At 44.6% G+C, this 55,763-nt stretch carries 61 protein-coding genes and 2 tRNA genes (1 of these 63 running past the window's edge); 23 read left to right on the top strand and 40 right to left on the bottom strand.

The genetic code is table 11. The features are described from left to right. Positions 1-197, top strand: the 3' portion of a protein-coding gene (locus Q8P86_03635) for an amino acid racemase (GenBank protein ID MDP3996756.1). 517 nt of this gene lie to the left of the window's left edge; only the last 197 of its 714 coding nucleotides appear in the window; its start codon lies beyond the left edge, outside the window; the stop codon is at positions 195-197. Then, positions 194-1,516, top strand: a complete 1,323-nt coding sequence (murE, locus tag Q8P86_03630) for a UDP-N-acetylmuramyl-tripeptide synthetase (GenBank protein MDP3996755.1) — start codon at positions 194-196, stop codon at positions 1,514-1,516. The genes Q8P86_03635 and murE overlap by 4 nt, the downstream gene beginning before the upstream one ends. 192 nt (positions 1,517-1,708) lie before the next feature. Here the strand turns inward: murE and rpmA are convergent, their stop codons facing one another. Further along, positions 1,709-1,981, bottom strand: a complete 273-nt coding sequence (rpmA, locus tag Q8P86_03625) for a 50S ribosomal protein L27 (GenBank protein MDP3996754.1) — start codon at positions 1,979-1,981, stop codon at positions 1,709-1,711. Positions 1,982-2,010: 29 nt separating this feature from the next. Between rpmA and Q8P86_03620 the strand changes: the two genes are divergently transcribed. Next, on the top strand, positions 2,011-2,451 hold the full coding sequence (locus tag Q8P86_03620) for an Ada metal-binding domain-containing protein (GenBank protein ID MDP3996753.1): 441 nt from the start codon (positions 2,011-2,013) through the stop codon (positions 2,449-2,451). An 87-nt stretch (positions 2,452-2,538) separates the two neighbouring features. Here Q8P86_03620 and rplI read toward each other — a convergent pair whose 3' ends face one another. Together rplI and Q8P86_03610 are read right to left on the bottom strand one after the other, a co-directional pair. Next, positions 2,539-2,985, bottom strand: a complete 447-nt coding sequence (rplI, locus tag Q8P86_03615) for a 50S ribosomal protein L9 (GenBank protein ID MDP3996752.1) — start codon at positions 2,983-2,985, stop codon at positions 2,539-2,541. Positions 2,986-3,171: 186 nt separating this feature from the next. Further along, complete coding sequence (locus Q8P86_03610; GenBank protein MDP3996751.1) at positions 3,172-4,392, bottom strand: S41 family peptidase; 1,221 nt, start codon at positions 4,390-4,392, stop codon at positions 3,172-3,174. 338 nt (positions 4,393-4,730) lie between these two features. On the opposite strand from Q8P86_03610, the gene Q8P86_03605 reads away from it, so the two are divergent. Both Q8P86_03605 and cysS read left to right on the top strand, forming a co-directional pair. Further along, positions 4,731-5,648: a magnesium transporter CorA family protein gene (locus Q8P86_03605; GenBank protein ID MDP3996750.1), complete on the top strand. Its 918-nt coding sequence runs from the start codon at positions 4,731-4,733 to the stop codon at positions 5,646-5,648. Positions 5,649-5,790: 142 nt separating this feature from the next. Then, positions 5,791-7,194 (top strand): cysteine--tRNA ligase, encoded by a 1,404-nt coding sequence (gene cysS, locus Q8P86_03600; protein MDP3996749.1) that lies wholly within the window; start codon positions 5,791-5,793, stop codon positions 7,192-7,194. Between the two features lie 73 nt (positions 7,195-7,267). On the opposite strand, the gene Q8P86_03595 is transcribed toward cysS, so the two are convergent. Further along, on the bottom strand, positions 7,268-7,942 hold the full coding sequence (locus tag Q8P86_03595) for an NTP transferase domain-containing protein (GenBank protein MDP3996748.1): 675 nt from the start codon (positions 7,940-7,942) through the stop codon (positions 7,268-7,270). 170 nt (positions 7,943-8,112) lie between these two features. On the opposite strand from Q8P86_03595, the gene dnaB reads away from it, so the two are divergent. Then, positions 8,113-9,507, top strand: coding sequence for a replicative DNA helicase (gene dnaB / locus Q8P86_03590; GenBank protein MDP3996747.1), 1,395 nt, complete (start codon positions 8,113-8,115; stop codon positions 9,505-9,507). A 74-nt stretch (positions 9,508-9,581) separates the two neighbouring features. After that, positions 9,582-10,193 carry a toprim domain-containing protein gene (locus Q8P86_03585; GenBank protein ID MDP3996746.1) on the top strand — a complete coding sequence of 204 codons (612 nt, stop codon included), beginning with the start codon at positions 9,582-9,584 and terminating at the stop codon, positions 10,191-10,193. A gap of 28 nt (positions 10,194-10,221) precedes the next feature. On the opposite strand, the gene rplU is transcribed toward Q8P86_03585, so the two are convergent. The 3 genes from rplU to Q8P86_03570 all read right to left on the bottom strand — a co-directional run bounded on the left by rplU (position 10,222) and on the right by Q8P86_03570 (position 12,796). Then, positions 10,222-10,542 (bottom strand): 50S ribosomal protein L21, encoded by a 321-nt coding sequence (rplU, locus tag Q8P86_03580; GenBank protein MDP3996745.1) that lies wholly within the window; start codon positions 10,540-10,542, stop codon positions 10,222-10,224. 443 nt (positions 10,543-10,985) lie between these two features. Beyond that, positions 10,986-12,083 (bottom strand): DNA recombination protein RmuC, encoded by a 1,098-nt coding sequence (locus tag Q8P86_03575; protein MDP3996744.1) that lies wholly within the window; start codon positions 12,081-12,083, stop codon positions 10,986-10,988. Beyond that, positions 12,080-12,796, bottom strand: a complete 717-nt coding sequence (locus tag Q8P86_03570) for a DUF389 domain-containing protein (protein ID MDP3996743.1) — start codon at positions 12,794-12,796, stop codon at positions 12,080-12,082. Before Q8P86_03570 ends, Q8P86_03575 begins: the two co-directional genes overlap by 4 nt. A gap of 137 nt (positions 12,797-12,933) precedes the next feature. Here Q8P86_03570 and Q8P86_03565 point away from each other — a divergent pair, with 137 nt between their 5' ends. Further along, a complete protein-coding gene (locus Q8P86_03565; GenBank protein MDP3996742.1) occupies positions 12,934-13,389 on the top strand; it encodes a GatB/YqeY domain-containing protein in 456 nt (151 codons plus the stop codon). Positions 13,390-13,893: 504 nt separating this feature from the next. Here Q8P86_03565 and Q8P86_03560 read toward each other — a convergent pair. Then, positions 13,894-14,415 (bottom strand): DNA-3-methyladenine glycosylase, encoded by a 522-nt coding sequence (locus Q8P86_03560; GenBank protein ID MDP3996741.1) that lies wholly within the window; start codon positions 14,413-14,415, stop codon positions 13,894-13,896. A gap of 29 nt (positions 14,416-14,444) precedes the next feature. On the opposite strand from Q8P86_03560, the gene Q8P86_03555 reads away from it, so the two are divergent. Both Q8P86_03555 and Q8P86_03550 read left to right on the top strand, forming a co-directional pair. Then, the gene (locus tag Q8P86_03555; protein ID MDP3996740.1) at positions 14,445-14,879 is read left to right on the top strand and encodes an adenylyltransferase/cytidyltransferase family protein; all 435 of its coding nucleotides are present in this window, start codon (positions 14,445-14,447) and stop codon (positions 14,877-14,879) included. A 200-nt stretch (positions 14,880-15,079) separates the two neighbouring features. After that, positions 15,080-15,154, top strand: a tRNA-Glu gene (locus Q8P86_03550). Between the two features lie 166 nt (positions 15,155-15,320). Here Q8P86_03550 and murF read toward each other — a convergent pair. The 8 genes from murF to lysS form a co-directional block, all read right to left on the bottom strand. Next, the gene (murF, locus tag Q8P86_03545; GenBank protein MDP3996739.1) at positions 15,321-16,643 is read right to left on the bottom strand and encodes a UDP-N-acetylmuramoyl-tripeptide--D-alanyl-D-alanine ligase; all 1,323 of its coding nucleotides are present in this window, start codon (positions 16,641-16,643) and stop codon (positions 15,321-15,323) included. Between the two features lie 53 nt (positions 16,644-16,696). Beyond that, positions 16,697-18,400, bottom strand: a complete 1,704-nt coding sequence (locus tag Q8P86_03540) for a penicillin-binding protein 2 (GenBank protein ID MDP3996738.1) — start codon at positions 18,398-18,400, stop codon at positions 16,697-16,699. Between the two features lie 72 nt (positions 18,401-18,472). Next, positions 18,473-18,805, bottom strand: coding sequence for a hypothetical protein (locus Q8P86_03535; protein MDP3996737.1), 333 nt, complete (start codon positions 18,803-18,805; stop codon positions 18,473-18,475). A gap of 6 nt (positions 18,806-18,811) precedes the next feature. Beyond that, on the bottom strand, positions 18,812-19,711 hold the full coding sequence (gene rsmH, locus Q8P86_03530) for a 16S rRNA (cytosine(1402)-N(4))-methyltransferase RsmH (GenBank protein ID MDP3996736.1): 900 nt from the start codon (positions 19,709-19,711) through the stop codon (positions 18,812-18,814). A 37-nt stretch (positions 19,712-19,748) separates the two neighbouring features. After that, positions 19,749-20,183, bottom strand: a complete 435-nt coding sequence (gene mraZ, locus Q8P86_03525) for a division/cell wall cluster transcriptional repressor MraZ (GenBank protein ID MDP3996735.1) — start codon at positions 20,181-20,183, stop codon at positions 19,749-19,751. 109 nt (positions 20,184-20,292) lie between these two features. Then, positions 20,293-20,421, bottom strand: a complete 129-nt coding sequence (locus Q8P86_03520; GenBank protein ID MDP3996734.1) for a hypothetical protein — start codon at positions 20,419-20,421, stop codon at positions 20,293-20,295. Positions 20,422-20,762: 341 nt separating this feature from the next. After that, positions 20,763-21,116 carry a hypothetical protein gene (locus Q8P86_03515; protein ID MDP3996733.1) on the bottom strand — a complete coding sequence of 118 codons (354 nt, stop codon included), beginning with the start codon at positions 21,114-21,116 and terminating at the stop codon, positions 20,763-20,765. A 143-nt stretch (positions 21,117-21,259) separates the two neighbouring features. After that, on the bottom strand, positions 21,260-22,723 hold the full coding sequence (gene lysS / locus Q8P86_03510; GenBank protein ID MDP3996732.1) for a lysine--tRNA ligase: 1,464 nt from the start codon (positions 22,721-22,723) through the stop codon (positions 21,260-21,262). Between the two features lie 59 nt (positions 22,724-22,782). Between lysS and Q8P86_03505 the strand changes: the two genes are divergently transcribed. Continuing rightward, positions 22,783-22,959 (top strand): hypothetical protein, encoded by a 177-nt coding sequence (locus Q8P86_03505; GenBank protein ID MDP3996731.1) that lies wholly within the window; start codon positions 22,783-22,785, stop codon positions 22,957-22,959. A gap of 3 nt (positions 22,960-22,962) precedes the next feature. Here the strand turns inward: Q8P86_03505 and greA are convergent, their stop codons facing one another. The 6 genes from greA to Q8P86_03475 form a co-directional block, all read right to left on the bottom strand. Further along, positions 22,963-23,424: a transcription elongation factor GreA gene (gene greA, locus Q8P86_03500; protein ID MDP3996730.1), complete on the bottom strand. Its 462-nt coding sequence runs from the start codon at positions 23,422-23,424 to the stop codon at positions 22,963-22,965. Positions 23,425-23,695: 271 nt separating this feature from the next. Further along, the gene (locus Q8P86_03495) at positions 23,696-25,402 is read right to left on the bottom strand and encodes a penicillin-binding transpeptidase domain-containing protein (GenBank protein MDP3996729.1); all 1,707 of its coding nucleotides are present in this window, start codon (positions 25,400-25,402) and stop codon (positions 23,696-23,698) included. Between the two features lie 6 nt (positions 25,403-25,408). Further along, complete coding sequence (locus Q8P86_03490; GenBank protein MDP3996728.1) at positions 25,409-25,672, bottom strand: hypothetical protein; 264 nt, start codon at positions 25,670-25,672, stop codon at positions 25,409-25,411. A gap of 161 nt (positions 25,673-25,833) precedes the next feature. Next, positions 25,834-26,634, bottom strand: a complete 801-nt coding sequence (gene mreC / locus Q8P86_03485) for a rod shape-determining protein MreC (protein MDP3996727.1) — start codon at positions 26,632-26,634, stop codon at positions 25,834-25,836. Beyond that, positions 26,612-27,676, bottom strand: coding sequence for a rod shape-determining protein (locus tag Q8P86_03480; GenBank protein ID MDP3996726.1), 1,065 nt, complete (start codon positions 27,674-27,676; stop codon positions 26,612-26,614). Before Q8P86_03480 ends, mreC begins: the two co-directional genes overlap by 23 nt. 121 nt (positions 27,677-27,797) lie before the next feature. After that, positions 27,798-29,051 (bottom strand): aminoacyl--tRNA ligase-related protein, encoded by a 1,254-nt coding sequence (locus Q8P86_03475; protein ID MDP3996725.1) that lies wholly within the window; start codon positions 29,049-29,051, stop codon positions 27,798-27,800. Positions 29,052-29,296: 245 nt separating this feature from the next. Between Q8P86_03475 and Q8P86_03470 the strand changes: the two genes are divergently transcribed. Next, positions 29,297-30,901 (top strand): proline-rich domain-containing protein, encoded by a 1,605-nt coding sequence (locus Q8P86_03470; protein ID MDP3996724.1) that lies wholly within the window; start codon positions 29,297-29,299, stop codon positions 30,899-30,901. 191 nt (positions 30,902-31,092) lie between these two features. Here the strand turns inward: Q8P86_03470 and Q8P86_03465 are convergent, their stop codons facing one another. The 3 genes from Q8P86_03465 to Q8P86_03455 all read right to left on the bottom strand — a co-directional run bounded on the left by Q8P86_03465 (position 31,093) and on the right by Q8P86_03455 (position 33,794). Further along, positions 31,093-32,184, bottom strand: coding sequence for a site-2 protease family protein (locus tag Q8P86_03465; protein MDP3996723.1), 1,092 nt, complete (start codon positions 32,182-32,184; stop codon positions 31,093-31,095). A gap of 132 nt (positions 32,185-32,316) precedes the next feature. Continuing rightward, positions 32,317-32,868, bottom strand: coding sequence for a ribosome recycling factor (gene frr / locus Q8P86_03460; protein MDP3996722.1), 552 nt, complete (start codon positions 32,866-32,868; stop codon positions 32,317-32,319). A 218-nt stretch (positions 32,869-33,086) separates the two neighbouring features. Beyond that, positions 33,087-33,794, bottom strand: a complete 708-nt coding sequence (locus tag Q8P86_03455; GenBank protein MDP3996721.1) for a hypothetical protein — start codon at positions 33,792-33,794, stop codon at positions 33,087-33,089. 214 nt (positions 33,795-34,008) lie between these two features. Between Q8P86_03455 and Q8P86_03450 the strand changes: the two genes are divergently transcribed. Then, positions 34,009-34,383 (top strand): type II secretion system protein, encoded by a 375-nt coding sequence (locus tag Q8P86_03450; protein MDP3996720.1) that lies wholly within the window; start codon positions 34,009-34,011, stop codon positions 34,381-34,383. Between the two features lie 232 nt (positions 34,384-34,615). On the opposite strand, the gene Q8P86_03445 is transcribed toward Q8P86_03450, so the two are convergent. After that, on the bottom strand, positions 34,616-35,629 hold the full coding sequence (locus Q8P86_03445) for a rod shape-determining protein (protein MDP3996719.1): 1,014 nt from the start codon (positions 35,627-35,629) through the stop codon (positions 34,616-34,618). Positions 35,630-35,684: 55 nt separating this feature from the next. Next, positions 35,685-36,974 (bottom strand): UDP-N-acetylglucosamine 1-carboxyvinyltransferase, encoded by a 1,290-nt coding sequence (gene murA / locus Q8P86_03440; protein MDP3996718.1) that lies wholly within the window; start codon positions 36,972-36,974, stop codon positions 35,685-35,687. A 339-nt stretch (positions 36,975-37,313) separates the two neighbouring features. Between murA and priA the strand changes: the two genes are divergently transcribed. Further along, a complete protein-coding gene (priA, locus tag Q8P86_03435) occupies positions 37,314-39,239 on the top strand; it encodes a primosomal protein N' (protein ID MDP3996717.1) in 1,926 nt (641 codons plus the stop codon). Positions 39,240-39,288: 49 nt separating this feature from the next. Here priA and Q8P86_03430 read toward each other — a convergent pair whose 3' ends face one another. Continuing rightward, on the bottom strand, positions 39,289-40,035 hold the full coding sequence (locus Q8P86_03430) for a response regulator transcription factor (GenBank protein ID MDP3996716.1): 747 nt from the start codon (positions 40,033-40,035) through the stop codon (positions 39,289-39,291). A gap of 93 nt (positions 40,036-40,128) precedes the next feature. On the opposite strand from Q8P86_03430, the gene def reads away from it, so the two are divergent. Both def and fmt read left to right on the top strand, forming a co-directional pair. Further along, positions 40,129-40,686, top strand: a complete 558-nt coding sequence (gene def, locus Q8P86_03425; GenBank protein MDP3996715.1) for a peptide deformylase — start codon at positions 40,129-40,131, stop codon at positions 40,684-40,686. Between the two features lie 78 nt (positions 40,687-40,764). Next, a complete protein-coding gene (fmt, locus tag Q8P86_03420) occupies positions 40,765-41,619 on the top strand; it encodes a methionyl-tRNA formyltransferase (protein MDP3996714.1) in 855 nt (284 codons plus the stop codon). Between the two features lie 55 nt (positions 41,620-41,674). Here the strand turns inward: fmt and Q8P86_03415 are convergent, their stop codons facing one another. The 8 genes from Q8P86_03415 to Q8P86_03380 form a co-directional block, all read right to left on the bottom strand. Next, entirely contained in the window at positions 41,675-42,409 is a 735-nt protein-coding gene (locus tag Q8P86_03415; protein ID MDP3996713.1) for a peptidylprolyl isomerase, read from the bottom strand. Beyond that, a complete protein-coding gene (locus Q8P86_03410) occupies positions 42,394-42,792 on the bottom strand; it encodes a hypothetical protein (protein MDP3996712.1) in 399 nt (132 codons plus the stop codon). Before Q8P86_03410 ends, Q8P86_03415 begins: the two co-directional genes overlap by 16 nt. 63 nt (positions 42,793-42,855) lie before the next feature. Beyond that, entirely contained in the window at positions 42,856-43,077 is a 222-nt protein-coding gene (locus tag Q8P86_03405) for a DUF167 domain-containing protein (GenBank protein MDP3996711.1), read from the bottom strand. Positions 43,078-43,136: 59 nt separating this feature from the next. Continuing rightward, positions 43,137-43,499, bottom strand: a complete 363-nt coding sequence (locus Q8P86_03400; protein ID MDP3996710.1) for a hypothetical protein — start codon at positions 43,497-43,499, stop codon at positions 43,137-43,139. Beyond that, on the bottom strand, positions 43,496-44,017 hold the full coding sequence (locus tag Q8P86_03395) for a hypothetical protein (protein MDP3996709.1): 522 nt from the start codon (positions 44,015-44,017) through the stop codon (positions 43,496-43,498). The genes Q8P86_03400 and Q8P86_03395 overlap by 4 nt, the downstream gene beginning before the upstream one ends. Positions 44,018-44,026: 9 nt before the next feature. Next, complete coding sequence (locus tag Q8P86_03390; protein ID MDP3996708.1) at positions 44,027-44,812, bottom strand: cytochrome c biogenesis protein CcdA; 786 nt, start codon at positions 44,810-44,812, stop codon at positions 44,027-44,029. A 109-nt stretch (positions 44,813-44,921) separates the two neighbouring features. Beyond that, positions 44,922-45,326: a hypothetical protein gene (locus Q8P86_03385; protein ID MDP3996707.1), complete on the bottom strand. Its 405-nt coding sequence runs from the start codon at positions 45,324-45,326 to the stop codon at positions 44,922-44,924. 62 nt (positions 45,327-45,388) lie between these two features. Next, positions 45,389-46,312 (bottom strand): M15 family metallopeptidase, encoded by a 924-nt coding sequence (locus Q8P86_03380; GenBank protein ID MDP3996706.1) that lies wholly within the window; start codon positions 46,310-46,312, stop codon positions 45,389-45,391. Positions 46,313-46,532: 220 nt separating this feature from the next. On the opposite strand from Q8P86_03380, the gene Q8P86_03375 reads away from it, so the two are divergent. Next, positions 46,533-47,327: a DUF817 family protein gene (locus Q8P86_03375; protein MDP3996705.1), complete on the top strand. Its 795-nt coding sequence runs from the start codon at positions 46,533-46,535 to the stop codon at positions 47,325-47,327. A 22-nt stretch (positions 47,328-47,349) separates the two neighbouring features. Here Q8P86_03375 and Q8P86_03370 read toward each other — a convergent pair whose 3' ends face one another. Continuing rightward, positions 47,350-48,615, bottom strand: coding sequence for a DEAD/DEAH box helicase (locus Q8P86_03370; protein MDP3996704.1), 1,266 nt, complete (start codon positions 48,613-48,615; stop codon positions 47,350-47,352). A 238-nt stretch (positions 48,616-48,853) separates the two neighbouring features. Then, a tRNA-Asn gene (locus Q8P86_03365) sits at positions 48,854-48,925 on the bottom strand. 188 nt (positions 48,926-49,113) lie between these two features. On the opposite strand from Q8P86_03365, the gene Q8P86_03360 reads away from it, so the two are divergent. Genes Q8P86_03360 through Q8P86_03350 form a run of 3 tightly spaced genes read left to right on the top strand, consistent with a single transcriptional unit; the run spans position 49,114 to position 52,081 of the window. After that, a complete protein-coding gene (locus Q8P86_03360) occupies positions 49,114-51,069 on the top strand; it encodes a hypothetical protein (GenBank protein ID MDP3996703.1) in 1,956 nt (651 codons plus the stop codon). Between the two features lie 47 nt (positions 51,070-51,116). After that, positions 51,117-51,500: a hypothetical protein gene (locus tag Q8P86_03355; GenBank protein MDP3996702.1), complete on the top strand. Its 384-nt coding sequence runs from the start codon at positions 51,117-51,119 to the stop codon at positions 51,498-51,500. A gap of 50 nt (positions 51,501-51,550) precedes the next feature. Further along, positions 51,551-52,081, top strand: coding sequence for a prepilin-type N-terminal cleavage/methylation domain-containing protein (locus Q8P86_03350; protein ID MDP3996701.1), 531 nt, complete (start codon positions 51,551-51,553; stop codon positions 52,079-52,081). A 59-nt stretch (positions 52,082-52,140) separates the two neighbouring features. On the opposite strand, the gene Q8P86_03345 is transcribed toward Q8P86_03350, so the two are convergent. Next, the gene (locus Q8P86_03345) at positions 52,141-52,542 is read right to left on the bottom strand and encodes a hypothetical protein (protein ID MDP3996700.1); all 402 of its coding nucleotides are present in this window, start codon (positions 52,540-52,542) and stop codon (positions 52,141-52,143) included. Between the two features lie 266 nt (positions 52,543-52,808). Between Q8P86_03345 and Q8P86_03340 the strand changes: the two genes are divergently transcribed. Then, positions 52,809-53,243 (top strand): Fur family transcriptional regulator, encoded by a 435-nt coding sequence (locus Q8P86_03340; GenBank protein MDP3996699.1) that lies wholly within the window; start codon positions 52,809-52,811, stop codon positions 53,241-53,243. Positions 53,244-53,294: 51 nt separating this feature from the next. Beyond that, positions 53,295-54,050 (top strand): ZIP family metal transporter, encoded by a 756-nt coding sequence (locus Q8P86_03335; protein ID MDP3996698.1) that lies wholly within the window; start codon positions 53,295-53,297, stop codon positions 54,048-54,050. Between the two features lie 338 nt (positions 54,051-54,388). On the opposite strand, the gene Q8P86_03330 is transcribed toward Q8P86_03335, so the two are convergent. Continuing rightward, positions 54,389-55,471, bottom strand: a complete 1,083-nt coding sequence (locus tag Q8P86_03330) for a hypothetical protein (GenBank protein MDP3996697.1) — start codon at positions 55,469-55,471, stop codon at positions 54,389-54,391. Positions 55,472-55,677: 206 nt separating this feature from the next. On the opposite strand from Q8P86_03330, the gene Q8P86_03325 reads away from it, so the two are divergent. Next, on the top strand, positions 55,678-55,763 hold an 86-nt coding region (locus tag Q8P86_03325), incomplete at its 3' end, for a GTP-binding protein (GenBank protein ID MDP3996696.1).

Genomic DNA, 55,763 nt, shown 5'->3' with positions numbered 1-55,763 from the left:
GAGCTGATAAGAAAAAATTTGAAATCGTGACAAAAGAACTCTACGAAAAAGGAGCGGAGGTACTCATATTTGCTTGCACTGAATTATCATACTTTAAAGGCGACTTTCAAACTCAAACTGCCGGCAGATACTTGGACTCTCTGTCTGTTTTGGCAGAAAAAACCATAGAAGCCGCCGGCGCTAAAATCAAACAATGAGAAGTTTTTTTAGAAAAATAATTCCTGTTGGACTGCGACGGACATACGGAAGCGTTTGTCATTTCATCGTGGCCGTCTGCGGAGCGGCTTTTTACGGTTTTCCGTCGGAAAAACTCATAGTTATCGGCATTACGGGAACAAAGGGTAAAACAAGCACAGCCAATTTCATATGGAGCGCTTTGCAAAACGGAGGAATAAAAACCGGAATTTTAACAACGGCCAACATACGCATCGGTGAAAAGGAGTTGAGAAACGACTATCACATGACCATGCTTGGCCGTAGCGAAATACAAAAATACTTGAGGCAAATGGTAAGCGAGCGTTGCAAAGTGGCGGTTGTGGAAACCACTTCCGAGGGCATAAAACAGTTCCGTCATAAAGGAATAAACTATGATTTTTTGGTTTTTACAAACTTGTCTCCGGAGCATCTTCCCTCTCATGGAGGCAGTTTTGAAATGTACAAACAAGCAAAAGGAAAGATTTTTAGTTCTCTCCATAAACACAGACACAAAATCATAGACGGCAGAAAAGTGGACAAGGTCATTATGGTCAACAGCGATGATGATGAAAAAAATTATTTTTTGTCTTTTAAAGCCGACAAAAAAATAACTTTCGGACTAAAAGAAGGGGCGTCGGTCTTGGCCGAGAACATTAAAGCCGAAGGATTTTCAGTGTCTTTCAAAGTAGATGGCAGTAACTTTGATTTGCGTCTTCCGGGCGTTTTTAACGTGTACAACGCCCTGCCGGCCGTAGCTATCGGTCGTTTCCTTGGCGTATCGGACGAAAAAATAGCAAACGGTTTTAAAGAATTGGCCACAATTCCCGGCCGAATGGAAGTCGTGCAAAAAGAGCCATTCACGGCCATAGTTGACTACGCTCACGAGGGGCGTTCAATGGAGGCCGCTCTTCTCACCGCTAAACTGCTCTCGGGTAGCCACAAAGTCATTGTGGTTTTAGGCGCGGAGGGCGGTGGCCGTTATAAGGGCAAACGTCCCGTCATGGGTCGCGTGGCGGCGGAGAGGGCCGACTTTATTATCGTAAGCAACGTTGACGCCTACGAGGACGACCCGAGAGAAATAGCGGAAGATATTGCCAAATCGGCAGAGAGCGCCGGAGCCAAAAGAGAAGAGACCTTGTATGTTGTACTGGACAGACGTCTAGGCATCCGCAAAGCCCTATCTCTCGCGACGGGTGGCGACGTCGTCATAGTAACCGGAAAAGGAGCGGAGCAAACAATAACAATAAACGGAAAAACACTTCCGTGGGATGACAGAGTGGTCGTAAGAGAAGAATTGAATCGGCTGAAAAACCAGCCGTGAATTTTAGAACCTATCTCCAATCTCACATCCGAGTAAAACGGCGCAATTTCGAGATAAAAAACAAGCTGGAGTCCGAGGCATATCATGATATGTAGAGGACGAAGCGAAGTTTTTTAGCCGAAATTGCGCCGTTTTAGCGGATGAGCTCTTATTTATGGCCCCATATTTAGCGCTGAGATTGGAGATAGGTTCTTACGTAACGTGAACTTGTTTTTTGGTCAGTTTGTCGCCGTTCCACCTGATTTTTCTCCTGTTGGTGTAAGAGACCTTGCCTTCCTTGAGAGCGAAAAGAGTATGGTCTTTTCCCAGACCTACGTTTTTACCGGGCAAGTACCGCGTGCCTCTTTGACGAACAATAACGGAACCAATACCCGCTTTTTGTCCGGCATAAAGTTTGACGCCAAGATACTTTGGTTGTGAATCAGTCAGGTTTTTAGCTGTACCGCCCGCCTTTTTTGTTGCCATAGCTCAATATCTTTAGTTATAATGACCTCATGAATATACATGATTTATTTCAAAAATGCAAGGCGACTTCTTTAAGGGCGACCTCCACGGCCAGAAATGTTGCCATCTCCAAAGAGACGCTATTCCCTATCATAATTATTTTAGTGGCTTTTGGCTCATTCGGACTCGGACGCCTTTCAATAAGCAAGGAAAATTACGCACCTATTAAAATAGAGTATGACGATATGTTAATGTCTCAAGCGGCGGCTCCGGCTTTCGCGGAAAGGGCCTCAGGCGAGGACGAAAAACAGAGAGTTCCGGAGCCCCAGATTGGCGGAGCGCTCGTCGGTTCTAAAAATGGTTCCGTTTATCATCTGCCTTGGTGCTCCGGAGCCAAACGTATAAAAGAGGAAAACAAAATTTGGTTTGAAAACGATAAACAGGCAAAAGATGCCGGATACCGACCGGCAGAAAATTGCCCCGGACTTTGACAGAAAAACGGCGGTTATCAAAGGACTTAGTCCTTTGATAACCGCCGTTTTTAACATCATACGATTTTTTCTACCTTACAGCTATTATCATTCTTTGGCTGAAACTGTGACTTTTATCTTCGCTTCTCTTTCTCCCACTTTGACGGTAACTTTGTGTTCTCCGATTTCTTTAATGGGCTTATCAAAAAATATAAATTCCGGCAAAACGGCAATCCGCGTCTCTTCTTCAATTCTCTTGGCTATTTCTTCTTTATGTATTGAAGCGAAAAGGTGTCCTTGCTCGTTCGCCTTTGCCGAAACCGACAGGATTTTGTCTTTAATGCTTTCCAGATTTTTCTCCAAAAGAGTTGTCTGAAGTTTTCTTTCCGCCACCAGTTTTTTGGCTTCCGCTTCAGCTCGTAAAACGGCTTTCTCCGTTGCCGTCTCGGCCAAACCTTTCGGAATCAGCATGTTTAAAGCGTAGCCATCCGCTACATTTTTGACCTCGTATTTTCGGCCTATTTTTGGCACGTCTTTAAGCAAAACCACTTTCATAAAGTTTTTCTGTTAGGTCTTATTAAGCTATCACAAACCGCGCTTAAATACAACGTTCTCGGGACAGATGGGCACCATCACTCCCGACATCGGGAGTGATGGTGCCCATCTGTCCCCCTTCTGGTTATTTTCTTTTCTCCTAAATCCTGAATCATAAATCGTAAATCATAGCCGGTTCCTCCCGACCTACATATTTTTTACCAACTCTAACGCCTTGTCCAACTGCGGATCCAAGCCCGCTTCAATGTCCTCTCTTGTCATTTCAACAACCACGTCCGGAGTAATCCCCCCCTCCGAAAGAGACAGTCCGTTAGGCGTGAGCCATCGGGCTATCGTTACTTTGAGCGCCGTATCCTCCGTCACGGGAACAAGCTCCTGTACGGAACCTTTTCCAAAAGTTTGAGTGCCGACAAGCACAGCCATTTTGTGTTCCGACAGAGCTCCGGCAAGAATTTCCGAAGCCGAGGCGGTACCTCCGTTTACGAGAATCACCATTCTTAAATTTTTGTTAAAAGCGTTTCGTCCCAAACTTCTGTAAACTCGCGGTTCGCTGTTTTGGCCGAAATCCTCCGTTACTATGACTTTACCTTGAGGCAAAAACCAAGAAGCCATGTCAATGGACGAACCCAAGTACCCGCCGGGATTGCCACGCAAGTCCAAAACAAGATACGGAGTTTGCGCCTCCACAAACTCACGAAGAGCTTCTCTGAAATCGTTCTGCGAAGGAGCGGAGAAGTTGTAAAGCCGGATTATAAAGACGCCGTCCTTTGTTTCGGTTTCCAATGACGGAATGTCTATGACATCTCGGACAATTTCCACTTTTATCGGTTCTTCGCCGTTTTTTAGCCGGAAAATAGTCAGCGTTACTGTACTGCCCTTGGGCCCGCGGATAGCTTTTACCGCGTCTTCCACAGAAAGTCCGAGAGTCGGCTTGTCGTCAATTTTGATTATCTGGTCTTCCGGTTCTATTCCCGCCCTGTAAGCGGGCGTACCCTTAAGAGGCGCGACCACCGTGAGAACTCCATCGCGCAAATCAACCTCCATGCCGACCCCTTCAAAGTTACCGCTTATCTCCTCATCAAATTGCTTTTTCTCAACAGGAGGAAAAAAGGAGGTGTAAGGGTCGCCCAAAGAAGCGGCCAAACCTTCTATGGCTCCCCATATCTTTTGCTGGTCCGAAGTGCTTGTGGCGGTAGTAACGTATTTTTCGTTCAAAATATTCCACGCTTTCCAAAAAGGCGAGAAGTCAACCTCATCCGGCTTGCCGTTGTCCACATTCAAAATATTAGAAGTAGCCACGGAACTAACCTGATTGTTTCCTACATTCACTCCCACACCGAAAGAAACGGCGATAAGAATAACCACGCCCACTACGGTGCCGATATTTTTACTTCTTTCTTTTTGCATAGTTCCACTCATTATCTCAAAATTAAAATAATTGCGCAATTGTTGTCGTCGGATTTGTGGAAAGAAAAAAAAGAATGTAATCGGTTACCGAGTTATGAGTTGTGAATTGCCGTCCGTGAGTTATAATTTAAGTCAAGTAAAGTTCGAGCGACAAAGGTTTAAAAATCTTGAATTACAAAATACGGCAGTCGCCCCCCCACGAGGAAAGTCACAAAAAAGTGACTGAGCCCTAGGCAAGCGCCCTTGGAGCGGTCACTTTTTTGGGAGCTTTCCCTCGTGGGGGGCAGGCGTTTCGTAATTCACAGTTTAAAAACCATCGCCGACACAAAGCCACGCCGATGCTTACAACTCACACTCATAACCGTCTCACATGGATTGATCTTGAATCGCCATCGGACGAAGAAGTACGCTGGATTGTTGAAGAGTACGGAATACACCCGATAGTCGGTCAAGAATTTCTCACCCCCACTCTTAAACCCCGAGTGGACTTGTATTCCGATTATATTTACCTGATTTTGCACTTCCCCACCCTCCATAGCAAAAGAGGTAACATAGGCATAACCAAAGAAGTTGATTTCGTTATCGGCAAGGACTTTATAATCACGGTCCGATACGACGAAATAGAAGCCCTGCATAAGTTTTCAAAAATCTTTGAGGTCAACTCTATTTTAGACAGACCGAACGCTGGAGAACACGCTGGATTTATTTTTTTCTACATGATTGGCGAGGCCTACCAGTCCCTTTTGAATGAACTGGAGGGAATAAAGGACTCCCTGCAGGTCATTCAGGAGAAAATATTTGACGGCCAAGAAAAAGATATGGTCAGGGCGCTCTCTGACGTCAGCCGAGAGCTTTTGAGCTTTACCCAAGCCACCAGCAACCACAAAGAGGTCTTGAATTCTTTTGAAATAGCCGGACGCAGATTTTTCGGAGAGGAGTTCACTTACTATCTGAGCAAAATTTTAGGTGAGTACTACCGTATAGAGGCGGCCATTGAAACAAACCGATCTTTTTTGGGAGAGCTACGACAGACCAATAATTCTCTTCTTTCCACAAAACAGAACGAGATAATGAAAGTCCTTACCATAATGGCTTTTATAACTTTCCCTCTTTCCCTTATAGCCGGAGTTTTCGGTATGAATACGGATAATCTTCCGATAGTCGGCCATCCGCAGGATTTTTGGATTGTCGTGGGACTAATGGCGATTTTAACGGTGATTTTCTTTTGGTTTTTTAAACACAAAAAGTGGCTATAGACATGTAACGCGAAACATGTAACATGTAGCGTATAACGTATAGCGTGTAACGTGTAGCGTCAGAGTATTTCTTTTCCGGCGTTACACGTTACAAGTTACACGTTGTATATTATGGCGTTACAAGTTACATATTTCGTGTTCCATGATTAAACTTTACAACACTCTCACTCGAAAAAAAGAGGAATTTCATCCGATTGACAGAACCGGCAAAACAGTCGGCCTTTATTCGTGCGGGCCGACTGTTTATGACTGCGCCCACATAGGAAACTTGCGCGCCTACGTTTTCGTAGACACTTTGAGGCGCGCTTTGGAGTACAGCGGTTATAAAGTCAATCATGTGATGAACATTACCGACATCGGCCATCTTGCGAGTGACGGAGACGAAGGCGAAGATAAAATGACAAAAGGCCTCAAACGCGAAGGCATGGAAGTTACCATTTCAAACATGGCCAAACTTGCCGACAAATACACTGACCTTTTTTTCGCGGATTTAAAAGACCTCAATATACTCACACCCAAAGAGCTGCCGCGAGCAAGCGCCCATATAAAAGAAATGCAAACTCTTATCCACAAATTGGATGAAAAAGGTTTTGTGTACAAAACATCAGACGGACTTTATTATGACATTTCAAAATTTCCAAACTATGGCAAGCTGGGAAACATAGAAATATCCAAGTTAAAAAGTGGCGCGAGAGTGGAGTCAAATCCGGAAAAAAGGCATCAAGCCGATTTTGCATTGTGGAAATTCAATGACATCGGCTGGGAATTTGAAGAATTCGGCAGGGGTACTCCGGGTTGGCACATTGAATGTTCGGCCATGAGCGAGAAATATTTGGGGCAACCGTTTGATATACACACGGGCGGAGTAGACCATATCGGCACTCACCACAACGGAGAAATTGCCCAGTCCGAGGCGGTCTTTGAAAAACCGCTCGCAAATGTATGGGTGCACAATGAGCATCTTGTCATGGCTGAAGGGAAAATGGCTAAATCCAGCGGTAAATTTATAACTCTTAAAGACGTTAAGGCCCGAGGCATTCATCCCCTTTCGCTTCGTTACTGGTTTCTCACTGCCCATTATCGCTCGCCTCTCACATTTTCGTGGGAGGCGCTTGAAGCTGCTCAAACCGCCTATTTCAAGTTGCTTTGGAAAGTGGACGAGCTCACGTCTTCAGACAAAAAAGAAAAAATTGACAGCCCGTTCGGAATAAATATTGAAAATGCGATGTATGACGACCTTAATACGCCAAGAGCTCTTTCTTTTATCTGGACCGAACTGCGAAATCCTTTGTCTTTTAGCTCTTTTGAGAAAGCGGTAATTCAGTTCGACAAAATCCTCGGTTTGGACCTTGAAGCGCAGGCGAAAGAGTTTGCAAAAGAGCAAAAAAATATTCCCGCGGAAATATGGGATTTGTCGGCAAAAAGAGAAGAGGCCCGCCAAGACAAAAATTTCAAGAAAGCGGATGAAATCCGCGACGAAATAGAAAATGCCGGCTACACCGTAATGGACACCGACTCCGGCCCATTAATTCGCAAAGTTGCTTAATTCACAGACCGACGTAGCTTTTTATAGCGTTAAACGCCTAATACTCGCCAGTATTAGGCGTTTTTTTCACGATTTAAAACACGGTGGCCGCGATTTGAAGATCTTCCGGCGATGTGATCTGTGTCCAGTTTTCGGCTTCAACTATTTTTATCGGGTACTTGGAAACCAGATGTAGAAGCGTCTGAGGCAGTCCGTATTCGGCAGAGTCCACCGCTTTCGGCACAAGTGGCGCATCAAAAAATTCCTTTCCAAGCACATAAGCCCCGATATTTTCCCACTCTCCGGGCACGAGATTTTGCGCCTCTTGAATATCGGTAAGAGTGCCTTTTCGGTCAGTTACTATTTTTGCTCCGAGTTTTGGTTTTTCAATACGTCTTGCGCTTATAGCCCATTTCTCTTTGGATAAGTTATCCAAAAATTCGCGATGATACATATCATCGCCCATCAAAACCATGAAATTTCCAGCTATTGCGTCCTTGGCCATATGAACGCCGTGTCCCGTACCAAGAAGTTCCTTTTGGTAAACGTATTTAATCGGCAGGTGTCGCCACTTTTCGCCAAAATAATCTCGTATCACATGGTCTTTGTATCCGACAACAATAACCACCTCTTGTATAGAGGCGGGCAGAATTTCCAATTTATGTTCTATCAAGTTTTTGCCTAAAACCTTAAGCATCGGCTTCGGAGTATCTTCGGTTAAACTTCCCATCCTTACTCCCCTGCCGGCGGCAAGTATCAGTGCTTGCATTCCCGTTAGTATAAACCAAGAGCTTAGAACCCACAACGCAAAAGGACGCTGAGTGGGTCAGAGCGACGGGTCAGGCGCTTTTGCCCCCATTTAATTATCCCCATTTTTCCCCCATGATATGCAGGTTTGGGAAGTGGCGGCTTTTTTTGCCACTATGCTAAAATACACCAATGACATTACAAACAGCCCGAAATGTAACAAACAAACTTCGCATCCCTCCTCAAAGCATTGAAGCTGAAATGGCTCTTCTTGGCTCTGTGATGTTGCGCCCGGAAACGATGCATGACATCACCGACTTCGTCGGTGAAGCAGTGTTTTATTCTGAAAGACATCGTGTTGTCTGGCGAGTAATGTTTGAACTTTTCGCCAAAGGAACTCCGATAGACCTCCTGTCCGTAACCACACGCTTGGAAGAACTCAAAAATCTGGAAAGAATCGGTGGAGCGACTTATCTTACGGAACTCGTCAACACGGTGCCATCTGCCGCCAATATAAAATATTACGCCGAACTTGTGCAGAAAAAGCACATGATGCGTTCTCTTATAGAGGCGTCAGAATACATTTCTCATCTTGGCTACGACGAAGCGGGTGATTTGGAGGAACTGGTGGACAAAGCCGAAAAGAAAATTTACGAAGTTACAAACATGGGAGGCGCTCACAAGTTTTTGGCCATTTCAGAAACACTTGCGGACGCATGGGAACGTTTGGACCGTTTGCACAAGTCAAAAGACGAACTCCGCGGAATTCCCACCGGTTTCAAAGAAATGGACGAGAAACTTTCAGGGCTTCAGAAATCAGACCTCATAATATTGGCCGCGCGACCATCAATGGGAAAGACCTCTTTTGCCCTTGACATAGCGCGTTTGGCCGCCACCAACCACGGCGTACCTGTAGGCATTTTCTCACTGGAAATGAGCGCGCAACAGCTTGTGGATAGAATGCTCGCGGCACAATCGCGAGTGGACGCGTGGAAACTGCGCACGGGACGGCTTACCCAGGAGTCGGAATTTGACAAGATTCGCGATTCTTTGGACGCTCTTTCAAAAGCACCCATTTACATAGACGACCAGCCGGCCAACAACATTCTAAAAATGCGTTCCGTGGCGAGGCGGCTAAAAAGAGAAAAGGGTTTAGGCCTTATTATCGTTGACTACCTTCAGCTCATGGCCCCCACTCAAACAAAAAACACGGACTCTGAAGTTCAGCAGATAACCGAGATTTCCCGTTCCCTAAAACATTTGGCTCGCGAACTTGACGTGCCAGTTCTCGCCCTGTCCCAGCTTTCCCGCGCCATTGAACAGCGCGGTGGCAAACCGCGCCTATCTGACCTGCGAAGCTCCGGCAGTATTGAACAAGACGCGGACGTTGTCATGTTTATTCATCGTGAAAAAGACGAAGAAGGAGGCGGAAGGCAAAATACAGCAGAAATTCTCATAGAAAAACACAGAAACGGCCCGACAGGAAAAGTGGACCTTTATTTTGATTCTGACAAGGCCACTTTTTTGTCCATGGATAAGAGCGGAAAGTTTGACGATTTCGCGGCGGGAGCGTCTGACGAGTTTTGAAACGGTCTCTGAACCTGCCCGAATATAAAGACGTTTTAAGCGGAGCAAAGTGAAATTTATTATACAAATTGTTAATGTCTTCCATAGATAAACTAACCGATATTTTTAAATCTTTCCCGGGCATCGGACCGAGGCAGGCGCGCCGTTTTGTGTATCATCTTTTGTCTAAAAATACCGAGGAGATTTCGGAATTTGCAAGCGCGGTGGAATCATTGAGAAAAGAATCGCGACAATGCGGAGAGTGTTTTGGCTTTTATTTAAGTGACGGAAATGAAGGAATTTGCCCGGTCTGCAGAGACGACTCCAGAGACAAAAGCTCTCTTATGGTCCTTGCAAAAGACGTGGACATGGAAACCGTTGAAAAATCGCGCGTTTTTAAGGGCTTTTACTTTGTATTGGGCAACACTTTGGCTATTCTTGAAAAAGAGCCCGAAAGAAAAATAAGAATATCTGAACTTATAAATAGGATGAGTCGGCAAAGCAGTACCCTTAAAGAGGTCGTTCTGGCATTTAACTTAAATCCCGAAGGAGAGCACACGGCGGAATACGTAAAAGAAAGAATAAGGAGCATGGCAGAACAGGCAGGCATAAAAATAACCCTGCCTGGCAGGGGTCTTTCTTCCGGCGCTGAACTTGAATATGCCGATTCTAAAACATTGGAGAACGCACTGAAGAACAGAGAGTAGTAAAGCGAAACATTGTTCGCCAAAACCTCTACTTTAATCCCTCAATTTTAACTTTGAAAAACGGCTGGCGATGACCGCGTTTTTTGTAGTAACGGCTCTTGGCTTTGTATTTAACTACGGTAATTTTAGGAGAACGTCCTATTTCTTTTATGACTGCCGTGACCTTGGCCTCGGGAATGTACGGTGTGCCGACAGTCGTGGCATTGCCACTTTCCACCAAAAGGACTTTGTCAAAGGTAATAGAATCGCCCTCTTTATAGTCGCCTTTGATTTTTTCAATAACAATAACGTCTCCCACGGAAACCTGGTACTGTTTGCCCCCTGTTTTTATTACGGCGAACTCTGACATAGTTGCTTTATTCTACATAGTTTTTAATAAAATGCAAGAAAAAAATGCAAGAAAAGAGCCCCGTTCGCAAGCGAACGGGGCCCAGAAGTGAACAGAGAATTGCGGCTCCCAGGACTCGGAATGCCTCCTTGGGTGCTTTTCAGTACCGCAAGACCCTATCTTTTATAAGAGTACCACCTCCAGGAAATTAAACAAGCGCCCAAAACGAGAGGTTTGAGGTTTAAAAAAATCCCGAGCCGTAAACCATTACGACTCGGGACCCCAAACAGCAAACCCCCTGCCTAGGATTTGCTGAAAATAAGAAATTGTCTTTAAAAACCGCCCCTCCCCCCGCAAGCACCCGACAAGAGGGAGGGGTGGCCGATGCACTGTCACTCTCGCTTCATCAAGAGGATTACAATCCTCATGAACCTCTGTAATAATATATCAAAAGAAAAATTGAGTCAACTGTCTTCCCTATCCGGCTTCTCTATAGTCAGGGTCTCTATGCCCACCGCTTCTCCGGTAATACGCAAAACATCTTTGTCTATTTTCTTAAATTCTTTGCCGGATGAATTGTAGTGGTTCACGACAGTCGTCAAAGCATTGCCCATTTTACCGTGATAATCCTCAAAACTTTTCAAATGTTTGCCGAGCTCCCCCACTCTTTTGACAATGTCTTTAGCCGTCTCCTCTATCTGCAGGGCGCGCAAACCCTGAAGAACCGTCTGCAGATAGGCCAGAAATGACGTTGGCGACACTATTATGACTTTATATTTTCCCGCCGCCCGTTGTATCAAATTTTCGTCTTCTTCGCCTTTTACGGACCCCACTTTATTGACCAGCAAATCATAGTAAATGGCCTCATGGGGTATGAACATAAAAGCGAAGTCGGTAGTGCGGTTTTCCGGCTGTATATACTTGGCGGTTTCTTGTATTCTCAACTTTAAATCTTGGACAAAAAGTTTTTCAAGGCGTTCCTTTTCCGATGGGTCCCTCGCCTCCGTAAGTCGGTTGTAATTTTCAAGAGAAAACTTTGAATCCACTGGAATTATTTTGTCCTTCACGAAAACGGCCGCGTCAACTATGGTTTCTGCCGTCAAGTGGTACTGCATTTCAAAACTGCCAGGAGGCAAAGTGTTTTTAAGAAGCGTCTCAAGATAATATTCGCCCAAAATCCCGCGCTGTTTTGGATTTTTCAAAATATCTTGAAGGGACTGCAGCTGGTCAGCGAAAGAGACGACTTGTTTGTTTGTCTCGTCCAATTTCGTAAGCCCCTTGGTAACGTCTAAAAGGTTGCGGCCGACTTGTTCATTTATCTCGTTTATCAGCCGTTTGGATTCGGAAAACTGAGTTCGCATTGATTCGTTTACAAAACGGTTCGTCTCTCCCATTTTATGGTCCACTACGCGCGATATCTCGTTTAGCTGGGCAAGCATCAGCGAAAAAGCTTTGTCATCACCGCTAGGCCCACCTTTTTTTCTCCACAACAAAACCACCGCTAAAATGTTTACGGCGAGGATTATGACGAGTATGCTCGTTATTGTAGCGGTGGTTGTCATGTTATTGCATTTTTTGCCTCTTCCTTATCTTTCTTTATTTCAGCCAAAATATTCTTTTCGTCCTCTATTTTCTTTTCCTGCCATTGTTGAAGATTAGAAAAACCGAAAAGAACAAAAACAATAGTGCTCGCAACGACCACCCATAAAAGGTTGATAGCGAAAAGAACAGTGGCACCGAATAGAACTTCATGCAACATTGGCAAAGACCCCAAAACTATGCCGACTGCCGAAAGAGGCACGATGATGGAAATGGACAATGCTATTGAAGGCAGAGTCACGGAAGTGTTCTGTTTTATCCAAGAATATGCCGCCACTATTCCTGAAAAAAAAGCCACGAGGAACAGCCAAATGTCGGGACTGGAAGCTAATATCATTTCATCCGTTATTCCTCGTTGGCCGGTAAGAAATGCCACGACAAAAGATATTCCTGTTATAAGAACGGCGGTTCTTATAAGAATAATGACAGAACGTACTATGGCGCGTCTGCTTGTGGTGGCTATTCCCATTCCCAAAGACAAAATAGGCGATAAAATGGGAGCGATAAGCATTCCAGCCATTATTATAACGGCATTGCCGAAAATAAGTCCCAAGGCCACTATAAAAGTTGAAAAAAAGAGGAATAAGTAATAACCGGCATCAACTCTGCTTTCATCTATAAGCGTCTCCACGGTTTTACGCTTTTCAAAAAAGTTAGAAAGAAATACTGATTTCATAGATTATGGTTCTATTCGTAGTTTAAAACGGGCGGATAATGGAACTCGCAACTGAATTATACCAGTAACTCAAACCTCAAGTAAACACACGAGAAGTCGTATTTTCGCGTTTCTTGTATCAGTGCTATAATTAATTTATGTCTTTACATGTTGATATAAAATTTCAAATCGCTTCCGCCATGCGAGCCAAAGAGCCGGTGCGACTTTCTGTTCTTCGCGGACTTGCTACGGCTTTTATGAACGAACTGGTGGCCAAAGGCAGAAAACCGCAAGAAGAACTCGCCGACGAGGAGGCCATGGCCGTTATCAAACGGGCGGTGAAGCAACGCCAAGATTCCATTGAACAGTATGAGAAAGGTGGCCGAAAAGATTTGGCGGATGAAGAACGGGCCGAGCTTGGAATTTTGGAAACATTTTTACCGACCAAAATGAGCAAGGAGGAAATCCGAAAAATCGCGGAGACAAAAAAGACGGAACTTGGCGTGACGGATAAATCAAAATCAGGGATTCTCGTGGGGGCGGTGATAAAAGAAACAAAAAGCGTGGCGGACGGCAAGGACGTAAAAGAAGTCGTTGAATCTTTGTTTGAATAAAATATTTTAAGGAAAACATAGAGTGATGTCCATATTTGCTTTTTAATGCGTTCATGTTATTTTATCTACAGTATGCCTTGGAAATTTTTCCCTCCCGGTTTGAGGTTGCACGGAGATTTCCGAGCGACATCAAAATACGTACCGCACCGAATACCCTCCAAGTGGGACTTCGGTAAAAACTCAACAACGAAAGGAAAAAGCAGTGAGAACGGCCGGACTACGAGTGGACATGTTACCAACCAGCCAGAAAACGCAGGCATTGATGAGTCATTATAGTTCCACTTCAACTTCTGGCGTAACTTTCGGGAGATTTCGGCCGAAGAAACGCCGGAGAAGGAACTTTGATGCGGACACAGAGAACGACGAAGTCCTGTGTCACATTTCCACTGACCCCTAAAACGGCCCCTTAGCCCCCCATAATGCACAAGAGCATAATCGGGGGGCGTTTTCTTTTCAAACTCTTATCTTCATAATCTGCAACAATTCGCCATCACGGTGTTAGTTTTACATTTTCAATACAAACCTCCATTTTTTCTTTGACCATAGGGGTCCGGCATAAGAAATGCCTACCCTCGCGGTTTTCAAAATTTTTTCCGGCATTACGCGAACTCCCCTGTCTTCTATCCAAAGCCCCTTTTCCGGCGCTGCCTTTTTTGAGTTAAAGCTTTTTCCAATTTTCAATTCTCTGGTTAGTTTTCCCGGCCCGCCATGGCTCGAAACTCCTCGTATTAAAACCGCCGCCGGATAGCCGACCGGTCCGGTGACGATGTTTAACATCCAATACATTCCGTAACAAAGATAAACATACCAATGTCCCGCTTCGCCATACATCACGGCCGTTCTTTTTGTCTTGCCTCTCCTCGCGTGACAGGCAAGGTCTTTTTCTCCGTCGTACCCTTCCACTTCGGTTATAAGGAAAGCGAGGCGTTTACCGGCGCTTTGTCTGACCAAATATTTTCCTAAAAGTTCTTCGGCTACCGTCAAAACCGGTCTGTTGTAAAAACTTCCGTTCAAAACTTTCCTCATTTTGAAAATGTTATATACTAAAACCGTCTATGGCAAGTGGTAAATTAAAAAAAGCGGTTTTGGTTTTCGGCACGTTTGACGGTCTGCATGAAGGCCATGTTTTTTTCCTACGCGAAGCCCAAAAACTTGGAAGCAAGTTGATTGTTAGTGTAGCTCAAGACAGCAGTGTGGTTTCTTTGAAAAACAAAGTCCCCCGCTCGCCTCTTCCGGAGAGAATGCTGGCGGTTGAAAAAAGGTTTCCGGAAGCGGAAATCGTCTCCGGCGATACAAGTTTAGGCAGTTGGAGCGCTATTAAGAAATTCAAGCCGGATGTCGTGGCATTAGGTTACGACCAGTTGAAATTAAAATCCGCTCTAATAAATAGCGGACCCCGTCCCCTGCCTGAAATAGTTGTTATCAAAAAGCATTCCAATAAAATAAATCCCGCTCGTCCATATCCCCGCGGCAAACGGACGGGGTATTAGGCGAGCGGAATTTATTTTGAGAACCTCTCGGTTCTCAACGCTCGCAGACTCACTGCTCTCCTCCACGGGGAAACTCCCGTTTCCCCGACCCCCTTCCCACTCACTCCGCATTCATCCCCGCGGAAAGCCGTCGGGGAATTCTGCGGATTGATTAAAAAGTTGAAAATCGTGTCCGAAATGGTATGATTTCTCTGTCACACGGCCTCATCGTCTAGCCTGGTCTAGGACACGGCGTTCTCAACGCTGGAACTCGGGTTCAAATCCCGATGAGGTCAAAATTCTAATTTTGAACTCAAGCAAAGCAACTGCTTGCTTTGCGTTCGGGATTTGAAGAGGTTCTCCCATATTTGCGCGCGATTCTTATCGTGAGCAAATGGGAAACCTGTACTGAAGCTGTAAGCTTCAATCCCGATGAGTAGTTATTCACGTCCGAATTCTTTATTATCTCAACATCCACTGCCTCTCCTGTCTGCACAGAATTTTCGCCGCGTCTTCCGGCCTTGCCATAACCTCTTTTACCGTCCTTTCCATCCGTACTGATTGTGAACCTTTCACAAGAGCAATATCTCCTTTTTGCAACAGTAGCTCCAAATGTTTGCCGGCTTTGTCCGCGTCTTCAAATTGGAAAATTGATTTCTCCGACATTCCGTTTTCCATGGCCACTTGCGCTATCTCTCGAGCCCTGACACCAACTGTTATCAAAACATGAGCAGAACACGCGACCAACTTTCCGATCTCTCGATGCGCCTCCGGACTATGCCTGCCAAGCTCTAACATATCTCCCAAAACGGCGATTTTTTTGCCGTAACCTTCAATGTCACGCAATGTCCCCAAAGCTCCCTCTACAGCCGCGGGCGAAGAATTATACGTGTCATCTATAATGAGCGAATCTTTTACGCCTTCAACGAGACGCATTCTGCCGGGAGGCGTCTTATAATCAGCCATCGCTTCAAGGGCAGAGAGAGGTGGAATATCGGCGACTATTGCGGTGGCAAAACCGGAGAGAGCGGCAAAACAGACGCTCTTCCCCAAGACGCCGTTTAATTTTACCGGCAAGCAATTGTTGCTGAAATTTAATTTAAAAGAAATACCCCACGGAAGACGCAAGCCATTTTTATCTTCATACTCAATGGCGTAGTTGCTTGCTTTTATATTGGAAAAATTATCAAATCCAAAAAATAACGGTTTTATTTCTCTTCTGATTTCCGAAAACTGACGTACGTCTTCGTCGTCCCCGTTTAAAATCAGAGAACCGCCGTTCTTTAGGGACTTTACAATATTGGACTTCTCTTTGTTTACTTCCGCCACCGACTTGAAAAATTCTATATGCACAGGCACTTTGCTTAGCTTTGTAACAACCGTAACATCCGGCTTTATCCACTTGGCCAGACGTCTGATATCTCCGGGCCTGTCAGCGCCTATTTCCAAAATAAGCCACTGGGGATACCTTGTGGCCTTAAGCGACAAACGTACCGGAAAAATGAGACGGAGGCCCCTCAGTATATTGAGAAGCCAAACAAAAGGGTTGTTCCAGCCGTTCGGCAGGCCAAGAATGGTAAGAGGCACTCCTATATCGCCGTTAAAACTTTTTTCACTTTTTCTGGTATATAAATATTTTGAAAAAATCGTATATATCATGTCCTTGGTACTGGTTTTTCCCACCGTACCGGTAACGGCGATTATGGACGGCTTGTACTTCTTCAGTACAACGCGAGCTTCCCAAGTAAGAAGAGTGATTACGATTTGTTTTAAAAAAAATTTCATGATAAAAGTACGCTTTTCTGACTTTTGCTAACTTGTTTCGTGTTCCATGTTTCTCATCTATCCGGCGGGATTTCATAATAATTTATCAAAAACTTTGCCGTATTCATAAAAGGTTCCGCCAATGTTTGAGAAGAAAAGTCCACTCCTTTTGGTTCCACGGTAAAAAGAAATATCAGAAATTTAGGTTCATAGGCGGGAAAATAGCCGAAAAAAGAATGAAGGAACCTGTCATCATAATATCCTCTATCGTCCGTTTTCGCAATTTGAGCCGTACCGGTTTTGGCGGCAATGCTATAATGTTCCATCTTATACTTGCCATCGGAGAGAGTATCATCAACGCCACTCACGAGCATTCTCGTCACTTCATCTGCCGTTTCTTTTTTGAAGACCCTTTTTCCTTCTCCAAAAGTCAAATTTTTCTCAAAACCCAAGTCATAGTCAATGCTACTTGCCACATGCAAATTCGGCAAAACCCCTCCGTTTGCGAGAGAAGTGAGCGCCCTGACGGCGGCAATGGGAGTGAGAGCGATACCTTGTCCGAAAGAGGCGGTAACATGTTCTATGTTTCTCGGGCTTTCCAAGTTTTTGACCAAACCTCGAACCTCTCCGGGCAAGTCCACTCCCGTCTCTTCGCCGAGCTCCAAAGAAGTCATGTATTTGGCGAAATTTTCCCTGCCCATTTTCAAGACAACATGAGCCATGCCGGTGTTTAGCGACTGACTTAAAGCGGTTTGAATGTCAACTTCTCCCCTTCCTTTGCCGTCATAATTTGAAATTTTAAGTCCGTTTACCGTAACAAAACCGGCATCAAAATATTTTGTATTGGAGGTTATACTGCCCGAATCAATGCCCGCGGCCACGGTCAAAGGTTTAATAACCGAACCAAGCTCGTAAACACTGCTTACGAACGGATTTAAAAAAGTAGAGGGATCCGCGTTTCTAAAGTCATTCGGATTAAATGTCGGCAATGTTGACATCGCAACTATTTGGCCCGTCGTCGGTTCTATGACAATTCCTCCCACCAGTTTACTTTCCCACTTTTCACTTATGGAAAGAAGGTTCTCCTCCAAAAACGCTTGCACGGACGGTTCAATGCCGGTTAAAACGTCTCCGCTTCGCTTTGAATCTCCGCTTACAATCCTCCCTATGCTTGAAAAAACTTCGGCGAAAAAGTTTACATAAAGCTTTTCATCGGTTCTCTCCAGTACCCCTTCATAGTAGCTTTCAAGGCCGTATCGACCCGTCAGTTCATTGCCTTGAAAACCAACGAAACCCAAAACATGAGCGCCACTTGCGTTTCCCGGGTAGTACCGCCATTTTGCCGAGGTCAAAAACACGCCGGTGATTTGGAGCGCCCGGATTTTATCCGCCGTTTTTTTATCAATTTGTTTTAGGATTTCCTCGTGCGGGTCGCCTTTTTTGCCGGCCTTGGCCATAAAAGAATCCTTTTCAATAGGCACTATCTCTGAAAGTTTTTCATATGTGCTCTCAGGTGAAGACAAAATAGACGGATTTATGGAAAGAGTAAAGCCCTGTTTCAAAACCGCCGCGCCCATAAGCGTTCCGTCTTTGTTTTTGAAATATATATTGCCACGGTCAAACGAACTTGTACCTTCCTGAACATATTGCCGAGCGGCTCTTTCACTGAAATCGTCTCCACGGACGATTTGTACCGTGTACAGTTTTGTCATTAAAATCAACGCTCCCGCCACCACCGCCGTTTTAATGAGAATAAGCCGGAATGGAAAATTTTTCATTGAAGTTTGCAATCCAAAGCGAATCAAGTTATGAGGACTTGATTAAAGTATACAAGAGATAAGCCAAGCGAGCTATTGCCCCGCCGCGTTTTCAAAGGACAGCGCCTCTCTGGAGGCCCCCCTTGAAGCGTATTTCACGTCATTGACTTCTCGAAAACCCTGTTCTAAAACAAGAGACATGGTCAAAGAACTATTCAGTTCCATATATTCGGTCTCAAGAAAAGCCAATTCTGAATTAAGTTCGGAAATTGCCACTTTGGCGCTTTTTCTTTCCACTATGTTGAATACGGTCATTGATATGAAATAGGCGTAAAACGCGAGCGAAAGTCCAAGACAAGCCAAAGCAATCCAAAAAATTCTGGCTTCTTTTAACTCGTATAAAGTTTTATTGATAACTTTTGTCATTTTTCTTTAATACTTTTGAAAAACTCTCAACTTGGCGCTTCTTGATCTTGGATTATTTTCTGTCTCCGCTTCGTCCGCCGTGAGAGGTTTTTTGGTAATGATTTTTCCCTTTTCTTCTTTCGCCCATTGACTGAAAGTCCTTTTAACTATTCTGTCTTCCAAACTATGGAATGATATTACGGCCATTTTCCCCTCTGAATTCAGCGCTTCAAATCCGTTTTGCAACCCTTTTTTTAGAGCGCTCATCTCATCGTTTACCGCGATACGCAGGGCCTGAAAGGTCTTTGTCGCCGGATGGATGCCTCCTTTTCTTTTTGCCGATGCCGGAATGGCGCTTTTGACGATTTCCACAAGTTCAAAGGTTGTGAGTATCTCTTTTGTCTGTCTTCTTTCCGTGATACGTCTTGCGATGCGCCTCGCAAATCGCTCTTCTCCGTAAACTTTCAAAATGAGCTCTATGTTCTCCTCCTCCCAGCTGTTTAATATCTTTTGCGCGGTCAAATCATCTGCTTTAGGATTTTTGGAAAAGGTCATAAGAAGCGGCTCGTCTTTTTTAAAAGAAAATCCTCTTCCTGAAATTTCGGTCTGAAACGAGCTCCAACCCAAATCGTAAAGAATCGCGTGAACATGAGAGACGCCGGCCTTTGCGAGAGCATTGTCTAAGTCCTTGAAGTTCTGATTGAAAAACTGGAAACGGCATCCTTCTTTTTTCAGCGTATTTTCAACTCTTTTTTCGGCATCCTCGTCAATGTCCAGGCCGATTATTCGGGCTTCTCCATGAGTCGCCTGACATATGGAAGCCGAGTGTCCCCCGCCACCCAATGTGCAGTCAAGAAAAATTTCGCCCCCTTTAACGGCAAGAATGTCGGTAATCTGTTTTAAAAGAACTGGAACGTGTTGGACCATAATTTCAATTTTCGCTCAATTGGAAGTGGTATAAAAATCACACAGCCCCTATTTCGCCAAGCTTTTCCGCCAACTGGTCGCCCTGATCTTCAATTTTTTTCTTATATTCGCCCCAGTGTTTTTCGTTCCATATTTCAACCCTGTCGTAAAGCCCCGCGAAAATCACCTTTTCAGACAAGCCGGCAAAACTTTTTAAAAAATCCGGTATGAGAATCCTGCCAAGCTGGTCCACATCCACCTCTACCGCTCCGGCAAACATAAACCTATTAAACCCGCGACTGTCGGACTGTCCAAAAGGCAACTGACCCAACTTTTTTGAAATAACCGCCCATGCTTTTGGTGAATACAGAAACAAACAGTTGTCAAGACCACGAGTGACCACGACATTTTTGCCGAGTTCTTTTCTAAATTTGGAAGGAAGAGAGACACGGCTCTTTTCGTCTATGGTGTGCGTGTATTCGCCAATTAACATGAAAGTCGTAAATTTTTTAGGCGACTAAAAAAGTAAAGAATGGTCGACTGTGGTTTCTGTTTCGCGTACCGCAATGCTTCCGAAAACTCTCGGGAGCATTAAGGTGCTATCAGGCATCCACTTTACACTCTTTCTTTTTGCTGTTCTTGACCTGTACCCTTACCTTTTGAGGCAAATTGAGCACTATCAAGTACTCTTTTCCTCTGCCGTATTTAACTTTATAAACTTTCCTGTCCATAAATGTAGCGATAAAAGTGAAAATATAAATTTACCACTTCATACCACTTATATAACATCTTATAACACTCTATCCCACTTTGCTAATATAGTTATCCACAGTGAAATTACGGTGAAGAACCGAGCTTGGATACTTTGAGTTACGAAATACGGCAGGTGGCCCCCCACACGAGGAAAGTCACAAAAAAGTGACTAAGACTGGGCAAGCGCCCTTGGAGCGGTCACTTTTTTGGGAGCTTTCCCTCGTGGGGGGGTAAGCAAGTGTTTCGTAATTCACAGATATAAACCAAACAGAAAAAAACCCGCCACGAGAGTGGCGGGTTTACGCGGGTCATGGTCGTTTCAACGACCTGAATAGAATCGTCCCTTGTAGAATCGTCCCTTGATTTCTTGGCAGTATAAAAGTACCGCCACCTTATGAGCCGAATCTAAACTCGGCAATTTCTTCTCCTCAATCAGAGCCAGTATCTCATCTGTCGTCTTTTTTCCAATACCGTTGATCTTGGCAAGCCCTTGTCCGGGCCTGCTACCCAAGTGTCGGAAAAAGAGACCGCTATTGTGCACTGCCTCAAAGCAGTACAAGTCAGCAAAATTGCGGATTCCGGCGTCTAGAAGTCGATCCATCGCGGGTTTGGATAACCATTCTGCCAAGGGCCTTGATAGCATCTCTTTCAATTCCGAAACTTTTTTCGTCATGTTCATAATACACCTCTGTACTCGGTTTTCTTTCTGCGAGGTATACTACGATAATATTCAAAACTTGTACAGGCAACCTAAAGTAGTCGCTCACAGCCGTCGAAAAAACGACGTGAAATGTGAATCTTTGTGAACCTTATCTCCTATGTTTTAGGACGCATGGTTGGAAAGAAAACCACTTCACGAATGTTTTTTACGTTACCAAGAAGCATAGCCATTCTGTCAATTGAAAGTCCCACCCCACCGGCAGGCGGCATTCCGTATTCCAAGGCCTCCAGAAACGCTTCGTCCGCCTCTTGAGCTTCGGCGTCTCCCTCTTTCTTGTTTTTTTCTTGTAATGCAAAACGTTCTCTTTGGTCTACCGGATCATTCAGTTCAGAAAATGCTTTGGTAACTTCAAATCCACCTATTACAAGCTGAAACGCATCAACTAACGTATCACTGCCTTCTTTCTTTTTGGCCAATGGAATGTAATTGGCCGGATAATCAACAACAAAAGTCGGCTGTACCAGTTTCGGTCTGGCTGTCTTTTTATAAATGCTGTCCATGAGTTTTTCAACAGTATCGCCTTTTTCGGGTTTTATTCCCAATTGCGTCGCCTTGAGTTTTAAATCATCCATGCTCGCCTTCGCGGGTTCCGGAATTAAAGCGTAACGTTGAAGCAGTTCAAAATACGAAACAACGGCAAATTTTCCGGAAAAATCAATTTCTTTCGCGTCAAATTCAATCTTGTTTTTCCCGACAACTCCTTTGACCACCGTTTTCAGGACTTTTTCCAAAAATTCTCTTTGCCTTTTCGCGTCGCTATATGCTTCGTACCACTCAACAGTTGTAAATTCGGGATTGTGAGTAACGTCTATTCCTTCATTCCTAAAACTTCGGCCGATTTCATAGACCTTGCGATATCCTCCTATCAAAAGTTTTTTCAGGTCAATCTCCGGCGCTATTCGCAAATACAAATCCATATCTAAAGCGTTATGCCTCGTCTTAAATGGCTCGGCATTCGCGCCTCCGGCAAGTGGCTGAAGCATGGATGTCTCAACTTCCAGAAAGTTCTCTTTGTCCAAAACTTTCCTAAGTTCTGAAACGATGCGAGAACGCAAAACAAAACGTTTTCTGACCTCCTCATTCATCAAAATGTCCAAGTACCTTTTGCGGAAACGTTCTTCGGTATCAGTCAGTCCGTGCCATTTCTCGGGAAGGGGCCTTAGCGTCTTGCAAAGCATTTTCCAATCCTTTGCCAAAAGCGACTTTTCTTTTCTTTTTGTCGTAAAAAACGAACCTGAGACCTCAATAAAATCGCCATTATCAGTGGTTTCTTCAAAAAGTCCGAAGACCGATTCTTCCATTTCGTCTTTCTTGAAAACCGCCTGGAATTTACCCGTGCCATCAAAAATATCAACAAAAAGTATGGCCCCTTGTCCACGTTTTGCGATAATACGGCCAGCCAATGTCACTCTCTTCTTTTTTGCGAGTTTTGCGAAATTGTCCACCGCTTCTTCAAGCGTCACGTCCGGACAAGCCGAAACAGGATAGGGGTTAACTCCCGCCTGTTTAAGCTTTTCTAATTTTAGAAGCCGGATTGAACGTATTTCTTCTAACGACATTTAAAAATATCGTCAAGCAGAAGACGAATTTGTCTTTTGCCTGTCCGAAGCTAAGAACTTTGAGTTACGAAACTCGCTTCCGATGGATTTCTTTTCAATTTCGAGCGAGGCGAAGCAAAAATTATGAGGCGTATACAGAGTATCTGTTGAATAATTTTTGCAAAGCCGTAGCCGAAATTGAAAAGAAAGACGCGGAATTGGAGTTTCGTAATTCAAAGAGAACTATCTGTCGCTGATTTTTACTTTACTTCCAATATTTTACACTTGGCCTTGCCTCCCGGGGTTTTACACTCAAAAAAATCTCCTTTTCTTTTGCCAATCATGGCCTCGCCTATCGGAGAGCGTATAGACAATTTACCGCTTTCAACATTGGCCTCTTCGGAACCGACAATGGTGTACGTAACCTGTTTGCCACCCCGATCCAAAGTCACCGTTGAACCGATTTCAACGACGTCATGAGTGTCTTTGCTTACGATAACCGCCGCCTTCATCATAGCTTCAAGGCGGTTTATCCTGTCTTCAACATTTGCCTGCTCGGTTCTGGCTTCGTGATACTCGGCATTTTCAGCCAAGTCCCCCAATGATTTCGCGTACTCCAACTGTTCGGCGACCTCTCTTCTGCGTTCGGTTTTCAAATTTAAAAGCTCGGCTTGCAACTCTTTATATTTTTCTTGCGTAAGGTATTCTGTTTTGTCGGACATAAGTTTTTTTATTTTATTATTCTTGAATTACAAAAAACGGCATGCTCCCCCCCCACGAGGAAAGTCACAAAAAAGTGACTGGGACCGGACAAGCGCCCTTGGAGCGGTCACTTTTTTGGGAGCTTTCCGAGGGGGGGAAGCAGGTGTTTTGTAATTCACAGTTTATTATAAATCTTACCACAGAAGTATAACACGATAGTGGAGGAAAAGATACTCCACGAAATAGGATTTAGGATTTATGAATTATGAATTAAGAATTAGGGAGAGATGATTATTTTAGGTACTCTTGCCTATATATTCCCATCCACTCAAACATTCCGCGCATAACGCGACTTGCCGGTAATATGTTTTCGCTGGGGCCTCTTTCCATAACGACAACAAAAGAGTATTGAGGTTCCTCGTAAGGGAAAAAACCCGCCACCCAAGAATGCACACTCTTCTTTGTAGTGCCGACTTCGGCCGTTCCTGTTTTGGCGGCCACCGATACAAACGGAAAATTCAAAGAACGGGCAGTACCATAGTCGGCCACCACGGCATCTCTCATCCCCTCCTTAACTATGTCAAAATAGTCGCTTTTGATTTCTATTTTTTTTCCGATCGCGTCTTGGGTTTCGTAAGTATTTTTAGTGAAAGTCGGATAAACCAGCGTGCCTTCGTTTGCAATAGCCGCGATAGCCCTCGCTATTTGCAGTGGTGTCGCCTGAAAACCGTACTGGCCGATAGAAGTGTTGTAAGTATCCCCCAAACGCCACTCGTCGCCTCCAAAAACGGACTTTTTCCACTCCGGAGTCGGCACAACCCCCTCTTTACCAAAAAGCCAGTGATTTTTTTCCACAGGTTCACCAAAACCGAACTTTCTGACGTATTCGGAAATTTTATCAATACCTACTCCTTTTTGGTCTTCGTATCCTCCGCTTATGGCGTAAAAATAAACGTTTGACGACACAGCTAACGCTTCCCTCATGTCCACGTAGCCATGGGCTTTCCAATCCTTAAAAACACTCACCTGAGTTTTGTCATAGGGGTTAGCTATGGATATGGAACCGGTGCTCAAGATATTTTTGCGCGGATCAATTACGCCTTCGGACAAGGCGGCTAAAGCAACAAACGGTTTTACTATGGAACCCGGAGTATAAAGGCCCTGCGCCACCCGATTCAAAAAAGGCATGTTGGGGTCCTCCACGAATGATTTTATTTTTTCGGCATCCTTTCCGTCGGCAAGAACCGTGGAGTCAAATTCAGGCACGTTCGTCATGGCCAGTATTTCACCAGTTTTCACGTTCAAAACAACAGCCGCTCCTCCCGCATATCCTCCGTCTCTGGTCAAGTCGCGCATGTATGAATGCAAAGCGGTTTGAAGTCCCGCGTCAATAGACAGATGAATATTTTCACCGTCTTTGGCGGAGGAAATTACACTTTCGGAAGCCACGGCGCCTAAAGCATTTGTCTCTATAATCCTCAATCCGTTAGTCCCCGACAGAGCATCGTCAAACATTTTTTCCACCCCGGCCACCCCATCAAAATCCTCTTTGTAGTAAAAACCGGCGCTGTCTTTGGACGGATATTTCACATACCCCAAAACATGCGCCAACCCCGGCAAGTCAGTATATTTTCTATATGAAAATTCGTTTCCGGGAAGCGGCGGCTCGTTGTAAGCCACGACTGTCCCTTTTCTGTCAAAAATCACTCCCCTCTCGCTAAAAACTATCGTGTGGCGGAGGCGGTTTTCTTCCGCCCGCAAAGCATAGGCGCGTCCCTGTCCCACCTGAAGCATCCAGATTTTACCTAAAAATATGACAGCCACCGCCACAAAAACCACGCCGGAAATGGCGATGACTTTTTTAGAAATCGGCTTTTCTATCCTTCCTTCAAACTGATGTTTGTCAAATTTTGGAATGTTGCTGGAGTCCAAAAATATTTCGTCAGGAAATATTTCTGTTTTGCCTGAAATTTTATTTTTTCGTCTAAAAAAAATCATTGAATTTCATTTGTAAAACTTGATTCTCTCCTTGAGATAAAGAGACGCGACAAACGCGAAAGATGCCGATACCGTAAATATTACAGGAAAACCGCCGTTTTTTGAAGCGCCGACCCCGTACAAAACATCAAGGGCGAGTCCGGCAACCAAAATTTCGTAATAGCGTTCAAAGATAAAAAGACAAACCAGCCCAAATATGACGCTCGCCCACCAAGGCGCGAAAAGAATAAAAAAGAAAAAAATTATGTCGGCAGTAACTCGTTTTTTCATGGGCGTTAATACATTGACTGTGGATTAAGAAACACCCGCCTTCCCCCCCCACGAGGAAAGTCACAAAAAAGTGACTAGGACCGGGCAAGCGCCCTTGGAGCGGTCACTTTTTTGTGACTTTCCTCGTGGGGGACGCCTGCTGTATTTCGTAATTCAAAGTATCAAGGCAACATATCGGTTATTTCAACAAACCTTGCTTCGGCAAAGTTGACAGGGACCCTCAAAAGCGCCGTTTGAAAAGAGTCCGCATCGCTTGAAGACAGCGCCTCCACCACTCCCACAAGCCGAGGGGAAAAATTACCGGAAAGCATGACGACGTCGCCTTCGGCAATTTTCACGCCCTTAGGCAAAGTTATGGTCATGTTTCCGCCACCTACACCCACCGCCGCCGCTTGTATTTTACTTTCTCCCACCACTACTTCGGTTCTTTCGTCCGGCGCGGAAAAAAGCAAAGCGGTAGAAGTATGGTCATTCGCCGAAACCACTCTACCGATGACGGCACGGTTCATAGTGACAATCATTCCTTCTGAAACACCGCTTTTTAAGCCGGCGCCCAAAATCAAAGTGTCGTAAGGAGATATGGGCGGAGCGGAAAGAACAGAAGCTAAAATGACTTTTTCATCAACTCTAACTTCAGAAATACCTCTCAATTCTTCATTTTCTTTTCTGTATACCTCCAAAAGCAGAAGCAGGTTTTCCTTGTCTGACTCTTTTTCTCGCAGATTTTCCAACTCTTTCAGCAGTTCCGATTTTTCCTTAAACAAGACCGAACTGTTCACAAACCACCCGCTGACCGTTTGCCCGGCTTTCCAAAACGGAAAGGCCACAAAGTGAAAACGTCCTCCCAAAAAACGAGGCGCCAGAAAATTGAGAGTAAATACAACTGTCAGAAATAACAAAACGACTAAAATAGGAAAAAACCTTCGCCTCGTGTTTTTGTTAGTTTTTAGGAGGTAGTTCATCTTCGCTTTTTATGAGCACCTCTTCATATTTGCTCAAGTCCTCAAGGATTATGCCCGCCCCGCGACCAACAGCCGACAGAGGGTCGTCCGCGATATGGAAAGGTACTTTTGTTGAGTCGGCAAACAAAACATCAACACCGCGAAGCAAAGCCCCGCCTCCGACAAGATATGCTCCCCTATGCATTATATCCGATACTATTTCAGGAGGAGTTGTTTCCAAGACCTCTTTCACCGCTTCCACCAAAATATCCACCGAACCGCAAATGGCTTCTCTGATATCCGAGTCGGTAATTATGACTTCTCTCGGCAAGCCGGTGATAAGGTCGCGACCTTTTATGACCGCTTCCATCGGCGCCTCTTGAGGCAACACGGAGCCAATGGCTATTTTAACGTTCTCCGCCGTCTTTTCGCCGATTAGAATTTTAAACTCGCCTCGTATATAGGAGATGATATCCTCGTTCAACTTGTCGCCAGCTATTTTCAAACTTTTTGAACGCACGACCCCAGCAAGAGAAATAACCGCCACGTCTGTCGTCCCTCCTCCTATGTCAACTATCATACTGCCGACGGGATCCATAACAGGCAGTCGTATTCCTATGGCCGCCGCCATCGGCTCTTCCACCACATATACTTCGCGAGCGCCGTTGTTTTTGGTAGCGTCTCTGACTGCTCGGGACTCCACGTTAGTGACACCCGAAGGAACACCGATGACCACCCTCGGCCCCAAGATCCTGCGCGAGTCGCCTTCCACTCTTTTTAAAAGGTACGCTATCATTTCTTCCGTAACTTCAAAATCGGAAATCACCCCTCCGACAAGAGGTTTTATGGCAACGATGTGTCCGGGCGTTCGCCCGAGCATGTCTTTGGCTTGCGAACCAACAGCCACCACTTGGCCGGTCTTCTGATTAACGGCAACAACCGATGGTTCGTTTACGACAATGCCCTGTCCTCGGACATAAACCAAAGTATTGGCGGTACCAAGGTCTATACCGATATCGTTGGAAGCGTATTTATTAAAATATGATTTGAATTGTTCAAACATGTATCGTTATCTGTCACTTGAGGATTGTAAAATAAAAGCGGTATCTCCCGTGAATTAAGAGAAACGACAATCCCCTCGCGTCGCGGAGACGGTCGCTTTGCTCTGCGCTCTTTTCTCCTGCTTAAAACCGGCTACCAAACAGCTCATCTTCAGTCATGTATTTGGGAGTTTTTTCTGTTCGCCCTTTCACCTCCACCCTGCCTTCTTTGATGTTTTTTTCGCTCAAAACCACCCTCGTCGGTATCCCCATGAGGTCGCTGTCGGCAAATTTCTCTCCCGCGCGCGCCTCCCTATCATCATACAAAACCTCTACCGATTTTTCCTCAAGTTTCTCGTAAATCTTGTCTGCCTGTTTCTTGACTTCCGGGTTCTCTTCGGCTCCTATTGAAATAAGATGAACTGAAAAAGGAGATATTTCTTTCGGCCACAGAAGCCCCTTCTCGTCAGAAAGTATTTCCGCCACCGTACCCATAAGCCGTCCCAGACCCATTCCATAAGAGCCCATGATGACAGGTCTGTCCTCCCCCTTATCGTCTTTAAAGAAAAGACCGAGCGGTTCGGAAAAACGCGTACCGAGAGAAAAAATGTTTCCGACTTCTATGGCCTTGAATTCTTGAAAATCGCTTTTATTTTTACCCATTTTGGACAACACCTCGTCCGTAAAAACTTCTCTGTTTACCGCCGTGCCGTCTTTTTCACAAATGAAAATGGTGTCTTCGCCCGCCTCCGTGACGGTCTGAAATTCGTGAGAAAATTCGCTGAATACTCCGCCTGAAGCGAAGGTTTTGTGGGTTTGAGCCCCGATGCCAACTCTTTGAAAGATTTTTTCGTAGGCCTTTGCCACTTTTTCATAGAATTGGTCGTGCTCCTTTTGGTCTTTTGAGAAAGAATATAAATCCTTCATCAAAAACTCTCTTCCACGCAACATTCCGCTTTTTGCTCTTTCTTCGTTTCTAAATTTGGTTTGGATTTGATAAACATATTTTGGCAGGTCCTTGTAAGAAGATATCTGTCCCGCCATTATGGCCGTAAGTGGCTCTTCATGAGTAAAACCAAGTCGTGTTTCTTTGCCTCCCGTTATTTCCGTCTTAAACCAATTTGTAACTTTTTCTTCGTCCCATCGCCCTGTTTTTTGCCAGACGTCTTTGTTTTGCAGAGAAGATAACTGAACTTCCTGACCGCCAAGGGCGTTCATTTCTTCCCTTATAATTAGAGCGATTTTATTTAAGACACGAAGCCCCAAAGGAAGATAGGAATACACTCCCGCCATTTCCTTGTGAATAAAGCCGGCGCGAATTAAAAGAGAGGCGTTTTTTGCCACTTCATCGGCTGGGGCCTCCTTTCTCGTCTTGGTAAAAAGTTGTGACTGCTTCATGGCTTTATCATACACTAAAGTCGCGGATTTCGTAACACTTGACCAAATCCACCGGATGTATCTCTACAAAAAAACGGCTTGGCGGAGATAAAATTGTGTCGTATTTGTAACGTCTTTTAATATTGACAGGTGTCTTTTTCAGTGCTATGATGACGAAAGTAAAGGGATGTTGAGTGACGTCCTGACCGGATACTTCCGGTTGAAAAAACAGACAGGCAACGACAGTTTTTTGAAAGCAGAATAATATGGCAGACAAGATTGAGATTAACTTAAGCCAAGGCGGCCAAAAACCGTCCAATAAACCGGCGAATCCTAAAGGAGGTAGCCCCAAACCGACTACGGCTCCGACTCCGAAGAAAGAGGAACCTCCTCCGCAAAAGCCGACTCCGGTGGTAACTCCCAAAGAAGGAGCTAAACAACCGCAGAAGCCGGCTCCGACTCCGAGTCCCGCGCAAACTTCTCCCCCGTCGGGAGAAAGTGTGAAAACTGAGACGTCCTCACCACCACCGAAAAGTGGAGGCGAAGGAGGTCCTGCGGCGGCTCCCCGAAATTGGGTCGTAGATGTTGAAAGTGGAAAACCGGCTCCTCCAAAAGGCCAACAAGAAGACACACCGGCAAGACCACAGACCTTGCCTAAGCCGACCTCGCCTAAGTTGCACAGGGTGTTCGGGGGCGAGCAGTCGTCATGGCAAGAGAAAGCAAAACTTATTGGAAAGGTGTTGCTACTCCTGGCGCTCATCGCCGTCTTCATCGGCGTCGTCATCACCGTCGTGTCAACTCCGGTGCGAAACAGGATGTCGGACATGTCCAATGTCGTCTTCGGACGACCCGGAACAGAAAGCCCGGGAGTGGTGGGCAAGGTAAGCGAGATCGGGCAGACCCTAAACACCCTGAATGAGACACTCGGTCTCATAAGGTCAAACGCCGTAACTCACGCGGAAATGCAAACGGCCATCAGCAACAGCTTGCATGGCTTCACCGTGGTAAGCGACGGCGCCACTAATCGGGTGGAAGGGTTCGTGGACAAAGTAGAGTCGGCAATGGTTAACACCATATCCCGCCTGCATAACGAAAATGTCAAAGAATGGTCGGAAGAGCTGAAAACATTCCAGGACCGCCTCATGATCCAAACCGAGGAAAAGCTGGTTGCCTCAAGCAATCAGCTTTCGGGTGAAATAGCCAAGTTATCTAGTCGGATTTCTGATATGGAAAACCGGCCGGCCGTCACCCCAAACGCCCTTAGCTTATTAAAGGAAGATATCATAGGGGAGGTTGGTGAAAAGCTCAGGGATCAGGACGATAGGGTGAACGCAAGGTTAGCCGAAATTAACCTCACAATTGACGCATTCGTCGTCAAATGGGGTCAGGAGATGAAAAAGCAGACGGCGTCCATACCGCATACAGCAGTAAGTGACATCCCTCAAGACGACAACTTGAAAAAGTTGGAAAGGTTGGGAGCATTACGAATAACCAGCGAGGCCGTAAGAGGGGTTGCAATCAACCCCTCTTACTTAAGTACGAACCTTGCGAAGGCCATAACGTACGAGTGCCCTTACGAACGGGGAGGAAGAACGTTATTTGGAAACAAATTCAACATCCAAATAAAAGTTGCGCTCCGGCCCCTTCGGGCAAACGACGTATTTGAGGGCGAAGTTGTCCTCATCGGCGCCCACATTGCAGAGGCGGCGTGGGTGTTGGTGAGGAAAAACTACCTCGACCAAAACCCTAAAACAGCGGACCATGTCCGCTTTCGTGAGGAAGTCGGGGCAATAGCAGGGCGATACCTTGCGAACAGCCCTCTGCAGGGCAAAGTGGCTTTCGTCACCGCCACATATCTCGTAGAAAAGTAGAGCTACGAGATAACCATTCCGCCGAAAGTTACGGCGGAAACAGTTCTTTTCAAAAAACCGCGAGCTTCACGCCCGCGGTTTTCTTTTTTCTCCTCACTCATTTCTTTTCAAAGTCGTAGTATGTATGGCTCACAGCTGAAACGGACGCCCAACACTGAACCCAATGCTGAAACTGGTGGAATTAAAAAAACCTAAAACAACTTCATTATGTCTTTAAATGTTACGACGAGCATAAGGAGAATAAGAAGAGAGAAGCCGATTGCGTTTAGGGTATTCGCGATTTTGGGAGAAATGGCTTTTCGTCTGATTGCTTCAATGGCCACAAAAAGCAAACGTCCGCCGTCAAGCGCCGGAAAAGGAGCCAAGTTTATTACCGCCAAATGTATTGAAATTATGGCGGTAAAGGAAAGAAGGTACGAAAAGCCCAAGTCACTCGCTTCGCCCACAAGCCCGACTATTCCAACCGGCCCCGTAACCTGTGAAAAATCGGCTTGGCCGGTAAAAGCGTCAGACACAAATCCCCAAAGCGCCACGGCAATAGCTCGGGTGAGCATTACGGTAGTTTTCATTCCCTCCCAAAAAGAACCGAAAAAACCGATTTTCAAAATGCCGATACTGTCCATGGTTATACCCACGACCTTGCGCCCGTCAGCTATCCCTTCTTCAGCCATAAGCTCCACCTTCCCCACCCTGCCATGAGGACCGCTATAAGAGACCTCTACTTTACTATCCGCCTCTTGATTTAAGAATTCATAGGCCTCTGAAACGGTCGGCTTTGTAAGTTCGCTACCCGAATCGGAAAAAAGTCGTTCTAAAACATCACCGGTGCGAAGTCCCGCGCGGTCGGCCGGCGAGTCGGGACGCACGGCTACTATCATCGTCTTAGGATTGGTGACGTCAGGATAAATTTCCGAGGAAGCCGGCATTCCGACAAAAAAGCCCAAAGATATAAGGAACCAGGCAAAAATCATGTTAAAAGTGACACCGGCCACCAAAACAGCCGATTGAATAGCTCGGTTTTTGTGGACAAAACTTCTTTCTTTGTCGGGACCCTCTATTGATTCTTCATCCGGATTTTCACCAAAAATTTTTACAAAACCGCCAAAAGGTATCCAGTTTAAAGAATATTCCGTCTCTCCCTTTTTTATAGAAACGGCTTTCGGAGGAAAACCGAGTCCGAATTCATCCACTCTTATTCCCGACTTTTTGGCGACAAGAAAATGCCCGAGCTCGTGCACGAGGATCAAAAGCGCCAATATAACGATGAAAATAATTATAGTCATGATGCTCTGTTGCAGAAATCAGTTGAAATTCATGGAAACTTATAGATATTAAAGATACTCGTAAAATATCAACAAATTTCGCGCGAAGCGCTAGTTTCCACAAATTTCAAAGAGAAAGAGATTTTGAGTTTCCTAACTCGAAATCTCTTTCTCTTTTTTCTCCGCCATTTCCGCCAGTTTTTTGTTTATTTCGTCAACGCGTCTTTGCAACTCAACTTTTAGCTTGAACTTTTCGTCTTCTGCCATTTCTCCACCTTTTTCCTTTTCCTGAATGTTACCCCAAACATCATCTCTTGCTTTGCGTACCGAAATACGGGCGTCTTCCAGTTTTTCCTTGGCCAACTTGATAAGTGTCTCTCTTCGTTCCGCGGTCAACTCCGGAAAAGACACTCTGACGCCTTTTTCGTCCGCTCCCACGGAAAGGCCTAAATTGGCCACCGATATTGCCTTTTCAATGCCCTTTATCAAAGATGGGTCATAGGCGCTCACATAAAGGGTCTTAGAGTCCTGCGAGGAAATACTCGCCACCTGTTTTAACGGCATTTTTGAACCATACGCGTCCACGGACACGCCGTCCAAAACGGCAGGCGTGGCTCGAGAAGTTCTTATGCCGTCGTATTCGCGGGAGAGCCAGTCCGATATTCTGGATATTTCGTTCGCTAAATTCGTAAAATTGTATGCCATATTTTTAAAAATTATCTTTATTTGGAAAAAGATACCCACGCCCTACTCAACTCCGATTATTTAACAGTTTTATTACTATAACACACAGGACAGAAAACCGTATAATGTAATGAAAGGTCAGTAATCGCTCACACTCTTACTCTTGTAGATTGTCCGTTTTCATAAATCCTCCGTCACGTAAGAATAGGTAAGAAAATTTTCAATTTGCAATCAAACCCCTAAAATACGGGCAAAGACACGGCTACGTGTTCCAGAATCTGCTTTAACACCGCTCCCCTGTCCTGTGAATATTTTTCCGCGAAAGCAACGTGTCTTAAAACTTCAAACTTTTCTTTTTCGGACAAATCTTTGCTGTTTCTGACGCATAACTCCAAGGCGTTCAAAAAGCGTGTCGCTTGGATTTTGGCCTCTTTTCCGTCAGAAATATCTTCAGAAAGCTTTTTGACAAACTTTATCCTCTTGGCAGGGATAAAGGAAAGAAAATCTCGGGCTTTGTCACGGAAGCCATTTTCGTAAATACCGTCTTGAGGAAGAAAAGACAGGATATAAGCTCGCGACCTGACTGTCGGCAAAAGCCCTTGGGCTGAATCCACTATTATGAAAAATTTTGTAAAAGAAGAGGGCTCTTCCAAAACCTTTAAAAGAGCGTTCTGCGCTTCCTTGGTTATTTCATAAGCGGCTATTACAAACATCCGGCACTCTTCCATAACGGGTTTTTGCCTTTGCGCCTCTATAACAGTACGCACATCGTCAATACCGAGAATATCAAACTCCCCTATCCAAAAGTCAGGATTGCCCTGTCTTTTGAGATTCAAGTCCTTTTCAAAAAAATCAAAAAGAGAATTCAATACAAAGTCCCTTTTGCCTTCCAAACAATAGCAATGGTGCAAATCCTTTATATTTTTCGCGATTTCTCTTAATTCCATAAAGACATTCTACCACAGCCGGCATTTAAACGAATATTTGGCCAAAGACCCCAAAAAGATATCCACATTGCATGCTTGCGATAGGTGTATATAATTAAGGACATCGGTTTTATTGATGTAACAATCAATTTTAATAGTAAAAAGGTCGAAAATAATAATGTCCTTAAAGCAAGGCAGGTTGTCTTGCAGTATGGATATAATTTGAAAATTAATTATGTATAAAAAAGGTTTTACACTTATTGAGCTTTTAGTTGTTATCGCTATAATCGGTATTCTTTCCTCCGTGGTTCTTACATCGTTGGGAAGCGCCAGGACTAAGGCCAGGTCAGCGGCTTTTCAGTCAGAAGTAAGAGCAACGCAAGGAGCGCTTTTGGTAGCTTGCGAGGGACTTTCAGGCGCTATTACTCAAGCCGCCATAGATGCCGCTATTGATGTTGGCTCAGCTCGTGATGGAGGTGCCCCTTCCACGGCTCCCGGTTCATGTCCGGCTAGTTTTTCTGTAACTTTCTCGCCTGCTTCATCAGGTTCAGCAGGGGCTTGCACCAGCGGTACGGTTACAGACACAGCTGTAGCTTTCGCCGGTTGCTAATGAGCATTCTTTTCGAACGTAAAAACGCTCTCCTTCCGGAGAGCGTTTTTTGTTTTCAAAATTATCCTAAATTGCGAAAAATACTGTGGATTACGAAATGGTGTTGAGGCGAGGTTTGAGTGGCGCCTTCGGAAGCGCGGCCGGCGCTGGAGAGAGAAGATTTTTAGCAAAAAATCTTCGTGCGCCGCGAAGACCTCGCCGAGAAAGACATTTCGTAATTCACAGTTTTGTCTCACCTCTTCGCAATAATGCTCTTTTTATAAGTGTCCAGATGTTCCAGCGCTATGCCCGTTCCCTTTACTACGCAGTAAAGAGGGTCCTTTGCTAAAGCCGCTTTCACTCCCGTACGCCTATAAACAAGCTCCGGTAAATTACGAAGCTGTGAAGAGCCCCCTGTCATTATTATTCCCCTGTCTATGATATCCGCCGCCAATTCCGGCGGTGTCTCCTGCAACACGTCTTTAATGGCTTTTATCATTTCACGAAGCTCTTTGCCGATAGCTTTGACTATTTCATTTGTCTTTATTTCCGTCGTACGAGGCAATCCGGTGATAAAATCTCGGCCCTTTATGGTCATCGTGAGCTCCTCTTCAAGAGGGACTGCCGAACCGACTTTTATCTTTATGTCTTCGGACATTTTGTCCCCGATACCGAGATTGAATGTCTTTTTGATATAGTCGGCAATGGCGGTATCAATCCTGTTTCCGGCGCATTTCACAGACGTTGAAGAAACGATTCCCCCAAGAGAAATAACGGCTACGTCTGTCGTTCCCCCTCCAATATCCACTATCATATGCCCCATGGCCTCTTGTATGGGTATACCGGCGCCTATGGCTCCCAAAATCGGCTCTTTGACCACATATGCCGCCCTGGCCCCCGCTTTAACGGTCGCTTCAACAACAGCCCGCCTTTCGGTGGATGTTACTCCCGCGGGCACCGATACCAAGACCTCCGGCTTCCAGAAGTTCCACTTGCCGAGCGCCTTGTCTATAAAATATCGGAGCATCGCTTCCGTTACTCTGTAGTCGGCAATAACGCCGTCCTTCATGGGACGATAAGCGATAATACTCTCGGGTGTTTTGCCTATCATGTTTTTGGCTTCAAGGCCGACAGCCAGTATTTTGTTATCCTGCTCGGAAACAGCGACAACGGACGGCTCGTTTAAAACAACCCCTTTGCCGGGGACAAACACCAAAGTGTTCGCGGTACCCAAGTCAATGCCCAGTTTTGTGGAAAAGAAAGACATTTCTAAAATTTCTAACCCCGATCGCAAAGGGCGTCGGATTAGAAATTATGTGAATTTATAAAGACGAATTCCTCCTTATATCCAACCCGATTCCCTTAAGTTTTTCTTCCAATCTCTCGTACCCTCTATCTATCATGTAGCAATTATGTACCGTCGTCTGGCCATCCGCAATCGCTCCGGCTATTACAAGCGCCATTCCCGCCCTTATGTCAATGGCGGAAACTTCACTGCCTGAAAGTTTTGAAGGTCCCTCTATAATGGCTCTGTGGGAATCTTGCAAAGTTATTCTGGCCCCCATTTTCTGAAGTTCCGGCACGTATTCAAGCCGTCTCTCGTAAATCGTCTCTAAAACAGACGACTGTCCTTTTGCCTGCGTAAGAAGAACCGCCATAGGCGCCTGCAAGTCCGTGGCCAGACCGGGATATTCGTGCGTCCGTATAGGCACGGCGGATAAAGGTCTGCCCCCTCGCACGACAATACCGTCCGCGGAAGTTTCAATGTCCGCTCCCACTCTTCTTAAAATTTCAATGACGATTTCCAAATGCTCCGGAATACACTTTGAAATCAAAAGTTTTTTGGCGGCAAGAGCGCCCAAAACGAGAAAACTGCCTGCTTCCAAACGATCCGGCAATGTCTCATATGTGGCTCCTCGCGCATTCAAAAGACCTCCTCCTTCTATGACGATTGTGTGCGTTCCGGCGCCGGTAATTTTTGCCCCGCAGGAATTTAGAAAATCAGACAGCGATTTTATTTCCGGCTCCAAAGCGCAGTTTTTCAAAACTGTTTTTCCCTCGGCCAAAACAGCCGCCATTATAAAACTTTCGGTTACCGTGTGGCTTTGAACTCTGAAAAAAATCTCGGCTCCGCGAAGTTTTCCGCCTTTTGCCTCCACTTTGAAAAGCCCGTTCTCCTCTGAAACCGTAGCTCCCATTTTCATGTACCCTTCTATCCAAAGGTCAATCGGCCTTTCTCCCAAATCGCACCCACCCGGATTTCCAAAGACGACTCTGCCGGTACGCGCGAGAAGTGGCGCCGTAACAACCATTGATGAACGGGTCTTTTCTGCCAATTCTTTCGGTATTTCACTTGATATATCACCGCAAAAAAGTTCCGCCTCGTGTTCCTTTGGAAAAGAAACTGAAACCCCGATCGCCTTCATAATTTCCGAAATGGTAAACAAGTCCTCAATAAGCGGGATATTCGCGAGACGCACCTTGTCTTCAAAAAGAAGCGTCGCCGCCATCACTTTGATAGCGGCGTTTTTCGCTCCGGAAATGGAGATTTCCCCCTCCAGAGACGGCTCGGTGGCGCCGATAATCTTAAAACTTCCGTTGTTTTTATCCATGTAGGCACATTGTACGCTATATCGGAGCTTTTTCAAAAATTGAAATTTTACCAAATTTATGGGATTATATCGTATGAATACACCGCCCCTGCGTCACACGAGGACATTGATAAGAGAATTTTCAATTTTGCAATTTTCAATCAATTTTCAATGAATCAATTTTCAAACAAAGAAACAAGCAAAGCGGGACGAACATTGACTACGAATTTGATGCATTGAAAATTTCGGGATTTGATTGAAAATTGAAAATTGCAAAATTGAAAATTCTCTCCCCCTTTACAAAAGGGAGAATACAATTCAGACCAAACGCGTAGTTCCTAATTAAAATATGTCAAAACAATGAATCTCGTCCACGTTATTCCAATAGCTTCCGGCATAGGAAAAGAAAAGCTCTCTTACTGGAGCTCTTTAAATTTGACGCCTGGAACTCTTGTTGAGGTGCCTATAAGAGGCAAAATGGCGCCGGCCATGGTCTTTGAAACGGAAAGCGTGGCGGAAGCAAAACAGTCCATAAAAGACAGTTCTTTCAAAATGAAAAAAGTGGAGAGAAAAATCAAAGACAACATAATGGACAAAAACTTTTTGGAAACCGCCCAAAAAGCCGCCGAATATTTTGTCGCCACGACCGGCTCTGTTTTGTCCGCGATACTTCCAAAAGTTTTTTTTGAAGAAATTTCCCTCAAAAAAAACGAGAAACCGCTAAGGAAGGAAACTGAAACCTTGAAGTCCGTCGCTTCGGAAAGAGCTCACGAAATATTCGTCTTGCAAAGCGAACGAGAAGAAAGATACGCCCATTACAAAAGTTTAATAAGAGAAGAGTTTGCCAAAGACGCCTCTGTATTTTTATGTCTTCCCACCATAGAAGACGTCAAAGAAGTGGCGGATCATATTCCACGAGGCATAGAAAAATATACTTTCATTTTACATAGCGACTTATCGGCAAAAGAGCTTAAATCAGCATGGAGAGCGTCCTTAGAGGAGCCACATTCTTCCCTTATAATAGGGACCGGCGCTTTTTTGTGCCTGCCTCGCCGAGACATAAGCACCGTGATAGTTGAGAAAGAAAGTTCGCGAAGTTTTAAAATGCAGACAAGGCCGTTTATAGACATTAGAACCTTTGCCGAACTTTTGTGCAAAACCGGAAATAAACGGCTGGTTTTGGGCGATACGATATTGAGAACAGAAACGATAGCCAGATACAGGGACCACGAACTGCCTGAAATAGCCCCTCTCAAATTTCGTTTCCTGACCACTTCAGCACAACAGGTCGTGGACATGAGAAGCTTGCAAAAGGAAAAAAACAAAGAATTTAGAGTCCTAAGCGAAGACCTCGTTGAATTAATCCGAAAAGGCAAGGACGAAAGCGAAAACACTTTCATATTCACTTCCAGACGAGGACATTCTTCCACTACTTCCTGTGGCGACTGCGGCACTCTTGTTACCTGCCTTTCGTGCCAAACGCCTTTAGTGCTTCACAAACAATCAGCGGGAGGAAGAAGTGTTTTCATTTGCCACAAATGCGGAGAAAAAAGAGGAACTGCGGAAAAATGCGGATACTGTGGCTCTTGGAAACTGGTGCCACTCGGAGTTGGCATAGAAAGAGTAGCCGAAGAAATAAATGAACAGATTCCTGAAATAAAAGTTTTTCGGTTTGACAGCGACACGGCTAACACAGTTAAAAAGTCACAGGAGATACTTAAAAACTTCACATCCTCACCCGGAAGCGTGCTTTTGGGCACCGAGAAAGCTTTGCCTTATCTGCGTTCACATTCGCTCGCTAACGCCGCCATAGCTTCTTTTGATTCTCTCTTTTCTCTGCCTGATTTCCGCACCAACGAAAGAGTCCTGCATTTGCTTTTGAGAGTGCGAGAGATTCCAACCAAAAAATTTATTTTGCAGACACGCATGGGAATTCAACCGGTTTTGGAACAGGGTCTTTCCGGTAACCTTCTTGACTTTTATAAAGAGGAGATAAAAGAAAGAGAAGAATTCGGTTATCCTCCTTTTTCCACGCTTATCAAAATATCGCTTTCCGGAAAAAAAGACGCGGTTGTTTCGCAAATAAAAGAAGCGGAAAAACTTTTGAACAAATGGGATGCCGTGTCTTTTCCGGCATGGAATCAGGGCGAAGAAGCCAAAGCATACACAATGCACGCGCTTGTAAAAATACCGAAAAAGAACTGGATTGACGAAGAACTTTCACGGAAACTGCTTTCTCTACCGCCGGCATTTTCCATAAACGTAGACCCCGAAACGCTTTTATGAAAAAACACCCCGTCAGGCGAGGTGTTTTGAGATTTTAACTCTATAGTTGTCAGTCGACTTGCCCAGAATTTTGCCCCGAATTCACAAAGAACCCAGCGAACTTTCTTAGTTCTCCGGCATTTTTAAAGCCGAGCTTCATTTTAATATTCCCCAAGTAGCACTCCACGGTTTTCACCGACAGAGACAAACTCTCCGCGATTTGAGCCGGACTGAGACATTGACTGACAGAAGCCAGAACTTCTGCCTCTCTGGGAGACAATTTTGCAACCAGATTATCTTTAGAGCCCGCTCCAATGCTTTGGAGCAAAAGGGTGTTAACAGTTTTACTCACAAAACTATTGCCGGCAAGAACGGCTCCTATTCCCTCAAAGAGCGTTTCCTTGGAAACGCTCTTGTGGAGATAACCTTTGGCGCCCCACTCTAAACATCGCAAAGCGAAGATTCTCTCCGGCGCGGAAGACAGGACAAGGGAAGGAAGTTTTGGAAATTCCGCCTTTAGCGTACCGAGTAATGCCGCCATTCCTATACCCCCTTTTTCCCCAAACATGAACATGAACTCGGTGATCAAAAGTTTCGGACTTGACTCCCTAACCGCGTGAATTATTTCAGATGAATTTGTCAGCACTACCGTCTCGTACCCAAACTCGTCCTCCACCAATTTTGCCAGACATAGAGCGGTAATTAAAAAAGGTTCGGCAACTATAATTTTCTGCTTTGCTCGTCCGTTTTTATTCACATTCACGCGATGGCCGTTTTGCTGTTCATTTCTTTGTACAATTTTTCTATCTTTCATCATAATGTTCTCCTAAAAAAACACTACCCTAAAAAACAGTTGAAGTCAATAATCAAGGAACTTTTAAACGTCTGAATTTTGAGGTATAATTACTTTATGGCCGTTAAAATCGTGGACAGAGATAATCCGGTATTAAGGCAAGTGGCGAAAGAAATACCCGTTTCGGATATAACAAAACCGCGCATCAAGGAAACGATAAAAAAGATGAAAGAAGTTTTGGATGCCGAGGAGGACGGGGTGGGACTTGCCGCTCCGCAAATAGGGGTATCGCTTCGCATTTTTATAATTTCTGAAAAGGCCTTTGACCTGTCCGAAGATATACATCAAAGAAGAGAAGAACTGCGAAAATCCAAAACAGTAAAAACCGGAAACTTGGTTTTCATAAATCCGCGTATTGTCAAAATTTCCAAAGAAACCCATTTTATGGAAGAGGGATGTCTTTCCGTACGTTGGGCATACGGCAGAATAAAACGCTCAAAAAAAACCACAGTAGAAGCATACGACGAAGACGGCAAAAAATTTACGCGAGGAGCGTCCGGACTTGTGGCTGAAATATTTCAGCACGAAATGGACCATTTGGAAGGAAAACTTTTCATTGACAGCGCCACGGACATTAGAGAAATGCCTCCTGAAAGAAATTTAAAAACATATTGACGTTTATGCCATATCCAATCCTTAGCCCGAAAACCTCCTGTTTCTCCTTATAAAACATAACGAATATTTATTGCGAATATGATTTCCTTTGTTTTTTTCGGTACCGACAACTTTTCCACAACCGCGCTTGAAGAGCTGAAAACAGCGGGCCTTCTGCCCGTAATTATAGTTACAGCGCCAGATAGGCCCAAAGGCAGACATCTGAAACTTTCACCGCCACCGGTGAAAGTTTGGGCCGAGAAGAACGGCATTTCATACATCCAACCGAACAAGATGGACGCCTCTTTGGAAAATCATTTGTCATCTTCCGGCTGTCAATTGTTTATTGTGGCTTCGTTCGGGAAAATTTTAAGAGAAAAACTTTTAGAAATCCCGAAATACGGCGCCTTAAACATTCACCCCTCTCTTTTGCCAAAATACAGAGGTCCCTCACCGGTTTCCGGCGCTATTTTGAATGATGATAAAAATACCGGAGTGACGATCATGCTCATGGAACAGGGGGTTGATACCGGACCGATTTTAGCGGAAAAAAAGCACACCGTCAAAGAGTGGCCGGCGGCGCCTGAATTGGAAGCGGAACTGGCTAAAGAAGGAGCGAAACTGCTTGTTGAAATTTTGCCAGATTATTTAAACGGCCATTTGAAACCGTCTCCTCAAGATGACTTGAGAGCCACTTACACAAAGAAACTTGAAAAAGAAAACGCGGAAATTGACTTAAACGCCGACTCACGCAAAAATTTCCTTAAAATTCAAGCACACGCAGGTTCCGCGCCCGCGTTCTTTTTTGTAATGAAAAGCGACAAAAGAATAAGAGTTAAAATCACTTCGGCCAAGTGGCTGGATAACACTTTGAAAATCCTTCGTGTCGTACCGGAAGGAAAAAAAGAAACCAACTTTCAGGACTTTATGACAAATTTAAACCGGAGCATCTGACGGCAGGGGCTTGTCGTTTTTCGTAATTCACAATAATTCAAGAATTCAAAGTATTTTAATGCAAAGTCACTTTTTCAATGACAACCGGCTCTATCGGGGCTTCTCTTACATCTCGGCCAACTTTACTTATCGCGTCCACCACTTCCATGCCATTGGTTACCCTTGCAAAACCGGTATGCTTGCCGTTTAACCACGGCGTCTCGGAGGCGGTTATTATGAAAAATTGGCTTCCGTTTGTGTTGGGGCCGGAGTTGGCCATTGCCATAATTCCACGCGTAAGTCGCACGGACTCTATTCCAGGAACCGAAGAGTACCCTCCCCGAAGAAGTGCCTGATCGTTAACCGGAATGCCAAGCGACTGCCAGTTTATTTCGTCGTTGAATTTATATCCGGGGTCGCCTGTTCCCCATCTGTCTTTTTTACTTTCGTCTTTGGTTAACGGGTCTCCTCCCTGTATCATAAATCCAGGGTCAACGCGGTGAAATTTAACGCCATCATAGAATCCCGACTCAGCCAGTTTTATGAAATTTGAAACCGTCTTGGGCGCGTTTCTTGACAGAAACTCAATGGTAATGTCTCCTTTGTTGGTTTTTAAAGTGGCTCCGGAATAAAGTTTGGACGCGCGTATTCCTCCGGTCGGAAGGTGGCTGTCATTTTTTTCCGAAGTTCTGAAAAAATACGAAGCGCCCCAAATAACAGCCAGCGCGGCGACAAGTATTAGGACGAGAATTATTGCGTTTTTATTCATTTCTTTATTTGCTTTGGCCGTTTTTATCACTTTCTTTTCCATGGCTTCCACCTTCTGCCATACAGTCCCTTTACAAGAGCTTTCAGTCGCTGACCACCGCGACGCAAGAGTGAAATATTTTTGGATTTGTTGCGACTAAGTTCGTTTAGTATCTCCTCTTTGCTTTCGTCTATAGCCGATTTCAAGTCGTCTTTTTCCACTCGTGACCGGAATTTATTGTGAGCGAAATTTACATTTATCTCCGAAAAAAATATATCGCCTTTTTGGTGACGGTTGGTCGTTTTCCCAAGCTCCGCGTCTATTATCAAAGTCGGATCGCCGAAATCCAAAACCTTTGAGAGAGCGGACAGTCGTTTGAAAAAATATCCTCTGTCCTCGGAAGAAAGATTGATATTTGTAATCTTTAAATTTACTTTAGGTTCCATGCTCATATTTTACCACAATACGCCAAAGACGGAAGCGTCTGAAATAACAGTAAAACTCTTTTTTCATTTTAGCAATTCAAAGACCTTTTGTCTGCCACCATGGCCTGATACCAAAGCCAACCCTGACACACCCACCCCCAAAAAACCGCCAAGGGCTTTGGCTACTGCTCTATTGGCTTTTCCTCCTTCCGGCGGCTCTTTGACCCACACGGTAAAGTGGCTATCGTCTGTTTTCTCAACTTTTTCGTTTTTGGATTTCGGTTTGGCTGATACAAATATTCTCATTCCATAATAATAACAGATACGGTAGAACAAATTCAAATGCCCGACTTTCCACTTTCCACTTACGGCAACGGACAACCGCTTTCTTTCGCCAGTTTTTCAAGACCTTGCTCTCCCAAGAGCTTCCTGCCGTCCGGCAAAATCCAAGTCGGATAACCCTCTATTTCCTTGTCCAGACAAACTTGCGGATTATCGGGACACTCCACATAGGGAACCGCGTCAAATGAATCGCCGAATCTTTTTTTCTCGTTTTGGCAATGCGCGCACCACGCTGCCCCATACATGGTTACCTCCTTTTCCGCCAGACATTGGGCAAAAGGAAGCAGGTCTTCTATCGCCTCTCTACCGGTAGTGCCGGAACCAAAGTAAAATGTTACTCCTACGAAAGCGACAGCGCATGCCAAAACAAAGTATTTGTTGTTCATGATAATTTATTTTTTGGTTGTTTTTCATCACAGCAGTCAACGAGCTTGCTCACGATATCTTGGTAAGTCCACGGTTTTTCTTCTGCCGCCGCTTTTTTGAATCCGGCAGTGTCAATGAGCTTGAGCCGAAGCGCCCAAAACATGGAATACGTGTTGTGGGCTCGCTCAAACATTTCTTCCGCTTCCGCGCGTTTGCCGTCCGAGTAAAGCTTTGTGCCGACTTCAATAATACGCATAGTGGTCGCGAGCAGATGCTTGGATATGCACCATGTCTCTCCTTCGTTTTTATCCATCATTTTGGCCAGAAGTTCCGTCCTGATTTTCCGCACCTCGTCTAAAAAATCAAAATATTCTGTTTTTTTGGTCTTCACGCCGGTAAAGAAAAAATGTTCTTCCAAACTTATGAGGTTCATAACGGCAATGCTCAAGTCCTCTTCCGTTGAAAGGTCAACCGCGCCTTCGGCTTTCATCTTTTGAATTTTACGAGTAATTTCTTGAAATTTTTCTTTTGTAAACATAATTTTTTGTTAAAGAATAAAGATAATCAAACCCAGAATAATCATGGCAATCCCTCCCAAGAACTTCATATTGCCCGTTTCAGATTTTTTCCACTTTTCCACTTTTTGGGCAAGGGTCTTGTCCGAGGCAATGAGCAGGATAACGACAAGGGGCAGGACGAAAATTAAATTGTATAACAAAAGATACCCAATTCCTGTCAAATATGTCCCTTGGTCATGAAGCAGTCCCAGAACCATAAGATAAGGCCCGCCCGTGCATGGGAACTCAAACAGTCCGACCAAAGCTCCCAAAAGAAAAGCCGTGGGTAAAGAGGCGCGATTTACAAGTTCGGCAACTTTACCGTGGATGAAACGCGGAATTCGGAATTTTAACGGAAAGGCCGGATAATACTCGTTTATGAGATTCACCACTCCAAGAGCAATGAGAATAACTGCCCCCACTTTAGCCATAAAATGCGGAGTGTTGAAAAAGTAAAGAGCTTGCAAAATGCCCAGTCCGATAAGAACGTAAACAGTGAAAAGGCCGGCAATGTAAGTAGCCCCGATTTTCATTATTCCCGCCCTGCCTTTGCCGATTGAGAACAGAAAGGCGATGGTTAAAACCAAAATACCGAAAGCGCACGGGTTTACGCTGTCAATAAGAGCGGCAACGCCGACAACCGGCAAAAGCCAATTTCCTTGACTGCTTAAATTCCCCACCAAACTCGCGCCGAGGTTTCCAAACCGCAACAACATGACGGCGCCCAAAATCAAAACCGCCAAACCGACGAGAATCCAATTTTTTTTAATAATCATTTTTTAAGTTAATAGTTACAACTGACGGAAGTTGATTGATAAGGAAAAACCCCTTTGAGGGTTTTTGCGCGAAAAAGAAGCAGACAAAAAGTGCTTGCAGATTCGCGCTTCAGAGAGAAGAGGGGCTGTTCTCAAGAAGAGATAGCCAGTAAGTAAACTTGTCTCTGTATTCTGATTTTATGAACGGCTCTTGAAAGCGTTTTCTGACAAAGATAAAAACCGCCAAAAGCTTGCCTGAAGTGTTTTTTAAAAAACGATCCACCGCAAAAGCCAATAAAAGGAAAATCGCCAAAACCAAAACACCGGCTGTAAAAACAGCCGTTGAAAATATCTTTGAAGCGCCGAAGTGAAAATTTAGAAATTCCGAAACGTTACCCTGTGGGCATTTTTCCCCTTTTAGCAAAGCGTTAATACAACCCACGTTTTGCCAGCCCCTCTCCCCGACATTATAAACACCGAAGACCGATACGCCGGCGAAAAACAAAATAAGTATTGTTACGAAAAATCTTTTCATTTGATTGTTCTGTGCTTTTAATTACGAAACTCAAAATCTTTTAGCGCAAATCCCCAAAGCAGCTAATCAAAAATCACCAAAAGAAATCTGTCTATTTCGCGTTGCTCAAGTTCGTAAAAGTTTTTATTTTCCCTTTTTAATCTATGAGCCAAATCAACGCCCACAAACCTCCAGTGCCATGGCTCAAATTTGTAATATGAATTATTTTCCGGATAAGAAAGCGCGAAACCGTATTTGTAGGCATTTTGCTTTAGCCACTCATATTCAGACGAATTTTCAAAGCCGGAAAAACTGGCCCCCATTTGAAGGTTAGTGAAATCAACAGCCGTACCGAGCTGATGTTCGGAATACCCTTGGTCGGCGCTAAACTGATTGGCTGTCCCCGCCCCATAAACCACTTTGTAAAATGATTTCAAAGATGACTGGGTATCAAAAGAGCGAAAGGCGGAGATAACCGAAAGATTCAAACCGTCTTGCTTGGCCGAGTTCAAAAGCCCTTCCAAATACGGCCAAACCTTGACATGGATTTGCATCTGCTTCTCGTCAAACGCAAACTCCGGCGGGATTGCGTAAAGCCCTTCCGGCTCGTAATGTTCGTTCAGAAAATATACTTTTGAATACTTATGAAGAAGCTCGGGGTCAAGATTGCTTAACTTGTCCAAAGAACCGACAGTGCCGGCTATTCTGTCTATTTGTTCTTTAAACATGCCTGTCTGCGTTTGTTCGGCTCGCAAAAGATTTGCCAAAATGGAATTGTCCTGACGGGTGGCCGTGATTTCTCCTTCAAGTTCAATAACTTGCGTCATGAGCTTTTCAGTGGAGGAAGCGAACTCTTGCCTTTCATTTTCTGATTTTTCGGCCAGCTCTTTTGCCAATCCCACCCTCTTATGCTCTCCCCAAAATAGCGAGGCCGAAGCAAAAACCAAGGCACACAGAAAAAGCGAGATATTTTGCACCGTAAACATTTTACGGAAAACGCCTTTCATTTCCGCTATTATAGCATAAATTCCGATTTCTGCCGCATTTCGCAATTCAAGGTAAGTGTATCTGCCCGTCTTTTACTCACCCATCACGACATACACAATTAAAGGCGGTCGTCCATAATTGTGTATGTGAGAAAATTAAGAGATTAAGAGATTAAGAAGTTAGGAGATTAAGAAACTTTGAGTTTCGTAACTCAAAGTTTATGATAGTATATCCGCAGATATGAAAAACTTTTTCGCTGAGTTTAGGTATTTTTTCATAGCCAATTTGCGCGCGAGCTATTTCGGCGCGTTTCTGCTTTTCGTATTTCTTTTGACTGAAATTGTTGCCGTGCCGTTTGTGAGCCGATACGATTTCATCTTCCTTATGGCAATCGGCTTTCAGATGTGCGCCCTTGCGTTTCGTTTTGAACGGCTGAAAGAATTTTCCGTCATAATCATTTTCCACCTACTGGCGACCGGAATGGAATTGTTTAAAACGCATCCATCCGTCGGTTCATGGTTTTACCCGGCCGTAGGAAGCGCGGTTTTCGCCATTAAAACCGTGCCATTGTTTTCCGGTTTTCTATATTCGGCAGTCGGTAGCTATATTTCACGGGCTTTCATTTTTTTGAAGCTTTCATACGAGAATTTCCCTCCGTATTACCACTTATGGATTCTTGCTTCGCTTATATATTTAAACTTTTTCACTCATCATTTTTTTTACGACATAAGATACTTTTTGCTTACGTATGCATTCGTCCTCTTTTTTAAAACAGAAGTCCATTTCCAAGTTTACCAAAAGACGCGCCGTATGCCTTTTCTCTTGACCGTATTTCTGACCTCCCTGTTTGTATGGATTGCCGAAAATATCGGCACCTTTACCCGCGTTTGGCTATACCCGAATCAAACTGAATATTGGCATATTGTCACATTTCACAAAATCGGCTCGTGGTCTCTGCTCCTTATTTTAAGTTTCGCTCTCGTTTCAATTATCTACAGAAGCAAACTAAACTACCCTGCCACCTCAAGGCGGTAGGGTAGTTTAGTATTTTGTATATTTACACACTTACGAACGTAAGAGCCACTCCCCTTTTGTCTACTCTGCCTGTTCTCCCGATTCTGTGGACATAATCTTCAAAAGTATTGGGTAAGTCGTAGTTTATAACGTGAGAAACGTCATCTACATGGATACCGCGCGCGGCAACATCGGTCGCGACGAGCACTCGGCTGTCGCCGTTTTTAAAGGACTTCAAAGACCGCTGTCTCTGACTATGATTTTTGTTTCCGTGGATTGACTCCGCCTTTATACCGCTTGCCAAAAGCTGTTTTGCCAATTTCTCAACACCATGCTTCATAGCTCCGAAAATGAGGACGCGAGTAAAGTCGGGCTTACCGAGAAGCGAGGTCAAAATCTCAAATTTCTCGCCTTCTTTGCAACGCACGACATCTTGTTTGATACTGCCGGTTACGTCCCTCTTTTTTACCGACACAAGAACCGGTTCGCGGAGAAACTCTTTGACGATTTGTTTTGTAGCGTCTGACATGGTCGCCGAGAAAAGCAAAGTTTCCCGCTCTTTAGGGGCGCTACTCAATATTTTTCTCATATCATTGATAAATCCCATGTCTAACATTCTGTCAGCTTCGTCAAGCACAACCGCGCTAACATACTGGGGTTTGAAATCCCCTCGTTTTATAAGGTCAAGAACGCGTCCCGGCGTCCCCACGACAAAATGACTTTTTCTTCGCAATGCCTGAATCTGGGGACGAATATTTGTGCCTCCGACGCAGATGACGGAATAAATACCGCTTCCGCTTGAAAGTTTTTGCAGTTCATCGCGAACCTGAATGGCAAGTTCGCGTGTAGGGGTAAGGATGAGGGTCTGTCTGCCGTACGCCTTTAGGGTTTTTTCAATGAGCGGAATAAGAAACGCGGCGGTCTTCCCCGTTCCGGTTTCAGCAAGCCCGATAACATCGCGACCTTCAAGAATATGTGGAATAATCTGGTCCTGAATTGGAGACGGCCACTTCATGCCGAGCGCGCTGATAGCGTCTACAAGTTTTGCGGAAAGGCCAAAAGTTGAAAAAAGGTGTTTGGGTTCGTACACTTCCGCCGTAAAATCGGCAGGATTGGTATTTATAAATTGAGAAGGATTGAATGTCGGCATTTTGCGAAAACGGCCTCTGCTACGCTCATTACTTGAAAATCCTCGACCGGAAGGTTGAGAATGATTGCGCTCTCGGTAACCAGTACCGGAACGTGAAAAAGAAGGTCTGCGACGGCCAAAACCGCCGCTTTTACCAAGTCGGTTAGTTTGTGTTTGCATCTATATCGTACTTTGGGACTCCGGCCGAATATATTTCTTCCGGAGTCCCTTTATATTATTTATTGAAACAAGCAATGCTGTTTCAGGGCTGTGCAGGTAATAAAATCAGAATGTTGTAAACGAGTGCGTTTATTCTTCTGTGGCCTCCGAGCCCCACACGAGTATCAAAAGCTTGAGTCAAGGATAACATTTGAGAAGTTTTATGTCAAGGACTACTGACTAAAGAATCATTTCTAAGCTCCGCGGGTAGGATTCGAACCTACGACCAATCGCTTAACAGGCGATCGCTCTACCGCTGAGCTACCGCGGAGCTCAAAAATGATTCAGGGTATTTTAAATTGAACTCTAAAAATATAGCAAAAAAAGATGATTCTGCCAACGGCTGATGCCAACAACGCAAAATTTTTTGGCACTCCATCTATGTTTAACAGCCGGTGCTTCCGGCGCTTGTGGATAAGTTTAAGTTTTTTTGTTTTATAAATGTTAATATTGTAAGATATGGCAACAGATTCGCAAGTCCGTAAATATATTATTGAAGCGCGCGATTATGGAATGAGTGACAGCCAAATCAGAGACGAGCTCAAAAAACAGGCGTGGAGCGATTCGGATATAAACGAGGCCTTTCAGGATACGTCGCATACGTCCCCCATGCCTCCTCCGGAAATAAAAGCGCGGGAAAGCAGTTACAAATCTTTAAACGACTATCCGAACGGATCATATCAAAACTCCTATCACGGCTCAAAAGAAAAAGTCAAACCCGCCCTAAACCCGTGGCTGCCCCCTACCCAAGAAACTTCCGCATTCCAAAATGCCGATTCTGAAATTTCGCCAAAAAGTGAAGTTCTTTCATCTTCTGCTCCCGCCTCGCCAAGAAAACACGGGGTTATGATGAGCATTATCATAGCCGCGATAGTGATGCTCACGGGAGGAGCGGCTTACGCCTATGTAAACAATCTGTGGTTTTTTGGCGGAGCGCCATACAAAAACAGCTCGGAAATACTGACTAAAGGCATAGCCAAATTTGCCGATATGGATACAGCCCGCTATGAGCTGGCCGTTTCTTTTTATTCAATGGATAGAGAACCAAATGCTCGTCCCTTCACTTACGATGACTCGGAAGTTGAAGCGAGACGACCGATGTTTGAAAGAGACAGGCAGAGAATGGATGTTTTGGAGGCCTTGAATAACCTGCGCTTTTATCCCGGCGACAACAAAAACAGATATCCTAAAACATTGGATGAATACTTTAACGACTCGCAAACATTAAGCTACAATAAAAATAATAAAGATGTTTTTTTCGAAAACAAGAACCTTATTGACGATTCTTTCGTATATATAGTGGACAGCGACAGGCAGGGGTACACACTTTCCGTTGAATTTGAAACGGACGAAGCCATTTGGGAAATTGAGAAACGCCTTCCCTACAGCATAAGCGCAAACACAGGACCCAAGTCCGCTCAAATTTCCGGGAAAACCCTAACTTTTGACGAGAATCAACCGTATTTCTATTTCTATCAGTTTACCGGCTCTCCCCCGGCACCCCCTGTTGTGGACTTTCTTCAGTCAAGAGACCGTCTGTTTTTGTCCATGCCAAGCGAACTTTCTTTAGAGGGAGCTCTTTCCGGCGCCGTCAATTTTGAAAAACAGGCGGAAAATCAGTCGGACATAAAACCAAACACTGAATTCAACGTGGGTGTTGACGCCGGATTCGGTGACTCTTCTTACATGATTGATTTTGACCTTCGGTTAGTTGACGAAATTTTATACGTTCGCATAAATAAATTCCCAAGTTTACCCTTTATCTCCGCCTATTTTGACCCGGGTCTCATAAAAGGCAAATGGGTTAAAATTTCAAAAGACGACGTTGAAAATACTTTTCTTCCATTATCCGACTTTGGAGCGTATGAACAAGGAGAAGAGGAAGAAGCATCTCCCGATAACATGGCGATTGCTTTCACCGAGGTCATGAAAATAGTAAATGACGAAGGACTTTTCTTTGTCAAAGGAAATGCCAAAAAAGAAAAAGTTGGTGGCAAGACGGCTTACAAATACGTTTTGGGAATGGATAGGGAAAAAATACTACCCGTCTACACTCGCGTAGTAAAAGAGATTTCACCAAAACTTTACGGCCAAGAAGGGGCGGAGGCAGATTGGGAACCTGACCCCAAAGTTACGGCGATTCTGGAGAGCGAATTGTTTGAATCATTTTTCAACCACATGCAGGAAAACAACGAATTTGCCATCTGGTTTACCAAGGACGGATTCCCCGCGCAAGTCAGATACCAGACACGAATGATTCCGATTTCCGATTCGGCCCGCCTTAAAAACAAACAATATTTTTTGGACTCCCGCTACTCTTTTTTTGACATAAATCAACCTCTTGACATAAAAGCCCCTCAAGAATTTATCAATATAAAAGAGCTGGAGGAACTCTTTGCCAACCCTCTATATTAGCGAGTATTGGAGCGGTTGTGTCCATTACAAACTATCGTATAATAACTTTGAGTTACGAAACTCGCTTCCGATGGATTTCTTTTCAATTTCGGGCGAGGCGAAGCAAAAATTATGAGGCATATACAGAGTATCTGTTGAATAATTTTTGCAAAGCCGTAGCCGAAATTGAAAAGAAAGACGCGGATTTGGAGTTTCGTAATTCAAAGAATATAAACATGTTTAAATTCATCCACAAAAGACATATGCATGACAGCAGGAAAGATGCCAAGATTGTCATTTACTACAACGCGTCGGATATCTTTCTCGGCCTCACTCTTTTGATTTTAGTGGTCTTTTTCATAAACGATTATCTTTCTCATAGGGTATGGTCAGATTATGATAATGGTCAAATCATAGAGGCAGACATAGGTGCTGAATTTTTATATGAATAATAAAAAAGGGTTTACCCCCCACACCTGTTTTTTCCAAAACAGGTGTGAACTTGCGAAGCAAGCGAGGATTCACTCTGATAGAACTTTTAGTGGTGATAGCCATCATAGGCCTGCTGTCGTCAGTGGTTTTTTCGAGTTTAGACGGCGCGCGAAAGAGGGCGAGGGATACGAGGAGGATAACTGAAATTCGAGAAATTCAAAAAGCGTTGGAATTGTATTATGACGACCGCGGATATTATCCTTATACCTCCTGGGTCAGCAGTCACCAAACCACATGGGAGACGGGCGTCCTCGGCACGGCACTGGAGCCGTATCTTCCAATGATGCCTGTGGATCCGGTTAACAGCAATAGCATATCTCCCGGCCATGCGTACAACGGTAATTACACCTATTCGTATTATTCAGGTGGCTATCGCGCTCCGGGACAGACAAATCAACAGTGGTATATGATATTGTATCGTTTAGAAGATACATCTAACCCCATACAAAACACTGATGGTGTAATTGCGTGCAACGGTCAACCATTTCACTACGGTAACGGTACGAACGGCATCATGACATTCGGCGGCAGTTGTCCGTAGGGATATAATGGGAATGAATAATAAACAGTAGGATAATGGACGATATTTTATATTTAAGGTCAGGCGTCTTTTTGTGATTTACCTATTCCCCGGCTTCCCTTGTTAGTGGTGGACGAATACAAAAAGTTGACAAAAAAATTGTAAAAGTGTATCATCTTGCAAGTTTTAGCTGGGAGCATCTGATTGTCGCTCCTCAACCTTTCCCCTATTGTCTGGAGGGAAATGTCCGCGAGGAAAAGGCCGACTTCGTCACAAGCCGAAGTGACTACGTCGCGCCGAAGGCCGACTTCGCCCGGCCTAAACCGCGCTCCGTTGAGTTGAGCCACGGATGCTCCCAGCGTTTGTTCTACAGTCCACTGCCACCAACTGGTACGGTTCGGGCGCTCTTGTGGACTGTACGCCATCTCGGGATGGCGTACGGCTCTGCTTTTACAAAGCAGAGCCGCTTTTTTATTTGACAAACGCAACCCAGTTGCATATTATATAGTAGTCCGTTGCCAGAGAAACTTTTGACACGCGCTATGCCTTAGGTTTTTTTCAAACGGATACATTATTAAATTGCTACTATACCTTGAATTACGAAATGGTGTTGAGGCGAGGTTTGAGAGGCGCCTTCGGAGGCGCGGCTCTAGCCGGAGAGAGGAGATTTTTAGTAAAAAATCTCCGTGCGCCACGAAGACCTCGCCGAAAAAGACATTTCGTAATGCACAGTACCATAACAGCAAATATGACATTTTCGGAAAACATACTACGCTCGCTTAAAGAGCGTGGACATAAGGTTACCAAAAACAGGTCGTTTATAGTCGGTTTTTTGGCTGAAAACAGGAAGCCCTTTTCGGCTGGCGCTATTTTGAGTGAGGCGGCAAAAACCGTGCGAAAATTCAACAAAACAACGATTTACCGAGAATTGGATTTTTTAAAGAAAGAAGAAGTGATTTCAGAAATTGAATTCGGAGACGGAAAGAAAAGATACGAAATAGCGGGACTTCCCCACCACCATCACGCGGTGTGCACCGTGTGCGAAAAAGTGGAAGACGTTATTTTGGACGAAGATTTGGAAAAAGTGGAAAGAAAGATTTTACGGGACAAAAAATTCAAAGTCAAAAACCATTTGCTTGAATTTTTTGGCTTGTGTAAAAATTGCGCTTATCTTGGCTATTAGATTTCGTATTGTTCGGCCTTTGTCAATTTATTAATTTATTAACATCATAAAATGCTTCAACTTACTCTCTATGCTCTTATTGCAGGACTTTTCTCTCTTGTCGGAGGGCTTCTTCTTATATGGAAATCAAACTACGCGGCCAAAGTCATAACTCCTCTTTTGTCTTTTTCGGCGGGAGCTTTTATCGGAGTTGCTTTTCTGGACATTTTACCGGAAGCCGTCGAAATGGTGGAAGAACCGCATGCGATATTTTTGGCTTTTCTCGTGGGATTTACCGCGTTTTTCATCATTGAAAGAGTACTTATGAGATACTTTCACTACCACACCGAAGGAGAAGCGGGCGAACACGGCGAACACACCGAGTCGTTGCCTCTCCTTATAATCACAGGGGACTCTTTGCATAATTTTCTTGACGGTATTGTTATCGCTCTCGCCTATGTCGCAAATCCGGCTCTTGGCCTCACTACTGCTATCGCCATTGCCGCCCACGAAATTCCGCAAGAAATCGGCGACTTCTCAATACTTTTAGACCAAGGGTGGAAGAAACTGAATATAATAATGGTGAACATCTTGTCTTCACTTTTGACTGTGGTCGGGGTGTTTATCGGATTCTACGCAGCCGGATTTTTTGAAAACCGTTTGGCTTTTCTATTGGCAGCGGCTTCAGGAATTTTCACCTATATTGCCGCATCCGACATCATTCCGGAAATACATCACAGAGCCGGACACAAAGAGCTTTACCGCGTGGTTTTTGCTTTTATCTTGGGACTTATAGTTATCGGCTACTTGGTGAGCGTATCACATTAATGGATAGGATTTAGGATTTAGGATTTAGGATTTAGGATTTAGGATTTAGGATTTAGGATTTAGGAAAAAGAGAATTTTCAATTTTGCAATTTTCAATCAATTTTCAATGAATCAATTTTTAAACAAGAAAGCAAGGAGGGGCGAACACTGCTTACGAATTTGATGCATTGAAAATTTCGGGATTTGATTGAAAATTGAAAATTCCCTAACCCTTTACGAAAGGGAGAAAAAAGCCCTCCCCGCCCAAGAGGCGGTACTCCTTTTTTCCTAAATGCAACAAAAAACCCCGAGTGCAAAACTCCGGGGTTGTGTAAATGTAAAACTTTTTGTTTTTACCGTTACCGCTTTAACCGAGTGTTAATCTCTCTGGCGATTACGATAAACGCGTCGGCTTTGAGATACGGGTCTGTGATGTTTACGGCTGCCATAAATGACCCTGCGAGACGCCGGTTTTTCCTGGCCGCTTTGGCAATAAAATTTTCAATTTGATCTCGGTAACGGGGATCAAACCTGTGGCTGTTCAAGATTTTACGCGTGCGAAGTATGTCGCCTCCCACTACATGCGCCATGGCGACACGAGTCAACCTAATCTGTAGAATAACAGGGTCCCCCCACTCCGCCTCCCAACATCGCGCATATTCTTGCTCGAGGCGCTGTTTATTCGAGATTAAATCAGTGATTTTCGTCCATTCAACACGACTGACTGCTTCGTTGCTTTGAAGAAGGTATGATGTGAATTTATGGAAAAACAAGTCATCCCACTCATTTGTCGCAGATGGAGAATACCGAAGCATCTCCTCCGCGTACGTAATTGCTCTGTCGGCCTCGGCAAAATGCGAGCTACTAATGGTCAACATACCTTTTTCTTTTTTTGCCATATCAAGGTATTTTGATTGACTTGAAATCAGCGCGAGGTCGCAAAGAATCGTAACTCTCTTCGCAAAGCCGTCTGGGCCACGAAAGGCAAGATTGACGATAACACTGTAATCTTTGTCCGACTTCGTTACCTCCGCAATCCGCAGTCGGATCATGGCCTCTTCATACGGGTGAAGATGTGGCCGAACTATATCTAACGAGCTGCAGGCAAAGTCAACAAGCCAGCTCTCTCCTGCAACAACGCTCAACGAGGTGAGGATTCGGACTTGTCTGTACGTAGCTCCTTCTACGTAATGGTTGTAACCAGAAATGCCTTCCCCTCGGGCTATTTTTTCCTGAACATGTTCAGGGGGTTTGATTCCGCAGGCCAGCTCGAACGCCTTTCCGATGCAGTCATTTCGCATGTTTTGCAACTCACGACGCGACGCGGTCTGGATAAGGTCTTGAATGTCCGCTCGAGTAATCCTCCCCGCCTGCATATGCAACATAAGCTCGTACAACTGTTCAATGGTTGTATGCTTTTCCGCGACTTTACTTTTTTTCACAGTATTCCTCTCAATGTACACCACTCAAGGATGATTGACGGCATCTATTCGACACCCACGAATCAATCGTTTTTACCCCTAAGCAGTCTTTTGTCAAGATACCATACAACTTGCTACTTGTAAATATTTACGTTTTCCTTGCCAAATAACGGTTTTAATGATTAAATGGAAGAGAAACAAGCCCGGATGGGCTTTTCTTTTATTTTATGGAAATTCGCAATATAGCAATTATCGCTCACGTTGACCACGGCAAAACCACTCTTGTGGACGCTCTTATGAAGCAGTCAGGCAA

This window comes from bacterium, from assembly GCA_030699905.1.
GTDB lineage: Bacteria > Patescibacteriota > Minisyncoccia > Phycocordibacterales.
This window is presented reverse-complemented; position numbering and strand designations above follow the sequence as displayed.

Bases quoted from the DNA above. Each gene is read 5' to 3' on its own strand.
- murE (MDP3996755.1), top strand. From the start codon at position 194: ATGAGAAGTTTTTTTAGAAAAATAATTCCTGTTGGACTGCGACGGACA.
- rpmA (MDP3996754.1), bottom strand. From the start codon at position 1,981: ATGGCAACAAAAAAGGCGGGCGGTACAGCTAAAAACCTGACTGATTCA.
- Q8P86_03620 (MDP3996753.1), top strand. From the start codon at position 2,011: ATGAATATACATGATTTATTTCAAAAATGCAAGGCGACTTCTTTAAGG.
- rplI (MDP3996752.1), bottom strand. From the start codon at position 2,985: ATGAAAGTGGTTTTGCTTAAAGACGTGCCAAAAATAGGCCGAAAATAC.
- Q8P86_03610 (MDP3996751.1), bottom strand. From the start codon at position 4,392: ATGCAAAAAGAAAGAAGTAAAAATATCGGCACCGTAGTGGGCGTGGTT.
- Q8P86_03605 (MDP3996750.1), top strand. From the start codon at position 4,731: ATGCTTACAACTCACACTCATAACCGTCTCACATGGATTGATCTTGAA.
- cysS (MDP3996749.1), top strand. From the start codon at position 5,791: ATGATTAAACTTTACAACACTCTCACTCGAAAAAAAGAGGAATTTCAT.
- Q8P86_03595 (MDP3996748.1), bottom strand. From the start codon at position 7,942: ATGCAAGCACTGATACTTGCCGCCGGCAGGGGAGTAAGGATGGGAAGT.
- dnaB (MDP3996747.1), top strand. From the start codon at position 8,113: ATGACATTACAAACAGCCCGAAATGTAACAAACAAACTTCGCATCCCT.
- Q8P86_03585 (MDP3996746.1), top strand. From the start codon at position 9,582: ATGTCTTCCATAGATAAACTAACCGATATTTTTAAATCTTTCCCGGGC.
- rplU (MDP3996745.1), bottom strand. From the start codon at position 10,542: ATGTCAGAGTTCGCCGTAATAAAAACAGGGGGCAAACAGTACCAGGTT.
- Q8P86_03575 (MDP3996744.1), bottom strand. From the start codon at position 12,083: ATGACAACCACCGCTACAATAACGAGCATACTCGTCATAATCCTCGCC.
- Q8P86_03570 (MDP3996743.1), bottom strand. From the start codon at position 12,796: ATGAAATCAGTATTTCTTTCTAACTTTTTTGAAAAGCGTAAAACCGTG.
- Q8P86_03565 (MDP3996742.1), top strand. From the start codon at position 12,934: ATGTCTTTACATGTTGATATAAAATTTCAAATCGCTTCCGCCATGCGA.
- Q8P86_03560 (MDP3996741.1), bottom strand. From the start codon at position 14,415: ATGAGGAAAGTTTTGAACGGAAGTTTTTACAACAGACCGGTTTTGACG.
- Q8P86_03555 (MDP3996740.1), top strand. From the start codon at position 14,445: ATGGCAAGTGGTAAATTAAAAAAAGCGGTTTTGGTTTTCGGCACGTTT.
- murF (MDP3996739.1), bottom strand. From the start codon at position 16,643: ATGAAATTTTTTTTAAAACAAATCGTAATCACTCTTCTTACTTGGGAA.
- Q8P86_03540 (MDP3996738.1), bottom strand. From the start codon at position 18,400: ATGAAAAATTTTCCATTCCGGCTTATTCTCATTAAAACGGCGGTGGTG.
- Q8P86_03535 (MDP3996737.1), bottom strand. From the start codon at position 18,805: ATGACAAAAGTTATCAATAAAACTTTATACGAGTTAAAAGAAGCCAGA.
- rsmH (MDP3996736.1), bottom strand. From the start codon at position 19,711: ATGGTCCAACACGTTCCAGTTCTTTTAAAACAGATTACCGACATTCTT.
- mraZ (MDP3996735.1), bottom strand. From the start codon at position 20,183: ATGTTAATTGGCGAATACACGCACACCATAGACGAAAAGAGCCGTGTC.
- Q8P86_03520 (MDP3996734.1), bottom strand. From the start codon at position 20,421: ATGGACAGGAAAGTTTATAAAGTTAAATACGGCAGAGGAAAAGAGTAC.
- Q8P86_03515 (MDP3996733.1), bottom strand. From the start codon at position 21,116: ATGACGAAAAAAGTTTCGGAATTGAAAGAGATGCTATCAAGGCCCTTG.
- lysS (MDP3996732.1), bottom strand. From the start codon at position 22,723: ATGTCGTTAGAAGAAATACGTTCAATCCGGCTTCTAAAATTAGAAAAG.
- greA (MDP3996730.1), bottom strand. From the start codon at position 23,424: ATGTCCGACAAAACAGAATACCTTACGCAAGAAAAATATAAAGAGTTG.
- Q8P86_03495 (MDP3996729.1), bottom strand. From the start codon at position 25,402: ATGATTTTTTTTAGACGAAAAAATAAAATTTCAGGCAAAACAGAAATA.
- Q8P86_03490 (MDP3996728.1), bottom strand. From the start codon at position 25,672: ATGAAAAAACGAGTTACTGCCGACATAATTTTTTTCTTTTTTATTCTT.
- mreC (MDP3996727.1), bottom strand. From the start codon at position 26,634: ATGAACTACCTCCTAAAAACTAACAAAAACACGAGGCGAAGGTTTTTT.
- Q8P86_03480 (MDP3996726.1), bottom strand. From the start codon at position 27,676: ATGTTTGAACAATTCAAATCATATTTTAATAAATACGCTTCCAACGAT.
- Q8P86_03475 (MDP3996725.1), bottom strand. From the start codon at position 29,051: ATGAAGCAGTCACAACTTTTTACCAAGACGAGAAAGGAGGCCCCAGCC.
- Q8P86_03470 (MDP3996724.1), top strand. From the start codon at position 29,297: ATGGCAGACAAGATTGAGATTAACTTAAGCCAAGGCGGCCAAAAACCG.
- Q8P86_03465 (MDP3996723.1), bottom strand. From the start codon at position 32,184: ATGACTATAATTATTTTCATCGTTATATTGGCGCTTTTGATCCTCGTG.
- frr (MDP3996722.1), bottom strand. From the start codon at position 32,868: ATGGCATACAATTTTACGAATTTAGCGAACGAAATATCCAGAATATCG.
- Q8P86_03455 (MDP3996721.1), bottom strand. From the start codon at position 33,794: ATGGAATTAAGAGAAATCGCGAAAAATATAAAGGATTTGCACCATTGC.
- Q8P86_03450 (MDP3996720.1), top strand. From the start codon at position 34,009: ATGTATAAAAAAGGTTTTACACTTATTGAGCTTTTAGTTGTTATCGCT.
- Q8P86_03445 (MDP3996719.1), bottom strand. From the start codon at position 35,629: ATGTCTTTCTTTTCCACAAAACTGGGCATTGACTTGGGTACCGCGAAC.
- murA (MDP3996718.1), bottom strand. From the start codon at position 36,974: ATGGATAAAAACAACGGAAGTTTTAAGATTATCGGCGCCACCGAGCCG.
- priA (MDP3996717.1), top strand. From the start codon at position 37,314: ATGAATCTCGTCCACGTTATTCCAATAGCTTCCGGCATAGGAAAAGAA.
- Q8P86_03430 (MDP3996716.1), bottom strand. From the start codon at position 40,035: ATGATGAAAGATAGAAAAATTGTACAAAGAAATGAACAGCAAAACGGC.
- def (MDP3996715.1), top strand. From the start codon at position 40,129: ATGGCCGTTAAAATCGTGGACAGAGATAATCCGGTATTAAGGCAAGTG.
- fmt (MDP3996714.1), top strand. From the start codon at position 40,765: ATGATTTCCTTTGTTTTTTTCGGTACCGACAACTTTTCCACAACCGCG.
- Q8P86_03415 (MDP3996713.1), bottom strand. From the start codon at position 42,409: ATGGAAAAGAAAGTGATAAAAACGGCCAAAGCAAATAAAGAAATGAAT.
- Q8P86_03410 (MDP3996712.1), bottom strand. From the start codon at position 42,792: ATGGAACCTAAAGTAAATTTAAAGATTACAAATATCAATCTTTCTTCC.
- Q8P86_03405 (MDP3996711.1), bottom strand. From the start codon at position 43,077: ATGAGAATATTTGTATCAGCCAAACCGAAATCCAAAAACGAAAAAGTT.
- Q8P86_03400 (MDP3996710.1), bottom strand. From the start codon at position 43,499: ATGAACAACAAATACTTTGTTTTGGCATGCGCTGTCGCTTTCGTAGGA.
- Q8P86_03395 (MDP3996709.1), bottom strand. From the start codon at position 44,017: ATGTTTACAAAAGAAAAATTTCAAGAAATTACTCGTAAAATTCAAAAG.
- Q8P86_03390 (MDP3996708.1), bottom strand. From the start codon at position 44,812: ATGATTATTAAAAAAAATTGGATTCTCGTCGGTTTGGCGGTTTTGATT.
- Q8P86_03385 (MDP3996707.1), bottom strand. From the start codon at position 45,326: ATGAAAAGATTTTTCGTAACAATACTTATTTTGTTTTTCGCCGGCGTA.
- Q8P86_03380 (MDP3996706.1), bottom strand. From the start codon at position 46,312: ATGAAAGGCGTTTTCCGTAAAATGTTTACGGTGCAAAATATCTCGCTT.
- Q8P86_03375 (MDP3996705.1), top strand. From the start codon at position 46,533: ATGAAAAACTTTTTCGCTGAGTTTAGGTATTTTTTCATAGCCAATTTG.
- Q8P86_03370 (MDP3996704.1), bottom strand. From the start codon at position 48,615: ATGCAAACACAAACTAACCGACTTGGTAAAAGCGGCGGTTTTGGCCGT.
- Q8P86_03360 (MDP3996703.1), top strand. From the start codon at position 49,114: ATGGCAACAGATTCGCAAGTCCGTAAATATATTATTGAAGCGCGCGAT.
- Q8P86_03340 (MDP3996699.1), top strand. From the start codon at position 52,809: ATGACATTTTCGGAAAACATACTACGCTCGCTTAAAGAGCGTGGACAT.
- Q8P86_03335 (MDP3996698.1), top strand. From the start codon at position 53,295: ATGCTTCAACTTACTCTCTATGCTCTTATTGCAGGACTTTTCTCTCTT.